Here is a 57,671-nt window from a genome sequence, read left to right as displayed (position 1 = left end):
CAATAAAACCCAGTTCAGCAAAGGCACATAAATCTGTCCCTGCTCCTGATCAGAGGTATGTTTAATCGATAATCGTGGTAGATAGCCCAGTTGGATGGCTTGGCGTGCTAATGAAAACACACCGGAAATGACCGCCTGCGAGGCAATAACAGCCGCCATCGTAGCCAGAAAAATCATCGGGTACAGTGCCCATTCCGGAACCAGATGATAGAACGGATTCTCAATCGCTGCTGGCTCACGCAGCAATAAAGCCCCTTGTCCGGCATAGTTCAGCAACAAACATGGCAGAACCACAAAGAACCAGGCCAACCGGATTGGCAGGGCGCCAAAATGTCCCATATCAGCATATAATGCCTCACCACCGGTGACCGTCAACACCACTGCCCCCATGATGAAGAAAGCCATCAAGGGATGCGTCAAAATAAAATCAAAAGCCCAATGTGGACTGAACATACCCAATACCACTGGGGTCTGAACAATACTGCTGATGCCTAAAACACCTAAAGACAGAAACCACAGCAAGGTAATTGGACCAAAAAACTTGCCAACAAAGGCTGTACCATATTTCTGCATCACAAATAAGCTGATCACAATGCTAATCGCAATCGGCACAATGTAGGGATCTAGAGCATCTGTGGCGATCGAGAGACCTTCCACGGCAGACAGCACTGAAATGGCCGGCGTAATGATTCCATCACCAAAGAATAGCGAGGCACCAATAAAACCAATGGCGATCAGCAATAGCTTCTTGCGGTCTGTAAACGAATTTTCCCGCAGGTTCAGCGCAAGCAATGCCATGATCCCACCTTCGCCGTTGTTATCGGCGCGCATCACGATCGCGACATACTTGATGGTAATGACTAAGGTCATGGTCCAGAAGATGATGGACAAAATCCCTAAGACGTTACCAATACTGATTCCCAAGCCATGCGCAGCATGGAAAGACTCTTTGAGTGCGTACAGGGGACTGGTTCCGATATCTCCAAACACCACCCCTAATGCTGCCAATGTAATCGCAGGCAATGCGGCTTTCTGTGCAGTACTTTGCATATTCAGTCTTCAATTTTGACGCTATTTTCTTACCATATTAACACTGCCATGAATCTTTTGCTGCAAATCAATTATTTGGTCTTGGCAGAATATGTTTTTTTCGTTATCATCGCTCGCCTTGGTGAGGTGTCCGAGTGGCTGAAGGAGCACGCCTGGAAAGTGTGTATACGTTTGCGCGTATCGAGGGTTCGAATCCCTCTCTCACCGCCAAGATTCATAATCATGTAGCCACATGATGTCTTAGAAGGCTTAAATCTAAAGGGTTTAAGCCTTTTTTATTGCCTTTTGAAATCCGTTTTTTGAGTAAAAACACAATTCCTCGTAATTAGAAATAATTCATCACCTTCTTTCCACAGTCACGGAATTCATCAATATAGATTTAACTCAAACATCAAAAATAAATGAAAATTCCATCAAATTTCACCCACTCTCTTTTACGTCTAGATACATGTTCAGACTAGAACAATCTGCGTATTTTTTGCATGCTTAAAGTGTCGTTATGGTTTTGGAAATTTCTTATTACATCCACATCAGGAGAAGCGTATGAGCCACAAACACAATATAAAAAAAGACGAACAGCGTAAGGAAGCTGAAGAGCGGCAAAAACTGCACCAAGAACGAGAAGAAAAAGAAGCACAAGAAAAAGCCGATTTACCTGATCCCGAAAAATCACGTCCTTACGTCAAATATCACTAAGCAACTTCCTGAAACGTCAGTCTCTCATCAGAAAGTTTGAATCTAGCATTCAAACTTTCTATTTTGTAGTTGTTTAAATTTCTACCTAGTTTTTATAGGTAGTTTTAAAATGAAATAAATGTGTTGCAAGAAAATTCATTTATTTTTATCTGGTGAGATTTCAATTGCGGTTCTACCCCTGATCAATTGGACAAAACACAACCAACCGTTAATACACTCGCTTGTATTTTAGATCGATTTCGGTAAAATTCTCGCCACGTTGCCGGCATAGCTCAGTTGGTAGAGCAACTGACTTGTAATCAGTAGGTCCACAGTTCGAATCCGTGTGCCGGCACCATTCCTTTCTCGCGTTGCTTTGACTAAAACCCTCTCGCGTTCAGCACTGTGACTCAGCTGCCCTCTCTGCAGAAATTTGCAAATAATTTAGATAACCTTCACGATAAAGCTTGTCACACAATTTTGCTGTCATCAGAATTTTAAATCCATCCAACCCGGCTGTTTTCAGTGCTGTTTTTGCTAACTGATCAACATAATTTGCAAAACCGGCCAATACCGCTTCGGACAAATCGGTGAACTGGCATTGGCTAAATCCCGACTCAAATAACATCTCTTCCGCTTGCTGCTGCTCCGGTAAAGTGTCCACATCGATATCTGCCGCTTTCAGTAAATAGCGATATTGAAGCTGTTTAAAGGAAGATAAAGTCTGCCAGCGAGGTGAACGCACCAAATAATGGAAAGCTAAACGCCCTTGGGGCTTAAGCATACGGTGAGCAACGTTCAGAAATTTACTAAAGGCATGATGATAAGCCGCATCGATGCACAAGACGACATCGAAAGCCTGTTCTAACTCAGGTTCTCTCAGTTGCAGAAAAGACGAGGCATAGATTGCATCTAATCCCGGAATGCACTGCTGTTGAATTTGCTCAACGCAGGCCTTTTGTAATTCGACGGCACTAAAATGGCTTAAATGGTAATGCTGAGACCAATGGAGCAGACTGGCACCTTGGCCACAGCCTAAATCCAGCACATGGTCGGTGGCTTTTAAAGCAATGGCCTGTGCCAACTGATCAGCCAACTGGCGGCAGGCTTCGGGATATGATCGCTGCTGTGCCGACCAATATCCCAAATTACTCCAAGCGAGTAAGGACTCATCTCCCAACAGCGTGCTATTAATCGCATACTTATACTGAGGAAATAAAGCCTGTAGCATCTTGCGTAATTGCATGCTGCTTTAATAGCCTAACTCGGGTGCCACCTCAATATGCGGTTTCAAGCCGACAAATGGCAATGGTGCCCCTAAAATTTCAGCAATTTTCATCGCTGAGGTCACGGCGGACTCTAAAATTGGCAAGCCATCACATGACCAGGAGCCGCAGTAAAAGACTTTACGACCAAGTTGTAAATGACGTTGCTGCAATTCATGATTCAAAGCGACAGTTTCGCGATCAACTACGGCACGAGTTAAGGTCACAGAAGAAATGATTTTCTTAGGATCAATCGGGGTAACAGGACGCCAAGTTTGGAATACTGGTGTCTTACCCACCAAGCTTGGCTCAACAGCATTAATCCATACGGTAAATTGCTGACGGGTAAATTGACGATCCATCATATAGCTCAATGCAGACCAGTCCTTACGGCGTGGCGGCATCACCGATGGATCAGTATGCACCACCAGATCACCTTGCTCGAAACGGAATTTGCTCAGTAAAGCCAGATCATCAGCAAATTGTGGTGTATTCAGTAATTCTGCCATTTTCGTTGTTGGCGTCGCCACCACGACACGGTCAAACAGGTAATGCTTGCCCTGCATCGTTTCAACCCGTACCTGTTCATCCTGCTGTTCCACATTGACTACAGGCGATGCACTGTGCAGCTCGATATCTTGAATCAAACGGTCGACCAGAGCCGGTGTTCCCCCTTGCAAACGCAGTAATGCTTCACCATCCGTCAACTGGCGCAAAAAAGTCAGTAAAGGCTTGGCAGGCCATTCACCAATGGTTTTGGGATCACAGGTACAGATGGTATAAAGCACCGGCATGATCGCACCGTGCCAGAACACTTCTTCAATATCATGCTGTTGAATGAATTCATTCAGCGTGATGTCTTGGTCTTTGGATTTAAAAAATTTGTGCAGTGCGGTCTTTAACTGCAACATGCCTTTGACCAGACGCCAGCCATATTGCTTGATGCCTTTACGGTTATTGATAATCGGCAAATTACCAATCCGGGTACGGCTGGTGGTCAGCCATGTCTCGGTACGATCTTCAAATAACCAGCTACACGCCATATAGGTGCGCACCGGAAAGGTTTTCATGCCGAGATGAGTGGCTAGGCTGAGAGTGTTTTTCCATAAATTCGGATTCATCACACGCAACGGTGCATCAATCAACCCACCATCAAATTCGATACTATGGCTATCCATGCCGCGACCCGGCAGCGCCTCAAAAATCGTAATATTATGTCCTGCATCTTTAAGAATTCTTGCGGTAGCTAAGCCAGCCATGCCACTACCAATAATTGCAATATCCAAAATTATTATCCGTGAGTGAACTATTTTCTCGATTATGAACCATACTTTTTAGAAAAACTGTATTAAAAAATGCCAGTTTTTTCTTTTTCCCCCTACTGGCCTTTTTTACATTTTATTGTACTTTTCTGATATCTAGCGAGTACCATAACATGATCAAAGATAAATGAAAAATTATAAAAATTTACATATTTATAAAAAATACTTTTAAAAAATGAACACTTAATTTAACTATTTTTTTATCATACATTTTACAATGTCAGCCGAGTTGGTTAAGATAGCCTGTAAAATAAAAATTGATAACTACATCACACTATCTACAATAAATAATCAGACCAACGCGACAAAACAAGAAACTTAGCAGCGCATAAAATAAAGAAGCCCCTACCCAAGTAGGCGCTTCTTGCTTTTTTTCTCACTCAGCTCAATACCAATACAGGCCAATACGGCGTTATTCAGTTGACGCTATCACACCAAATTTACCACGATGGAAATCCTCAAAAGCCTGGATAATTTCTTCTTTGCTATTCATCACAAATGGACCATAACCCTGAATAGGCTCATTCAATGGGCGGCCAGTCAGTATCAGGAGTTTACAGTCCTGCTGTGCGGCAAGCTGTATCGCTGCTTCACCATCCTGAGCGAAAATCACCACGGAATGATCCTGCACTTTTTGTGTATCATTCAGCAGCATTTCGCCTGCCAGTAAAACCAGTAAAACGGTGTGATCCACTGGAACATGGATCCATTGGCTATGTCCGGCTTTTAATTCTACATCCCAGACATTGATTGGGCTAAAGGTAGAAGCGGGTCCGCTCTGCTGCGCGTATGCTCCGGCGATCACTCGCAGTTGACCTGCAGCCTGTTCAAATGTAATCACCGGAATATCCTGCGCTTGGATGGCCTGATAGCGGGGTGGCGTCATTTTATCTTTCGCCGGAAGATTCACCCAAAGCTGAGCCATTTCAAATAAACCGCCACGTTGCGCATATGCTGCAGAATGGAATTCTTCATGCACCAGTCCTGCTCCTGCGGTCATCCATTGTACGTCGCCTGCTTGAATTGTACCGCCACCGCCACTTGAATCCTGATGGCTGACTTCTCCCTGATAGGCAATGGTCACGGTTTCAAAACCGCGGTGAGGATGGGAACCTACGCCATGACGCTCTGTCGTCGGTGCAAATGAATACGGTGCGGCATAATCCAATAACAAGAATGGGCTAATCGCCTGTCCTAAACGGTCATAGGAAAACAAGGTACTGACCGGAAAACCATCCCCGACCCAATGCATTTGCTGGTTACGGTAAAGACCCGCCACTTTCTTCATCTGTTTTGCTCCTTGAGCCAGAATATACATACTTGAGGGTTATGCTAAAGCCTTCTAGTCTCCAGCAATAGTCCATTCACTGACACACATCGTGTCATTAATGAGACATCCTGCTCCTGTGATTTCCCATACACCTCAATCTAGAAATTTGATCATAAAAAAACACCCGGAATCTGGGTTCTGGATGTTGTTTTTGATTCAGGATATAGTTAAATCTTACCAATCAGGTCAATCGACGGTGCCAAGGTTGCCTCACCCTCTTTCCATTTGGCAGGACACACCTCACCCGGATGCGTATGCACATATTGGGCTGCTTTCACTTTACGTAGCAATTCCTGAGCATCGCGACCAATACCGCCAGCATTGATTTCAATAATCTGAATCTTACCGTCTGGATCAATCACAAAAGTTCCACGATCAGCCAAACCGTCTTGCTCAATCAACACTTCAAAGTTTTTAGCCAGCGTCCAGGTTGGATCGCCCACCATCAAGTATTGGATTTTTTTGATTTCATCCGAACTATCATGCCAGGCTTTATGGGTAAAATGTGTATCGGTTGAAACCGAATAAATTTCTACGCCAAGCTGCTGAAATTCTACATAGTGATCTGCCAAATCACCCAACTCCGTCGGACAAACAAAGGTGAAATCCGCCGGGTAGAAAAATACCACCGACCATTTGCCTTTCATATCGGCTTCCGAAATTTCTACAAATTGGTCATTGTGATACGCAGTTGCCTGAAAGGGCTTTACTTCGGTATTGATTAAGCTCATTCGATATTCCTCAATTAAATGACTTGGATTGCTTCTGTTGTGAAGCCAGAATACGAAAGATTTAAAAACAGGTAAAACCGTAGTTTTTTATAATTTTGATCGTTATTTTAGATTTTAAATTCAATTACACCTTCGTAATCGCCATATTTTAGAATTTTAATGTTTTTACAATACAAAGAAAAAAACCCTCTCAGCAGAGAGGGTTTTGATCAGCTCCCAATCTGTCAAAACGGAAGATCATCATCTAAATCGGCAGGTGCAGACATTGGCGCAGCTTGAGGAGCCTTCGGCGCGAAACCACTTGGGTTGTTATTGCCATAACCGGTGTTTTGGCCATATGACGGATTCGGCTGGTTCGCGTTATTATTTTGCTGACCATAGCCGCTTTGCGGGTTGTTATTAAAGCGTGGCTGATTAAAGCCTGTATCACCGCCCATACCCTGCTCACCTTGTGGACGGTTCGAGTCCAGCATCTGCATTTGTTCACCACGAATTTCCGTAGTGTAACGCTCCTGACCATTTTGATCTGTCCACTGGCGGGTACGCAATGAACCCTCAATATAGACTTTTGAGCCTTTACGCAAATATTGCTGTGCGATTTCACCTAAACGGTTATGTAATACAATCCGGTGCCATTCTGTTTGTTCTTTGCGCTCACCGGTATTTTTATCCATCCAGGATTCACTGGTCGCAATTGAAAATTGAGTTAAAGATCCACCATTTGGAAAAGTTTTAGTTTCTGGATCACGTCCCAACGTACCGACTAAAATTACCTTATTAACACCACGCATCTGCTTTCATCTTCCTATTCAATTCTATCTTTTACTTTATAAGAGTTATGCTTAAATGGCTACCTCTTTCCCCAATAACTGCGTCAGGCTGTGTCGAGCTGCATCATCAATCAATGCCTTGTCGACCTTCACAAACGCGACGTTTTGATCAGGCATCACCACAACTTCTTCAATACCATGAATGGCCAGTAATTTTGAAGTCCACTCATCTGTTTGTCGTGTTTCCGGCAAACGGAACACCATGGAAGATAAATAGCGTGGTTGCTTCAGGGTGAAGCTAATCGCCAACCAAATTACGGCGAGCACAGCCAAGAAGGCCCAACCTTGTCCCTGATTTTGCAGGGTGAGCAGATGACCACCCAGCATCCCGCCACAAAATGCACCAAGAAACTGTCCGCTGGCATTGACCCCCATCGCGGTTGCTTTCGATTGAATGGGTGCTGCTTTGGATAGCCAGGAAGGCAACAGTGCCTCCATGACATTAAAAGCAATAAAGAATAGCCCCAGACCGGTCAACAAGCCATATTTAGATTGATAACCCCACGCCATCACAATGAGACCCAGAATAATTCCTGTAATCGCAGTCAGGAAAATGCCGCGCATTTTGCGATATTTTTCCGCCAAGATAATACTTGGAAAAGCGAAAAACATACTGATGACCAGTAGTGGCAAATATACCCAGCTATGATGTGCCAAAGGTAAACCCGCGTACTGGATCAACTGACCCGGTACAAAAACAAACATCGCAGTTAGCAATAAATGTAATGCAAAAACCGACAGATGCAGGCGGTTTAAATCCCCCATGCGGATCACTTCGGCTAGCTGTTTGCCATAGCCCTGCGCAAAATTACGATGATGGCGCGTCACTTTCGGCACCAACAACATCATAAAACAGGCGGCAATGCCCATAATGGTTGTCACCCAGAACAGGCCGGAAATTCCCACCAGTGAGGTCAACCAAGGCCCCATGCTAAATGCCACCACAAAGGATAAACCAATACTCATCCCCATCACGGCCATGGCTTTGGTACGGTGTTCTTCACGTGTGACATCGGACAGCAAGGCCATGACGACTGCAGAGACTGCCCCCCCACCCGCAATCGCTCGCCCGGCAATCACCCCATAAATCGTCTCGGACATCGCGGCAATCGCCCCACCCAAGGCAAACATCAGCAGGCCAAACACAATCAAAATCTTGCGGTTATAACGATCGGCAATCAGGCTAAACGGAATCTGTAAAATGGCTTGGGTCAAACCATAAACACCCACGGCCAAACCAATTAGCCCCGGAGTCGCATATTGATAGGACTGTCCTGCAACTGAAAATACCGGGATAATCATGAACAGACCCAACATGCGCAAGGCAAAAATACTGCTTAAAGCAAAAGTTGAGCGACGTTCTAAAGCATTCATCATATGTCAGCTTGTCATAGATTCGGGGAAATAATCTGGCTATTGTAATTCAAGCCACTGCACACTGCATAAAAAAGGGTGCTCTGCAGCACCCTGATTTTATATTTTTTTACAACAATTCAGTTAACCCAAGCGGTCTTGCTGTTTGCGGTATTGAATTGATGCAATTACCGCCCACACGATAAACGCTACGCCAATTAACCCTGTCACGACTTCAGGTACATGCACACCCGTACCACTAGCGAGCATAATAAAGGCCAATGCACCGATTGCATAGTGAGCACCATGTTCCAAGTAGATGTAAGCATCTAATGTGCCTTTCTCTACCAAGTAAATAGTCATCGAACGGACAAAGATCGCACCGATTGCCAAGCCAAGCATAATAATGACGACATCACTGGTAATTGCAAATGCACCAATCACACCATCGAAACTGAACGATGCATCCAGGACTTCAAGATAGAGGAAGCCACCGAAACCTGCTTTCACCACACCCTTCGCTGCACCATTCACATCTTGGGTCACCGCATTGCCATTTTCATCAATTTCCGGTTCACCACCGAGTAAATGGCTCAACACCTGCACACCGATATAAATCACGATACCCCAGATCCCCGCCATGGTCACGGCCAAGCGGACCTCTTCGGCCACGTTTGCCGCCATCACCAACAAGGCAATCAGTGCAAGAAATACTGACATCGCCGGTACATTTGCCAAACTGGATAAACGTCGCTCTAGCCAGTGGAACCAGTGCGTGTCTTTACCTTCATCCAGGAAGAAATTCAGGAACACCAACAGCAAGAAAGCGCCACCAAAGGCTGCAATTTCAGCATGATGCGCCATCAAACGTTCCGAATAGGTTTTCGGGTCATTCAGCGCCAGCTTGGCCACTTCGATCATGCCCATATCTGCCGTGACTGCGACAATCACCACCGGGAAAACCAGACGCATACCAAAAACGGCAATCAGGATCCCTACAGTCAGAAAAATCATTTTCCAAAAATGATCCCAGCCACGAAGGACAGAGGCATTCACCACGGCGTTATCGAAGGACAGTGACACTTCCATCACTGCCAGAATGGCCGTAATCGTCAGTGCGGTCAGCATGGTAGTCAGACCTGCTTCAGGGCCGTGGGTATAGCCCCAATAGGCAGCGAGTATCAGACAAACTACCGTAAACAATATGGAGAAACGAAAATGCTGCATAGAAAAACCTATTCGCAAGAAAAAGAGCCAGCTCAGTGGACGTCACTGATACTAAAAAAATTGAATGGCACCATTATGACGCGTTTTAAGGATTTTAGCGAAATACGACTTGTGTAAATTCTTAAAAAAACAGCAACCTTCCAATGTAGCCAATGTCATAAATTCACTCGACTCGAGCTACGCAGCCACACATAAAGCAAAAATGTTGCCATACTTTCATCACATCATGCTCACATCCACTGGGTTATGCTTAAGCCATGATGCAAGTGAATCTATGGGTGACATGGCTGAAAATATCAGCCTGTTCCTCCGTGGAGATACCTTGAGAATTACATGCCTTTTCATGGAATGATCGATTAAACTTAACCCTATGATGCCTTGAACCTGCGGGAACAAGCCTCATATCCATTGTCTATTTAACGAACTGGGATCATTATGAGCCAAAGTCACATCCGTATTCGTGGGGCACGCACACACAACCTAAAAAATGTGTCACTCGACATTCCACGCGACAAATTTGTGGTGATTACGGGACTGTCTGGCTCAGGTAAATCCTCCCTGGCCTTTGACACTTTATACGCAGAAGGCCAGCGCCGTTATGTTGAATCCTTGTCAGCTTATGCACGCCAGTTTCTTTCACAAATGGAAAAACCGGAAGTCGACTCGATTGAAGGTCTGTCGCCAGCGATTGCCATTGAACAGAAATCCACCAGCCACAACCCCCGTTCTACCGTAGGCACCATTACCGAAATTTATGATTACCTGCGCTTGCTCTATGCACGCGTAGGGACACCGTATTGTCCTGAGCATGATTTGCCGATGGTGGCACAGACCATCAGCGAAATGGTGGATGCCGTTAAAAGCTTGCCAGAAAGCACGGCGCTCATGCTGTTGGCTCCTGTTGTGCGTGAACGTAAAGGTGAATACACCCAGCTATTTGAACAGTTACAGGGCCAGGGTTTTGTTCGTGCGCGTGTCGATGGTGAAATTGTCGAGATCGATAGTGTTCCAGAACTGGATAAAAAGAAAAAACATACCATTGAAGTGGTCGTGGACCGTTTCAAGGTACGCGATGACTTAGGTAACCGCATTGCGGAATCCTTTGAAACCGCACTACGCTTAGGCGGTGATATTGCAATTTTGTCCTGGATTAATGCAGAACATCCGGATCGGGTCTTTTCAGCAAAACATTCCTGCCCGCAATGTGACCGTGCTGTAGCCGAACTAGAACCGCGCCTATTCTCTTTTAACAATCCTTATGGTGCCTGCCCAGTCTGTGATGGTTTGGGAACACGTAGTCATTTTAGTGCGGAAAAGCTGATCCCGAATCCGGGTGTTTCGATTAGCCAGGGTGCCATTCGTGGCTGGGACCGCCAGCGTCCTTATTATTATTCGATGCTACAAAAAGTGGCCGAGCATTTTGGCTTTTCTTTGGATACACCTTGGCATGAACTGGATAAAGATACCCAGAAAAAATTCCTTCATGGCACCGGCAAAGAAAAAATCGACCTGAGCTATACCGATGAGCGCGGCCGTCGCCATAATCGGGTGATTCCATTTGAAGGGATCTTGCCGCATCTAGAACGCCGTTACCGGGAAACTGAAAGCAACTATGTGCGTGATGATCTGGCCCAATATCTCTCCAATGCAGCCTGTAATGCCTGCGATGGCTCACGTCTGAATGAAATTTCCCGTAACGTCAAAATTCTGGATAAAACCATCAGCGCCATCACCAAGATGTCGATTGGCGATGCCGAAGATTACTACCAAAACCTGCAACTGGACGGTGCAAAAGGTGAAATTGCCGACAAGATTTTTAAAGAAATTCGCGAACGTCTGCACTTTTTGGTCAGTGTCGGCCTGAACTATCTGAGCCTTTCACGCTCTGCGGAGACTTTATCCGGTGGTGAGGCCCAGCGGATCCGGCTTGCTTCACAAATCGGTGCCGGCTTGATGGGCGTGATGTATGTGCTCGATGAACCATCCATTGGTCTGCATCAACGTGACAATGACCGCCTACTACAGACCCTGATTCGCCTGCGTGATCTTGGCAATACCGTGTTGGTGGTAGAGCATGATGAAGATGCGATTCGTGCTGCCGACCATATTATTGATATTGGTCCGGGCGCCGGGATCCATGGTGGTCATATCATCGCTGAAGGGACTGCAGATGAACTGGCCAAACATAGTGACTCGCTCACCGGTAAATACCTGTCAGGTATGCTCAAAATTGCGGTTCCCGCACAACGAAAACTGCCACCCAATCCAGAACACTACATTAAGCTCAATGGGGCTTGCGGACACAACCTGAAAAATGTCGATCTGACGCTGCCTTTAGGGGTGATGACCTGCGTCACGGGCGTTTCCGGTTCAGGTAAATCCACTCTGATTAACCGGACACTGCTTCCGTTAGCGGCGACCCAACTGAATGGTGCAACCACGCTCACCGCTGAGAAATTTGATTCAATTGATGGCCTGCAATATCTCGATAAAGTGGTCGATATTGATCAAAGCCCGATTGGCCGTACCCCACGTTCCAATCCGGCCACCTATACCGGCTTATTTACTCCGATTCGAGAACTATTCGCTCAAACGCCTGAGGCCAAGGCACGTGGCTATAGCGCCGGTCGTTTCTCTTTTAACGTGCGCGGCGGGCGCTGTGAAGCCTGTGAAGGTGATGGCATGATCAAAGTGGCCATGCATTTCCTGCCGGATATGTATGTGCCTTGCGATGGCTGCCATGGCAAACGCTATAACCGAGAAACGCTGGAAGTCAGCTACAAAGGCCGCAACATCTCGGATGTACTGGAAATGACCGTTGAAGACGCTGCCCAATTTTTTGATGCTATTCCGGTGATTCACCGTCGTCTGGAAACCCTGATTCAGGTGGGGCTGGGCTATATCAAGCTAGGACAGGCAGCCACTACCCTGTCAGGTGGTGAAGCGCAACGGGTGAAACTGGCACGCGAGCTGGCCAAACGTGATACCGGTAAAACCCTGTATGTCCTGGATGAACCTACCACAGGTCTGCATTTCCATGATATTGCCAAATTACTCGATATCCTGCATGAACTGCGGAATAAGGGAAATACCATTGTGGTGATTGAACACAATCTGGATGTGATTAAAACCGCTGACTGGATTGTGGACTTAGGCCCTGAAGGTGGTTCAGGGGGTGGACAGATTATTGCCGAAGGCACACCTGAGCAAGTGGCGGAACTTGCAATCTCGCATACCGGTCGCTTCCTGAAACCCTTGTTGAAATAACAGGATGATTGCCTACCGTAAGATCGGATGGTGAAAATACAGCATAAGTGTAAAAGCTGAGTTTACGTTAAGTCAGAATCCCGGTCTTGAGCCGGGATTTTTTATCCCCACCAGAAGCTTTAATCATCAGGACTGATCAAGCACCACGCCAAATGACGAGTTGTTTTTTCTGCATCAATCAAACAAAAAAAAGCCCAACCTTGGGGAAGTTGGGCATATAAAATGAAAAGTCACATTTTGGAGAATCAAAAATTTCCCACGTCACTGGAAATCATTCGACATCACTATTATGGGAAATTCTTCACACAATGTAAATCCGATTAATTTAATCAGATTTAAAATCTCTATCGAAAATAAGAATAGAATGCTTAATCGATCACAAAACACGCTTTTATTGAATAACTAATATACAAAAAATTACATTTTTAAATAAAATTAATAATTACTTCATTAAAATGAAACAAATAATTTTAAATTAATGAATTTAAATTCATCTTATTGATAGTTTTTAACATTCAATTTTTAATAGATAAATGTTTTATCCAATGATAAAAAACAAGGATTAAAAACTAAATTACAGAGGTTTTAAGACAAAAAAGCTTTTAGCTAATTGTAAAAACTCATTTTTTCCGAGTTGACAAGATTTTTTACAATAGAACAATTTTTAACCCAAACAAAATTAAAGCTAAAAATCTAATTTTTAAACATTTTTAAGCTTATTGACTTCATACATTGTTACAATAAAATGAAATTGTATGACTTTTTTGTTGTTTTTATAACAAGGACTATCGCTATGAAAAAACTCGGTTTAGCCACTGCATTATTATTAGCCATGACCGGTGCTCAAGCTTATCAATTCGAAGTACAAGGTCAATCTGAATACATCGATAATACTGTAAATGACAAAAATTTTACTGGGGCAGTTCAAGGGACTTACTATCTTAAAAATGTAGATACCTCTAAAGGCCCATTGGCTGAAGCTGCATTCTTGAATCAAGCATCAAACGTTTCTTTAGCATATAACTATGGTGAGTATGATGAAGATGGCGCGGATCTTGTTTCACACACTTATGGTGCTAAAGCAGAAGCTTACATCCCAACTCAAGTAGTACCTGTATATGCATCAGCATCTTACAGCCACACACATAATGATGCTAAAAATGTATTAGCTGCTGATGCTGAAGGTAATGGTGACCGTTACGCATTGGAATTGGGTGCAGTGGTTGTGCCAAACTTCTTAGTTGCAGTAGGATATACTAGTGTTGCAGATACATATGCACTTGATACTTTTAAAATCCTCAATGGCGGCGTAGCTAAAGCAGGATTAGAAGCAGCTACAATCGCTGATGATCAAGATGCAATTACTGCACGCACAAAATACGTGGGCAAAATTGATGGTACCAACATGGCGATCGGTTTCGAAACTGGTCTTGTCTACGGTGAAGATACCGCTTACGAATTAAAAACTGATTTGTATCTCAATCCACAACTCAGCGTGGGTGCTTCTTACGCAGAGTCAAGCTATGACTTCTCTCCAAGTAAAGCTTGGGGTGCTAATGTAAACTACTTCATCACTCCAGCAGTGGCTGTTGGTGCAAGCTACGTAAATGCTAACGATGAAATTGATAACGTTGACACTCAAACAGTTGGCCTAAATGCTAAATTCCGTTTCTAATTCTTTAGAAACCCATAAAAAAGGATCCATCTAGGATCCTTTTTTATTTCTCTGTTGCTGAATTTGAACATTTGGAATTCTATTTGAGGGTGAATGCACAATATATTGTAACGCCACAAGACGCGATACAATTAAAGCCAGGTACATGACCCCACAGAACATCTGCAACATGGCAATCACACGCGCAGGCGGCGACAATGGCATCAAATCCGATAGCCCCGTTGCGGATTGCAAGCTAAAACTTAAGAACAGCAGATCGAGCCAGCTTTGCACACTTTGCAGCTGGTTGGGATTCTGAAAACTTCCTGGTAACAACAATTGGCAAATATTATATAAAAAGGCAAAACCCCAAGCCATTAAAGTAAATGTGGCTCCTGCTGCGAATAATTCATCTTTAGTGAGATAACGGTCTTGGAACATGTATCTCAACAAACCATAGGCCGCGCTAAAGTAAGCACTCGCTTCAAACACATGGGCCGTAATCTGAATCGGTAAAGCCGCATACCCCAACAAAATCAGCAGCGAAAAGAAAAAAGCCCCGATCACAAAGAACAGGCCTAACAGAGTATAAATGGGCGTTTGCCGGATCACTTTAGCAATAATTAACAGTGCCAGCACTCCCACAGACCAGCTCAGAGCACGATAAGTAGGACTACCATTGGTTAATAAGGCCAAAATCAAAATGAATAACTGTACGAGCAGCAACCAGGCTGAAGGTAAATGCTGAAAATTTTGCCCAAATCTTTTCCACAGCCAAAGCATAAGAACTCACCTTTATTTTCTATTTCTATCCTGACCGGATTGAAACATAAAATATGAGCTCTGCCTGCTTATAACCTGGTGTCATTTTTGTAATAAGCGATGAATAAAAGGCAAAAAAACAAAAAGCCCCGATCTTGGGGCTTTTTGTTAAGTTTGGGTTAGATTAGTGGTCGCTAGCGCCAGAAGCACCGATACCAGTCATCGAACGTACAAACTGTGAGTTGAAGCGAGCTTGTTCTGCTTTTGCACGTGCAGAACCATCAGTCACAGAGAACAACCAGCAGCACACGAAAGACAAGGTAATAGAGAACAATGCCGGGTTACCATATGGTAGTGGAGCTTGGTCAGAAATCTTCAAGGTATCTACCCATACTGCTTTGGTTAAGCAGATCAAGACTACCGCACTGATAAGACCAGCCAAACCACCGATCACTGCACCACGAGTCGTTAGACCACGCCAGAACATTGAAAGCACAAGTACTGGGAAGTTTGCAGATGCTGCTACAGCGAATGCCAAACCAACCATGAATGCAACGTTTTGTTTTTCGAACAGGATACCCAAGACCATCGCGAAGATTGCAAGACCAACAGTCGCCATCTTAGAAACACGAAGCTCAGATTCCATTGTAGTCTGGCCTTTCTTGAAGACGTTAGCATACAAGTCGTGAGAGATTGCAGATGCACCAGAAAGTGTCAAACCAGCAACTACCGCAAGAATCGTTGCGAACGCAACTGCAGAGATAAAGCCAAGGAACAAGTTACCACCAACAGCATGACCCAAGTGAACCGCAGCCATGTTGCTACCACCAAGCAATTCAAGCTTGCCATTCAACGCAGTTTTCGCAGCATCGATGTATTGTGGGTTTTGAGATACGAACAGGATCGCACCGAAACCAATGATGAAGGTTAACAGGTAGAAGTAACCGATAAAGCCCGTTGCCACAACAACTGATTTACGTGCTTCTTTCGCGTCTTTAACCGTGAAGAAACGCATCAAGATGTGTGGAAGACCTGCGGTACCGAACATCAATGCAAGACCTAGAGAGATCGCATCAATTGGGCTCTTCACAAGAGAACCAGGACCCATGATCTTGGTTGCTTCTTCAAGAGAGATGTTACGTACTTGAGAGAATACATGGATCGATTGAGTGAACATTTCGCTGAAGCTGAAACCCACTGACTTCAATACCATGAAGGCCATGAAGGTTGCACCACTGAGCAGCATCACCGCTTTAATGATCTGTACCCAAGTTGTTGCCAACATACCACCGAAGATTACGTAAGCCATCATGAGGAAGCCCACGATTATAACCGCGATGTTATAGTCCAAACCGAAGAGTAGTTTAACCAGCTGACCTGCACCCACCATCTGCGCAATCAGGTAGAAAGCAACGACGAACAATGAGCTGACCGCTGCCATTGCACGAACTGGTTTTTCTTCTAAACGGAAAGACACTACGTCAGAGAAGTTATATTTACCCAAGTTACGTAGACGTTCTGCGACCAAGAACAATACGATTGGCCAGCCGACCATGAAGCCAAGAGAGTACATCAAGCCATCATAGCCTGAGTTGAACACCATTGCGGAAATCCCGAGGAAGGATGCCGCTGACATGTAGTCACCCGCAATTGCCAGACCATTCTGGAAACCACTGATACCACCACCGGCAGTATAGAAGTCTTTGGTCGATTGAGTCTGCTTAGCTGCCCATTTGGTGATAAACAGCGTCAAACCAACGAAGATGACGAACATGATGATCGCAGTCCAGTTGGTTGGCTGTTTCTCAGCCGTACCTTCCAGTGCCGCGGCCATTGCATTGCTAGAAAGTAATGCGGCTGAAGCAACAAGTGCTGAAGCTTTAAGTGAAGTCCAGTTCATTATTTGCGATCTCCTGCGTGGGTGATCATTTCTACTTCACGCATTGCTTCTGCGTTGAGCTGATCAAAAGCGCTATTGGCAATGGATGAATAGACCCAGCACAATACGAATGACGCTACAATAACACCCAAACCAAGTGGAACACCCCAAGTAATTACACCGCCGCTAAATGAGCTATGTAAGAATGCTGGGTTATATGCCACTAATAAAATAAAACCAATGTAAATGAACAGCTGCAACGCAGTTAAACTCCAACTGAGACTACGCTTTTTGCTGACAAGTAACTTGAATTTCGGATTTTGTAGAATTCTTTCTACTTGAACCTCATCCATAACCATGCTCCTTTGCTGCGACCAACCTTGGCCGCATTTTTAATTCGTATTTTCATTGTTAAAATTAACAATGTTACCTAGTATTCGTAACTTAGACTTTGGTCGTTAAATTTTGATCAATTTGATCAACAGGTATGTTTCGGCTGAGGTATCATGAGCACTTGGTTTGGAACATCTTGGCATATGAACAGTTGGCTTATTATTGGGGCACTTGCCTTATATATTCTGGTGCTCTTTATTTGCGCCTTTTTTGGCGAAAAACATGCAAGCCGTCTTAGCACGCGCGGGCGAATGTTACTCTTTAGTCTAACCCTCGGTGTTTACTGTTCATCCTGGACCTTTTATGGTGCCACCGGTGCTGCGGTACGTGAAGGTATCATCTTTTTACCCATTTACCTCGGTCCACTGCTATTTGTCGCGATTGGTTATGATATCTGGCGACGTCTGGGACGTGTCCGTCAATATCATGCCATTTCTTCCATCGCTGACTTTGTCGCGGCCCGTTATGGCAAAAGCGGACCTTTAGCATCACTGGTGACCATTCTGGCGGTCATTGCCATTATTCCTTACCTTGCGCTCCAACTTCGTGCGATTGCACTCAGTGCAGCCGTTATTTTAGATCAAAATGCACACCTCCATTCCACCACCAACAGTGTCTTGTTCCTCACTGCGATTCTAGCCATTTTAGCCATGCTGTTTGGTACACGACAAATTGCCAATACCGAACAGCATGGTGGTCTCATGTTAGCGGTTGCATTTGAATCTTTTGTGAAATTATTTGCGCTGTTATGTGTCGCCGTGTTTTTCTTGTTTGAAGCACCGGAAAATATTGCGCAGGTCTCCGATGACGTTGCCATCACTTTCCAGGAAGTGCAACTGTTTGGCGTACCGGAAACGTTCTGGGTGCAAACCTTGCTGGCTGCACTGGCGATTATCTGTCTGCCACGCCAGTTCCACGTGGCCGTGGTCGAATTACGCGATGAAAAACATATTCGCGGTGCACGGCGCTGGTTTGCCACTTACCTCATCCTGACCACAATCGCGATCATTCCGATCGCCAGCTGGGCCTTGCATGCCGCACCAGAATACCTGTCGATTCCGGATGTTGCAGTACTCTCTCTCCCGCTCAGCTACAATCAGGACTGGTTAACTCTGCTGGCCTTTTTAGGGGGCTTTTCTGCATCAACCGGCATGCTATTGGTTTCTTCGGTTGCTCTATCCATTATGCTGAGTAATGACCTGATCATGCCAGCACTATGGCGTTTGGGCTTGTTGGCCCGTCACGATAAACGTCTGCCTTTGGTACTGAAATTTACCCGTCGTGTCTGTATCCTCGCCGTGATGTTACTCGGCTTCCTGTTCTTCCATTTCTTTAATGATATTGACCAGTTATCGGTCTTTGGATTGTTGGCTTTCAGTGCAGTGGCACAATTTGCACCCGCCTTGATTGGTGGTCTGTACTGGCGTGGTGGCAGCCGTCAAGGGGTGTATGCTGGCCTGCTGGTTGGCTTTTTCATGTGGATTTACACTCTGCTATTGCCCACGATATTACGCAGCCTGCCCACAGAATATACGGCTTTTGCCCATGAGTTCCTCAACGCGGGTCCTCTAGGCATCAGTTGGCTACGCCCTGAAGCATTGCTAGACTTTCAGTCTTTTGCACCGCTGACCCATGGGGTGATGTGGTCTTTGGGTCTCAACATCATTTTATATATTTGGGTATCGAAAGTTTATCGGCCAAGTGTCGCGGAACAGATCCAGGCAGAAAGTTTCTTTTATTACGATACTAAACCGTTACCCTCACAACCAACTTCAGGTGATATCAGCTATCTGCACCATGACGCACTACGTCTAAAAGTAGGTGATCTGATTACCCTAGCCAAACGCATTACTGGTGAAGGTCCAACCACGCAAGCGTTCCATCAATTCTGTGAACAGAATAATGTCGTACTGAATGAAAACAGTACAGCCAATGGTATGTGGTGGCGTTTTACCGAGCAATATCTGGCTGGCACGATTGGCGCCGCTTCGGCACGTACTTTATTGACTACAGCCATGGTCAATAATGGCTTGGCATTGGGTCAGGTCGCAAATATTCTGGATCAGGCCTCCCAATGGCAACGTTTTAACCAGAACCTGCTAATGACCATGATTGACCATATGACCCAGGGGGTCAGTGTGGTTGATGAGAACATGTGTCTGGTGGCCTGGAATAACCAATATCTCAAGCTTTTTGATTACCCGAAAGATCTGGTTTATGTCGGCTGTCCGATTGCCGACCTGATTCGCTACAATGCAGAACGTGGCGAATGTGGTCCCGGTTCAATCGAAGAACACGTACGTAAACGGGTCAACTGGATGAAAGTCGGCAGTGCACATGAGTTTGAACGCATTCGTAAGGATGGTCGCGTCATTCAGATGCGCGGCAATCCGATTGAAGGTGGTGGTTTCGTGACCACCTTTGCCGATATTACCGCCTTCCGTGAAAATGAGGCAGTATTGGAAGCCCATGTGCGTGAACGAACCCGACAGTTGGCCGATGCACTGACTGAACAGCAATTGGCGCGTGAACAAGCCGATAAAGCCAACATGTCGAAAAGCCGTTTTATTGCCGCAGCCAGTCATGATCTATTGCAACCTATGCACGCAGCGCGTCTGTTCAGTACCGCATTGGAACAAAGTGTGCATTCTGATGAAGATCGCCACACCTTACAGCAACTGGACCGTGCCTTGCATGGCGCAGAAAGCATGCTGTCTGCCCTGCTGGATATTGCGCGTTTAGAAGGCGGAACCATCCAGCCGAAACGTCAGGCCTATCCCCTGCATGACTTACTCAGTGATCTGGAACTGCAATTTAAATCGATTGCCGCACAGCGCAATATCCGCTTTAGCGTCCACGATGTCCAGTTCTGGATTGACACAGATCCGCAATGGATCCGCCGCATTATCCAGAATTTTGTCAGCAATGCCTTGCGCTACACGGCCAAAGGTCGTGTGGTGGTTGGGGTTCTACGTTCATCGGAAAAACCCGGACATATCCGTATCGGGGTTTGGGATACAGGCCCCGGGATCGCTGAAGAACAGCGTATCAAGTTATTCCAGGAATTTGAGCGTTGTGGTCACACATCACCTTGGGGCGAACAGGGCTTGGGGCTTGGTTTGGCCATTGTACAACGCATGACCAGCATGCTGGACTATCCGGTCCATGTCTACTCCGAGCTCGGCAAAGGTTCCTGCTTCATGATTGAAGTGCCCGTGGTTGCAGCACCAAAAGTGATTGCCGCACCGGTACAAGCCGCACCGCTAAAAACCAAAACTTACCGGATTTTGTGTTTGGACAATGATGAGACCATTTTGGAAGGCATGTCGACCTTACTCAGCAAATGGGGCTATCAGGTGTTTAAAGCCACTGAACCCGAACAAGCCGCCGAAATTATTCACCAGGAAAACATTCAGGTCTGGCTGATTGACCAACATCTCAACCATAATCAGCTCGGACTGGATTTCATTCTGCAGCACCGTCAGCCCGAAGTTCCAATTGCACTGATCACCGCGGATTCGGATCCTGAACTCCCACAGCGTCTGAAAGACCTGAATATCGTGTTGTTGAAAAAGCCATTGAAACCCGCGTCCTTACGCTCCTGGTTGTCCGGTTTGAAAATTTCCAGCTAAATCAATTCACCATAATAAAAGCCCATCTTCAGGATGGGCTTTTTATTGGACGATTTTTCTCATTCACTCTACGCAGAGAACCCCAAAAAGAAAAAAACCTCAATCGAGGCCTCTTTCTCAATATCGAATAAGTCTTGTCTCAGACTTTTTTCTCTTCAATATTCAGTGCCTTAATTGCCAATACCGCTTGTGTACGGTTTTGTACACCCAATTTACGGAAAATAGCGGTTACATGCGCTTTAATCGTGGCTTCAGAGACATCTAGTTCATACGCAATCTGTTTATTGAGCAGACCTTCGGCGACCATCATCAAAACACGGAACTGTTGTGGTGTAAGGGATTGAATCCGCTCAGCCAGTTCAGTCTCATCTGCAGCACGCGGATCAAAACTCATGTTGGCTGGCAGATTTGGTGGCAACCAAATTTCACCTTCAAGTACCTGACGGATCGCTTCACCGATATGACTTGGGTGTGCAGATTTTGGAATATAACCCATCGCGCCATGCGCAATTGCACGCTGAATAATTGAAGCTTCTTCGTGTGCAGAGACCACAATGATCGGAATAGATGGATATTGTGCGCGTACATGCACCAATGCGGAAAAACCTGAAGCACCTGGCAAGTTTAAATCGAGCAAGACCAAATCCGGTTCAGGTCCCTTCTCCAAACGTTCATAAAATTCATTTACTGCAGCAGTCTCATGAATTTGCGCTTGCGGTAAGCTATAACGAACAGCTTGAATTAAAGCATGACGAAACAGGGGATGATCATCAACGATTAAAATATTCATAAGCGGAGCGAGAAATCTCTGGCACAGTGCCTACTATTCTAACCACACTCAAGCAGTTTAGGATATGCCAATCGCACCTATTTTTTGTACTAAACGTAGATCAAATCAACAAATCCATATTTATTCGCTGGTTTTACAGGCGATGAAAAAACAAATCATATTTTGCTATAAAACAAATCATCTTAAATGAAACGCTTAGCTACAGACAGGATAAATATAAAATTCAAATAATTAGAAAAATATTTCCCGCAGTTTTAACGATAAAAAAGATATATCGTTAAATCAGATAACCTATCTTTTTTTGCTTATTTTACAGTGCTGTTTGCACTGTTGATAAATATAAGGCATTCCAAAACTTATTTTAGGTTATTGCCTTATGTCGATTGCTCATCAACAAAAGCCACTCAATATTGTCGCTGTTTCAGGTGGCTTAAATAATCCCTCTAAAACCGAAAGTCTGGTACAGGAAATCCTGAATGAACTGGGTCAAGCCACACCAATCAACGTACATTTTATTAAATTCAGTGAAATTGGTCCGTTACTCGGTGGTGCAATTTATCGCAACCAGCTTCCACAACGCGTGCAGGATGATCTGGCTGCGGTAGAAGCGGCAGATGCCTTGATTGTCGGTACGCCTGTATATCGTGCGTCCTTCACCGGTCTTTTTAAGCACTTTTTTGATTTTGTTGAACAAACAGCTTTAGTGGATGTGCCTGTATTACTTGCTGCCTCAGGCGGTAGTGAGCGTCATGCCTTGGTTCTTGAACATCAACTACGTCCATTGTTCAGCTTTTTCCAGGCACAGACCTTGCCGATTGGTGTGTATGCCACCGATAAAGATTTCACCCCAGAATATACTGTTCGCAATGAACAACTACGTGAGCGCATTATCTTGGCCGTGGCCCGTGCCTTGCCAATTCTGGAATGGGCACCTGCCAAAGGTCAACGTGCTGAAGTGGTGAAAGAAAAAACCCAGCAAGCCAATCAAAATCTGGGCATTAATAAGCAAATCGAACAGGCAGACGTTCTTCCATCTGCAGCGGTGCCAAGTTTGGATGCGGCAGAATCACGGTTGCACCCTAAATCCGGCAACGTTCACGTGGCTTAACAGCAGCAACAGATCCGGAGGGTAAAAATGTCACAACAAGAACAAAACATTCACTTTGCTTACTGGGTACCGAATGTCAGTGGTGGCCTGGTGGTCAGCAATATCGAACAGCGTACAGACTGGAGCTATGACTACAATGTACGTTTGGCACAAACTGCAGAAAAAAATGGCTTTGATTATGCCTTGACTCAGATTCGTTTTACTGCGGGTTATGGGGCAGAAAACCAGCATGAATCCGTCAGCTTTAGCCATGGCATCCTGGCCAAAACTGAAAAACTCAAAGTCATTGCCGCCATTTTGCCAGGTCCTTGGAAACCGGCTTTAGCCGCCAAACAACTGGCGACCATCGATCATCTCACACAGGGCCGGATCGCGATTAACGTGGTCAGTGGTTGGTTCCGGGGCGAGTTCGAGGCGATTGGTGAAGAATGGCCGGAGCATGATCAGCGTTATGCACGTTCGGAGGAGTTTATTCGCTGCCTGAAAGGCATCTGGACGACGGATCATTTCAGCTTTGATGGCAAGTATTATCAATTTAACGATTACAGCTTAAAACCCAAGCCGCTACAGCAACCGCATATCGAGATTTTTCAGGGCGGCAGCTCGCGTGCAGCGCGTGATATGGCATCACGTGTATCGGACTGGTATTTCACTAATGGCAATACGCCTGAAGAAATCAAAAAGCAGATTGATGATATTCGTGAAAAAGCCCAAGCCAACCATCATCAGGTAAAAATTGGGGTGAATGCCTTCATTATTGCCCGTGATACTGAAGAAGAAGCACAAGCTGTACTGCAAGAAATCCTTGATAAGGCCAATCTTCCAGCGGTCAACGCTTTTGGCGATGCGACCCGTGAAGCCGGTGCTGCCACAGCTGAAGGTGAAGGGAACTGGGCCAAATCGACCCTTGAAGATCTGGTGCAATACAACGATGGTTTTAAAACCAATCTGATTGGTACGCCACAACAAATTGCTGAACGCATCGTGGCATTAAAAAATGTTGGTGTGGATCTGATTCTTTCGGGCTTTTTACACTTTATTGAAGAAGTGGAATATTTTGGCGAGAAAATCTTACCTTTGGTGCGTGAATTAGAGGCCCAGCAAACCGAACAGGTTCAGGCCAAATCAGCATAACCATAACAACAATATTATAAAAATAATCACTCTCCACCACTCCAATCTCCCTCAAGCCTGGCTTGGGGGATTTTTTTTGGCAACCCTTCATCCAGACCAAATAAAAGGGAGCAAGCGCTCCCTAAAAACTCATCGTGGATGTTAGGCATAAAAACTGGGTTTCGGCACTTGCCCCGTTAACACCCATTCCCCGACTTCCTGATATTTATAATCAATCGGGTCATGCAAAGTCTGGGTACGCACATTACGCCAGAAACGGTCCAGATTCAGTTGAGCGGTGGTTGCCCGTGCACCCATGACCTGGAAAATATTTTGCGTGACATAAAGTGAAGTATGGGTCGCGGCAATCTTGGCAGTAGCAATGGCAATTGAGACCTGCCCGCGCTGTTCCGCAGTCAGAGTTTCGCCCTGTTGCCAAGCCTGCTGTAATGCCGCAACTGCCTGTTGTGCCAGTAAACGTACACTTTCAAGTTGTACATAAAACTCGGCAAAATGTTTCTGAGTAAAAGGATCCTGTACGGCCTGCTCTACCAGCGACGTTGACCAAGCTTTTTGTGTTTGCACTGCCTGTTTCGCCACCTCAAACGCCCCTTCCGCCACGCCTAAAAACAGATGCACGAAAATCAGTTGAGCGATCAGCGGACGCAAACTGGAATATGGGGTACTGAGTGGCCCAGGATTGAGCAGTAATTCATCCTGCTGGATTTTGACCTGCTGAAACTGGCTGGTGCCGCTATCGGTCTGGCGTTGTCCCATATTGTTCCAATCCCCTAAAAAGCACACCCCTTCACGTACCGTCGGAATCACGCCAATCAATAATTTGCCTTCAGCATCATAAGCAGAACACAGCAACATGTCGGAATCGATGGAGCCGGAACAGAAACTCTTTTCACCATGAAAAATATATTCTTGTGCAGAAATCTGTTCTGCCGTGGTACGTCGATCCAGTGGGTTTAAGGCGTTGCCCCAAAACAGGTTTTCTCGTGCAGTTTGCTCAAACCATGGTGCATATTGTTCGGGTTGGGCAAACAGCTGTACCGTTGCAATCAATAAATGATGAAAACCATACACATGTGCCAATGAGCTATCCACTTGTGCAAGGGTGCGAATGGTAATAAAAATAGTGGACCAATCCGCCCCCTGCCCGCCATATTGCCGTGGAATGGATAAGCTCAATAAACCACTGGCACGGATCAGATCACGTTCTGTTTTAGGATTGCCACCCTGTTTATCACGTTCAGCTGCATTCTGTGCAAACTGTCCAGCGAGTTGCCGGGCAATCTGTTCTGGATCAAAATATAAAGGTTTGGGTGTGGTCTTCATCTTGCCTTCAATCATTATCTTGCTATGGTTTTAGCTTAACAGATCAAATTTTCGGGCTTTATCTCAATCGCTGCTGAACTTATCCGGCACAGCAAAATACCGCCTGCACATGTCAGACGGTATAGGCTAAAAGAAAGGTTATTCTGTTGGATAAACAGTCGCAATTAAACGCTCCACCACGGCAGGATCGGCCAAAGTTGAGGTATCTCCCAAACTGTCGAGCTCATGTGCCGCTATTTTTCTGAGAATTCGCCGCATGATTTTACCGGAACGGGTTTTCGGCAACATCGGTGCCCAGTACAAGGCATCCGGTGCGGCAATGGCGCCGAGATGTTTACGCACCCATTCGATCAATTCAGTACGCAAGGTATCACTTTCCGATACGCCAGTTTTCAGCGTCACAAAGGTACAAATCCCCTGACCTTTTAAATCGTGCGGCATCCCGACGACTGCAGCCTCAGCCACCTGTGGATGGGCCACTAAAGTACTTTCGATTTCCGCCGTACCTAAACGGTGTCCAGAGACATTCAGCACATCATCCACCCGACCGGTGATCCAGTAATAGCCATCTTGGTCACGGCGAGCCCCATCTCCAGAAAAGTAATAGCCCGGAAAAGCAGAAAAATAGGCCTCAAAGAAACGCTTGCTATCACCCCAAATTCCGCGCATCTGCCCCGGCCAAGAATCCTTGATCACTAGATTACCTTGTGCTTCACCGTGCAGTTCATGGCCCTGATCATCAACCAAGGCAGGCTGAATGCCAAAATATGGACGGGTGGCTGAGCCTGGTTTTAAATCCGTTGCGCCCGGCAAAGGACTAATCAGAATCCCACCGGTTTCGGTTTGCCACCACGTATCGACAATCGGACAACGAGCTTCACCCACGACATGGTAATACCAATTCCAGGCTTCCGGATTGATCGGCTCTCCCACACTGCCCAATAAGCGCAAGCTGCTGCGGTCACTTTCCCGCACATAGGCATCGCCTTCACGCATCATGGCGCGAATGGCGGTGGGTGCCGTGTATAAAATGCTGACATGGTGCTTGTCGACGATCTGGCCAACTCGCGCCCAGCTCGGATATTGCGGCACGCCTTCGAACATCAGAGTCGTGGTGCCGTTCGCCAAGGGGCCATAAATGGCATAGGAATGTCCAGTAATCCAGCCGACATCGGCGGTACACCAGTAGATATCATCCGGTTGAATGTCAAACACGTCACGGAAAGTGGATGTCACATAAACCAGATAGCCCCCCGTCGTATGCAGCACGCCTTTCGGCTTCCCGGTCGAACCAGAGGTGTACAAAATAAAGAGTGGATCTTCAGCACCCATTGGCGTCGGTGAGCAGTCTTCCTCGACTTGCATGATTTCTTCGTGATACCACAGGTCTCGCCCCAGCTGGAACTGAATGGGATTTCCTGTGCAATGCACCACCATGACATGCTCAACACTCTGTGTGCCCAACATCGCCAATGCATGATCAACATTATCCTTCAGAGGAATCAGCTTCCCACCCCGCATGCCAGCATCGGCGGTCACCATCAGCTTAGCCTGACTGTCTTCAATCCGACTGGCTAGGGAGTCTGGAGAAAAACCGCCAAACACCACGCAATGCACCGCACCAATCCGGGCACAGGCCAGCATGGCAATTGCAGCCTCGGAAACCATCGGCATGTACAGTACCACCCGATCGCCTTTAGCAATTCCGTACTTTTTCAGCACATTGGCAAAGCGGCAAACCTCGGCATACAACTCTTGATAAGAAATGATCTTATGCCGTGAAGGATGATCCCCTTCCCAGATGATCGCTGGTTTCTGCGGATGCACCGCTAGATGACGATCCAGACAATTGGCACAGACATTCAGTTCACCATCGGCAAACCATTCAATGTGAAAGTTGTCTTTGTCAAAACTGGTATTCTTGACCTGTGTAAACGGTTTAATCCAGTCAATCCGTTGTGCCTGCTCAGCCCAGAACTGTTCCGGGTACTGAATAGAGTATTGGTAACGTTGTAAATAATCTTCCTGCAAGGTACGTGCGGTCTTTTTAAATGCCTCTGGTACCGGATAGCGTTCATTCATCAGCATCTTCCTTGTACTTGACTCTCCTCTCGAGAGCTTCAGGGTCTTTTTTGTTGTTCTGTGCAGGCCAATGTCCGTATTTTTTCTGCATCATAAAGCCGAAAAACCTGCGCAATCCGTCTATTATTTAAACAGATTTAACAGATAAAATCAGTGAGCATAACAATAGATATGTCGGTTAAACGTATCAGTGCCCTTTTTTCAGCCTTATAATTTTAATTCATTTCATTGACCTACAGCTGATCCGTGCTGTGTTTGCGGATGAGGACGCCTATGACCTCCCAGAATTCATCCCCCTTTTTCTCCCGCCCACCTGTGACACGTCATGATTCCCCCCTGTCACCCGCTGGACGGTTTAGCCGGTTAAGCTATATTGGCTGGTACGGACTTTTGCACCTGAGCATTTTTTTGCTCGCAATCGCCTTCAGCTTGACGCTGGGAATTATTAGCCTGAATAATGGTGTGCTTAATGAGAACTTTACCAATGCACTGAATGGCATGGCAGGTTTAGGTTTTCTCTTGCTATTTGTGGTCTATTTCTATTTTCATCTGGTGCTGGTCATTCGCCGACTCCATGACCTGAACCAGACCGGCTGGATCAGCCTGTTGCTGTTGGTGCCGGTCATCAACTTCTTCCTGGCCTTTTATTTACTGCTTGCTCCCGGGACCCCTGGGATGAACCGCTACGGTCCGCCACGCGTGACCTCTGCAGCTGAAAAAATCATGGCTTGGCTGATCATTATCCTGAGTATTTTGAGCCTGCTTAGTATGGGCAGCATGATGTCCTACATGATGGGCAGTGGTGAGTTGCAGACCCCATCGGAAATGATGCGACAGAGCAGCAAGTATTTCTAAGCTCACATTTTTTAACTGGACAGCGCTGTGCACTTTGATTAGGGTAGGCAGCGCATTTTTTAATTAGGAAACAGGTTAGCCGGTGGCAGAACAGACCCATAAACTAAGCGATGTCGCACAAGGGACAGCAGATTTAATTCAGGAGGCGGGACAAAAAACCAGTGAATCGGTGATTGCCCATACTGCAAAATATAATGATGCCTATCGTGCAATCGACAAGATCATGGAAGGATTCTGGGAACGCTTACCGTACTTTTGTATCGCCCTCGTTGTTTTCCTGATTTTCTGGTTACTCGCCAAACTGTTCAAGTTTTTTGTGCGTAAAACGCTAGATAACCGCAGTTATGCTAAACAAAATCTGGTGCTGGTGCTGAACCGGCTGGGCAGTACGATAATTATTTTTATTGGTTTCCTGATTGCGTTGGTCATCGCCATTCCAGGTTTTACCCCCGGCCAGCTGATGAGTGCACTCGGGATTGGCTCGGTCGCGATTGGTTTCGCTTTCAAAGATATTTTCCAAAACCTGTTGTCTGGCATCCTGATTTTACTGAGTGAGCCGTTTCATATTGGCGATGACATCATTGTTGGTGGGATGGAAGGCACGGTGGAAGATATCCAGATTCGGGCGACGTATTTACGCTCACCGGATGGCCGCCGCATCGTGATTCCAAACGCAACCGTCTATACCAGTGCAGTGACGGTAAATACGGCTTATCAGCGCCGCCGCTGTGAATTTATCGTGGGGATCGGCTATGAAGATGATGTGCAGAAAGCCAAACAGATCATTCTCAAGATTCTGGACAATGACCGCAATATCCTCAGCCAACCACCCTTTAGTGTCAATGTCTCTGCACTGGCAGATTTCTCGATTAATCTGACCGTGCGCTGGTGGGTTGATACCACTGAAACCACCACGGCCGCATCGATTAGTACCGTACAAGAAGCCGTGATTGATGCTTTTGATGAAAACAATATCTCAATCCCTTATCCGGTGCAGCAAGTGAAAGTCTATCGTGATGACGCGCAGCAGACCCAAGCACCGGTTTCAGAGACTAAATAAACGTCCCAGTGCATAAGGAATTACGGTTTCGGTACGGATAATGCGCTGTCCGAGAGAAACCGCTTGTGCCCCGTTTCGGGTCAGCAGATCAACCTCATAAGGAATAAATCCGCCCTCTGGGCCAATGATCAGGGTACACGGATGTTGAATCTGCTGCGGCATGGCAACTGGTGCATAAGGATGTGCCACAAAAACCGGTCGCTCCAGACTGATCATGCCCGGTAAAACATCTTCCGCAAAAGGTTTAAAACGCCGGTAACAGTCAATTGTCGGTGCCACCGTGTCTCCAGCCTGCTCCAGCCCCAAGGTGACATAGTCATCCAGTTGCTGCAGAAAAGGACTCTGCCAATAGCTTTTATCTACCCGATAGCTATGCAGCAAAATGATTTTCTCCACGCCCAAGGTCACGCTATCCATGATCAATCGGCGCAAGACTTTCGGTCGCGGCAAAGCCACGATCAGGGTAACCGGTAATTTGGCAGGAACAACTTCCGGATGTAAGGGCTGAACAATCACCTGTTGCGCATTAATCTCACGCACTTCGGTCAGATAACGCTGTCCTTGGCGCATACCCACCTTTAAATGATCACCAACCTGCATATCTAGATGTTGGCGCAAATGTTGTAACTGGCGTGGTTCGCGAATCACCCACACCTTTGAGTCGGTTGACTGCGGTTCAATTAAAACGATATTCACAGATATTGATCCAGCAAACAAATATGACGCTGTAAAGCCCCCTGATTACGCGACAACACGGCTGTGGCCTGCTCGACCTGTGCCTGCCGGAATGCGTTATCCTGCAACAGGTGCTGGATCTGTTCAATGGCATTCACTTCATCTTCGGCGACAATCAGCCCCTGCTCTTGCAGAAATTCATCTGCAATACTCTGGAAATTGAAATAATTTGGCCCGATCACCGTCGCCACCTGAAGTGACATCGGCTCCAGAATATTATGTCCACCACCTGGAGTATTAAATGAACCGCCGACAATACAAGCCTGACTGAGCGCATACCAAAGCCATAACTCCCCCATGCTGTCAGCCAAATAGACCTGCGTATCCGCTTGAATTTGCTCGCCTTTACTACGACGCTGCACCCGCAGATTCATCGACTGGATCAGGGTAAAAACTTCATCAAAACGTTCTGGATGACGCGGCACCACGATACATAACTGTTCAGGGTGCTGTTTTAAATGCGGCTGCAGCATCTGCAACAGTTTCTGCTCTTCAGGTGCATGCGTGCTGGCCAGGGTAATGACTTGGCGCGATTCTAGTTGCCAATCCTGACGTAAGCGTGCAGCCTGCAGAATAAATTTTGACGGCGGCTGAATATCAAATTTGATATTGCCAACCACACTCATTTGCCGTGGTGATTTTCCCAAAACCGAAAAGCGTTGCAAGGTTGCTTCATCCTGAGCGGCAATCCAGTCCAATTGTTCCAACATCGGTGCAGTCAAACGTTTCAAACGTGCATAACCCTGTGCAGACTTTTTTGATAAGCGGGCATTTAACAGCAACATCGGAATTTCTTGCAACTGCACTCGTTCCAGCAGATTGGGCCACAGTTCTGTTTCCATTAAGGCCAACACACGTGGCTGATAGAGCTCAAGAAACTGGTCAATCAAATCTTTTTGATCCACAGGTAGAAAGACTGCCTGAAAAAGGCCAGGATATTTTTTTAAGAACAAGGTTTTGGCACGTGCCTGTCCGGTACGTGTGGTATTGGTGACCAGCACTGCTTGACCCGCTTGCAGATAATGTTCAATCAGCGGTTGTGCAGCATTGGTTTCACCCACCGAAACTGCATGAAACCAGAGAACATTTTGATTTTTGGGTGGCTGAAAAGGTCCAAAACGTTCAGTCAATTCGTCAGCAAAATCCGCCAGATGCCCTGAACGCTTTTTTAAACGTTGACGGTAAAGTGGCTTAAGCACAGCCAAAATTGCGTTGTACCAAAATGGAGTTGCCAAGTGCATCGATCCTCTGATTGAACCTGGCAACTATAACATGACCCTGATTTTGGAATCATGCTTTACGACTATAGAGCTTATCCGTTGAGGCTTGGATAATCGGTATATCCTTCTGCACCTGCAGCATACATGGTGGCAACATTAAGCTCATTCCACGCTGCGTTTTCAACCAAACGTGTATACAGATCTGGATTGGCAATATAAGGACGACCAAAGGCCACGGCATCTGCCTGTCCTGAAACCAATAATGCCAATGCCGATTCACGGTTCAGGTTTTCATTGGCAATATACGGCACGCCTGATTTTTCCTTGATCAACTGGCTGATGCTGTCTTCCGCCTGATATTCACGGGTAAAAATAAAGGCGATCTTGCGTTGACCCAATTGCTCCGCCACATAGCCAAATGTTTCACGTGGAGCCGCATCCCCCATATCATGCGAGTCACCACGCGGTGCCAAATGCACCCCGACGCGGCCTGCACCCCAGACATCGATCGCGGCATCCACAATTTCAAGCAGGAAGCGTGCACGATTTTCAACGGAACCACCGTATTGATCCTGACGCTGGTTGGTTGAAGTTTGCAGGAACTGGTCAATCAAATAGCCATTTGCCGCATGGATTTCTACCCCATCAAAACCCGCCTCTTTGGCAAGAAGAGCAGACTGACGGTATTCTTCAACAATCGCCTGAACTTCAGCCGTTTCCAGCGCACGCGGCGTGACAAAATCACGTTTTGGACGTAACAGGCTGACCTGACCCGCCGGTTGGATGGCACTTGCAGACACTGGAGTTTCTCCACTAAGCAAATCCGGATGAGAAATACGGCCGACATGCCACAACTGCACCACGATTTTGCTGTCCTGCTCATGAACTGCCTGAATAATTTTTTTCCAGGCCTGAACCTGGGCATCGTTATACAGACCCGGGGTTTTTTCATACCCCACGGCATTTTCTGCGATCACTGTCGCTTCAGTCAGAATCAGGCCTGCATTGGCACGCTGACGGTAATACTCCACCATAAGATCGGTTGGAACTCGGTCTTCTGTCGCACGGGTACGGGTCAATGGTGCAAGTACCACACGGTTTTTAAGCTGTAAATCACCAAACTGAGCGGGAGTTGAAAAATCGGTCATAACCTTATCCTTCAACATTCCTCAGGCAGGAAACACACCTTATAAGGAATGTTGCAAATGTTGTAAAAATTCTTGGATGAGTGCTTCGTTGCGCGAAAAGTAAGACCATTGACCATGCTTGGTGGCATGAATCAAACCGGCTTGCTGTAAAATCGACAAGTGATTGGACATGGTGGATTGCGACAGGTTACCAATCGTTTCGATATGTCCCGCACATACACCACGGCTAAAGTCATGACCACACTGGTCGGACGCCAGAAACTGTTCAGGATGTTTCAAACATTGCAAGATCTGTCGACGCACCGGATTGGCCAAGGCTTTATAAATCGCTTCAGTGTCCATAGTATTACTCTTACACATCAGCAAACCCATCCCCTACACAGATTATATCTATTTTTATCGATATTAATATCGATATTTTTCGATATTTGTGTTTTTTTATGAAAGAGGTCCGCTGTTTTAATCCTAAAAGGCTAGTTTAACATCGCACATCAGTTTCTGCGTTTCTATTATGTCGCTGCTTCTCACTATTCCTCATCTTTTCTTGCAACCCTTGCTATGTGGATTTTCTCAAGACGACAAAACATATTGCACATTGTTGCGACCTGCAGACTTCGCTCGATACATCAGGGCATCCGCTGCCTTTAACGCAGCCTCCATCGAGTTAAAATCGCTCAGCATCACCAAGCCGAAACTGGCGGTGACCTGTTGACTGAGACCGCTTTCTAACTGTAGTGGTGTTGCTAACACTTTAGAGATACGATCAATCACCAGCAGTGCTTCCTGCAAATTGGTCTGGCATAGCACCCCAACAAACTCCTCTCCCCCAATCCGGGCCAGAATATCCTGCTCCCTCAGCACGGTCCGTACCGTGGCTGCGAAGGCTTTCAGCACCTCATCCCCGATCTGATGACCATGCTGGTCATTAATTTCTTTAAAATGATCCAAATCACAGAGAAATAAGGCGTGTTGCTGTACTTTTTGTGCCTGAAAAAATGCCTCAGCACTTTCAAAAAAACAGCGTCGATTGGTCAGTCCCGTCAGGACATCAATATCGCGTTCTGTTTTTAAAACATTCAGCCGGTCTCGGATATGCCCCACCAAAAACAACACAGAAAACAGCCATAAAAACAGCAGACTGGCCAACTGGGTAACGAACCAGAATAGCGTCTGGCTATAATGAAGTTTTAATGGACCTTGCCAGAGTTGCAACAACAACACTACTTCCCGAAGCAGCAAGTAGGCACACAAAAAATAAAAAACATATTTGAGGGCTTGATCAATCGGATGCCGGGCGATAGCACGATAAATATCAGGCAACTTATGCAGACAAAGTGCAATAAAGCCCAAGCCACTCCAGACAATACGCATGTTTAACTGGTTATCGATCAGGGAGTAATAAAATATACCCATCTGCACCACAATCACCACCAGCCAGGCCAAAGGCCACGACACATGGGTGGAAAAACGTAACGAAATCGCCTGTACTAAACAGATATAAGTCGCGAGATAAATAAACCCTAAAGGGACGGCCCAATGATGAATTTCAGTTAACGGAATAAAACTCAAGACCATCAGGCAAAAACCAGCAAGCATCGCCGCAAAGGAAAACCAGAGTAGATAAACTAACTCACGTTGAAAAAACCAGTACAGAGAAAAACACAGGCCGATCGTGATTAAACACAGTGGCGCCACCAAAATAAAATTGCTGAAGTTCGAACTTAGCATAGGCAAAAATCCACATCTGTCCCCGATCTCAAATGAGAGTTTGTATTGCAGAGCACCATGCTTTGTTGCCCTGATTTATGTTTTACGTTCATCGATACCGCCCTGCTTGACGGTTACAAGTTTTATTGTTCGCTATTTATACCGTTTAAATATCTAATTCTCATTAAATTTTATTTTTCACCAATAATTGACCTACTGCAATCGTTTTTGTGATCCGCTGCCAATAAAAAAGAGGCTGATTTCAGCCTCTTTTTATGAATAATTTGATGAGATTACAGTCCCTGTTTCAGACTGGCCTCAATGAATTTATCCAGATCACCATCGAGCACTGCACCGGTATTCGAGTTCTCTACACCAGTACGTAGATCTTTAATCCGCGAATCATCCAGAACATAAGAACGAATTTGCGAGCCCCAACCAATATCAGATTTGGTGTCTTCTAATGCCTGCGCAGCTTCATTACGCTTTTGCATTTCACGTTCGTACAATTTGGCACGTAACTGCTTCCAAGCTGCATCACGGTTGGCATGTTGTGAACGCTGGTTCTGACAAGCAACAACGATGCCAGTCGGAATATGCGTTAAACGTACCGCAGAGTCAGTTTTGTTAATGTGCTGACCACCTGCACCCGATGCACGGTAGGTATCGGTACGGACATCTGACGGATTAATCTCGATCTCAATATTGTCATCTACTTCAGGCGAAACGAATACTGCAGAGAACGAGGTGTGACGACGGTTACCCGAGTCAAATGGCGATTTACGCACTAAACGGTGTACACCGGATTCCGTACGCAGCCAGCCATAGGCATATTCACCTTCAACGCGGATTGTCGCGGACTTGATCCCCGCGACATCCCCATCCGATTCTTCCATCAATTCAGCTTTAAAGCCATGACGCTCAATCCAGCGCATATACATACGCAATAACATGGAGGCCCAGTCTTGAGCTTCGGTTCCACCTGAACCCGCCTGGATTTCCAGGAAGCATGGATTCGGATCCATCGGATTGTTAAACATACGGCGGAATTCAAGTTTGGCTAAAGCTTCTTCAGCCGAATCCAGCTCGCTTTGTACATCAACGAGCAAACTTTCATCATCCGCTTCAACGGCTAAATCCAGCATCGCTTTGGCATCTTCAAGCTGAGTGGCTAAATTGTCCAAAACATTCAGGACATTTTCCAACTCGCCTTTTTCTTTGGCCATTGCTTGAGCACGGTTTTGGTCATTCCAGATCGCCGGATCTTCAAGCTCGCGGAGTACCTCTTCTAAACGCTCCTTTTTCAGATCGTAGTCAAAGATACCCCCGTAAAGTTTGGCTACGATCAGACAAATCTTTTAACTGGTTTAGATAAGGATTGATTTCCACGGATTTTATCTCGCTACAGAAAAAATTGAGGCAACGATTTTAACATACTGTTGGAATGATCTTAATATTTTAAATTTTGATCAAAATAAACCTTGCGACTGTTTCCATTTTAATCAACAATAACAAACCGTAACATAAGATTACATAAAATTTAACTTACTGAAACTAATGATTTTTTTGAGGGAAACATAATGAAAAAACTATCATTTTTATCGCTTGTATTGGGGGCAACCTTAGGCGCAACACAAACTCAAGCATATCAATATCAAATTGATGCCGGTTATGACCATCATGAAATCGATGATATCGCTGGCCTCACAACTAATGCGGGTGATTTTAATCTGCAAGCCACAGCTTATTTTGAGAATATAAAAACTAAAAATGTACCTGTACAAGAAGCTGCGTTTTTAAGTCAAACCAGCAATATTTATGGTGCATATGCTTATAGCTTCACAGATATTGAAGCTACGGACAATAGTGCTGAATTGAATATTGATGGTCATGATTTCAAAGGCGGCTTTGAATATTTAAACCGTCAAAATGGCCTGTATGTAAATGCAGAAATCGGCCGCAGCAACACTGATTTAAGTTTGAGTGGGATGGGTTTAACTTCTGAAGATACGATCCATACGACCCACTACCGTGCCCTATTCGGTTTTATGCCACAGAATAATTTACTGATTGCTGCAGGCGTACAGGGTTACAATGCCACAGGAGAGCAAAAAGAGGCGGGATTGGCAGCGCGCGCCAAATACGTCACTGCACTGGGGCAAAAAGGTCAATATCTTAACTTGGAAGCGAATGTTAATCTCAATGGTATGTATAAGGGAATAGTTCCTGAAACTGATACCTATAATGCTGCAGCTGACTTTTATATTGATCCGACTTGGAGTATCGGCAGCAGCTATACTTTTGTTGATTATGGTCCGGAAGATACCGATTCAATCTCAATCCGCACCAAAAAATATTTTAATCAACAAGTCGCTCTAGGTGCCGAAGTTACTTTTGGCGAAAACATCCCGACAACTGAAGACGAAACAATTTATGGTATACGCGGAACCTACCGTTTCTAAATCTCAAACTACCCCTGCTTAAATACGTCCTCCTGCTAAATTTCGTCGGATTTAGCAGGAGATCATTCGATATAAATTCTCACAAATCAGTCCGAAAATGAGTCATCAACACATTCTCTCCACAATCTTAATAAAACAAAACATTTTTAAAATTTAATTTATAATCAATATATTAAAACAAATAACTTACACAAAGTTACCTATATTACAGTTTGATTACATGCATAGGATTGACGCATTTTCTTTTTCCACTAGACTAAAAGTTGTAACAAAACATTAATAAAAATGTGGAGATTTAGCCATGAAAAAACTTGCAATCGCTTCAGCACTTTTATCAGCATTAGCAGTCACCGGTACCGCAAATGCCTATCAAGCAGAAGTTGGGGCATCTGCAGGACTGATAGATCCTGATAATGCTAGCTCAAATGGCTCTTTCGGTGTTGATGGGACTTATTACTTTAATCCGGTTCAAACCCGTAATGCTCCATTAGCAGAGGCAGCTTTTCTTGACCGTGCTAGTAACATCAACGCTCAATATCAATATGATGAAGTAGGTGATTCTGAAGCACATACCTATGGTGTAGGTGCCGAGTACTTTGTACCCAATTCAGATTTTTATATGGGCGGTAACGTAAATGGTCATGATCTTAAAGATAACAATGATCTAAATAATGACTTAACCACATATGGTGCTGAAGTAGGTTACCTACCAGCCCCTGGCCTATTAATCGCAGCGGGTGTAAAAGGTTGGGATAATGACGTTGATGATGGTGTAGATCCAACATTACGTGCTAAATATGTTACTACTCTCAGCAATGGTAAAGACATCAATCTCGAAGCAGGTGCCGCTTTTGGTGATCTAGATGAATATAATCTAGCTGCAGATTATTTTATTGATAAAACCATGAGTCTTGGCGTCGATTATCAAAGTAATGATCTTCGAGATCAGAATGAATTTGGCGTAAGTGCACGTAAATTCTTCACCCCTCAAGTGAGCCTTGAAGGCCGTGTTGGCTTTGGTGAATATGGTAATAACGATTACAATAAATTTGGTGTCGCAGCGAAATACCGTTTCTAATCCTAATAATCGAACAACAAAAACCGCTCTTTATGAGCGGTTTTTGTTTTGGGCCAAATGTAAAATCTGCAGCTGTAAACTCACCGCTCCATTAAACTGGTTACGCTGTAGGGTATAGACCAGATCTACATGATCTTGCATCGGATCAAAATCAAATTGATCGCGCAAATTGAAGCCAATCGCATCCACAATCTGACCGGTATCCAGCGCCAAACGTAACTTGAGATGCTGCTCTTTCAACCAGCGATAATCCAGTACACGAAAGTGCCCCTCAAACACCGGCGAAGGAAACTTTTGCCCCCATGGGCCTAGCTGTTCAAGTAGATCTACGGTTTCCAGCTGCAACTCGGGATGAGGTAAAACACCATCGGTCCATAACGTTGCTTGAAACAGATCATCATCCATCTGTTCAATGAGATGGGTAAAAACTTGCTGAAACTCAGAAAAATGCGCTTTGCGTATGGTTAAACCCGCTGCTGCTGCATGTCCACCAAAATAACGCACTAGGTGCGGATACTGCTCGGCTACACGTTCAATTGCATCGCGGATATGAATTCCTTCAATCGAACGTGCTGAACCTTTAATATGCTCACCATCTTCATCCGCAGCAAACACAATACTCGGTCGATGAAACTGTTCTTTCAAACGTCCCGCAACAATCCCGATCACCCCCTGGTGCCAGTGTGGCTGAAAGAGCACCAGTGCAGCCGGTAAGCTTTGCTGGTCTAACTGAAGCTCTGCCAAGTGATGAAGAGCATCCTGCTTGATCTTTGATTCAACCTGACGACGTTCCAGATTCAGATCATTCAGTTGCTGGGCTAAAGGATAAGCTGTCGCAAAATCTACAGCCAGCAGACACTCAATCCCAATATCCATAGTTTCCATACGGCCAGCAGCATTCAGGCGAGGCCCCAATACGAACCCCAGGTCTTCAGCCTGTAATTGCCGGGGATCGCGGCTGGCAATTTGTAACAGCGCACTAATTCCCGGGCGGCATTGATTCTGCTGAATCCGTTTCAAGCCGGCATCAATCAAAATCCGATTGTTATAATCTAGACTGGCCACATCAGCATAAGTACCCAAGGCCACTAGGTCTAGATACTGTACCAACTTACTGCTACTTTTACCTTGTTTGGCCCGTTGACTCGCCAAATTCGCCAGCAGATAAAAAGCTACACCAACACCCGCCAAGGCTTTACTCGGAAACTCACAGCCCAACTGATTTGGATTCACCACCGCTTCTGCATCAGGCGTTGCCTTGGTTGTTAAGTGATGATCGGTAATAATCACCTGCATGCCATGCAAATGTGCCTGCTCTACCCCTGCATGACTGGAAATGCCGTTATCCACCGTGATCAACAAATCGGGCTGATAACGTTGCAATGCCAAATCTGCAATTGCTGGAGTCAAGCCATAACCATATTTAAAACGATCCGGAACCAGATAATTTACGTTAGCCCCCATATCGCGTAAGGCCAACATCATCAATGTCGTACTGGTCGCACCATCGGCATCATAATCACCGACAATAACAATTTTCTTTTGCTGATCAATCGCCTGATCCATCAAAGCAATCGCCTGATCCAAACCTTTTAAATTCGGTGGCAATAAATATTTGAGCTTCAGTTCTAACTCTTGATCCGACTGCACGCCACGGCGTGCCAGAATCTCGGCCACAAAAGGCGGCACGCCCTGAAACTGTTCAGGGCGTGTCAAAAAAGGACGTTGTTGTATCTGTAGCTTTGGCATTTACGGCATTAATCGTTTCAGGTTCCAAACGCCATCGATTTTTTCATAACACAGACGGTCATGCAAACGGTTAGGACGACCCTGCCAGAACTCATAATATTCCGGTTCGAGACGATAGCCGCCCCAGAATTCTGGTTTTTCCAGCACATCCTGCCCTTCAACCTCAGCCTGTAAAGCCTCATAGCGCTGTTGTAACAGCTCACGACTCTCAATCACGCCACTTTGTGGTGTACTGATATGTGCCGCAATCTGACTGTCGCGTGGGCGTTTATGGTAATACTCAGTCGATTCTTCATGTGGAATCCGGCTCACCTTACCCGAGATACGCACCTGTTGCTCAAGCTGTGGCCAGTAAAACAGTAATTCTGCAAACGGGTTCGCCGCCAAATCCAGACCTTTTTGGCTGTCATAATTGGTATAAAAATCATAACCTTGTGCTGTTGCACCACGCAGCAACAAGGTCCGCACATGCGGGCGTCCTGTTTGGTCGGCTGTCGCAACCGACATCGCATACGGTTCATGCAACTGTGCAGCTAAGGCCTGATTAAACCATTCTAAAAATTGCACATGTGGATCGGCATGAATCTGGTTTTCATGCAGCTCACCTTTTTGATAGCTGAGTCGCAGTTCACTGAGATCTTTAATGACATCAGTCATAGTTCACTTCCTTAAGCTGCTGCTTGAATACGGACTTGTTCAGCCAAATGAGTAGCGATCTGCTTCACTTGTTCCAGATCATCCCCTTCCACCATGACACGAATCACCGGCTCTGTGCCCGATTTACGGATCAGGATTCGACCATGACCTTTAAGTTGCTCTTCGGCCTGATTAAATTCTGCCACCAACTCTGGAATACTGTACGGATCAACCATTTTTTCTAAACGTACATTGATCAGTTGTTGCGGGAACAATTCAAAGTCTGCCACCAATTCATGCAAAGCTTTTTTCTGCTCTACCATCACCGTCAGAACCTGCAAGGCAGCAATAATCGCATCGCCTGTCGTACTCTTGTCCAGTGTCAGAATGTGGCCCGATGGCTCACCACCGATATTCCAGCCATTTTCTTCTAGGCCTTGCAAGACATAACGGTCACCTACTTTGGCACGTACAAAGGGAACATCCGCTCGCTCTAAAGCCAGTTCCAATGCCATATTACTCATGACTGTCCCGACAATACCCGCTGGCTTTTGCACTGCCTGAGTCGCCAGAATATACAGGATATGATCTCCATCAATCTGACGGCCCTGTTTATCCACCATAATCACCCGGTCGGCATCACCATCAAAGGCAACTCCTAGGTCTGCTTGATGTTCTAGCACCGCTTTTTGCAGATTTTCCGGATGGGTAGAACCACAATGGTCATTAATGTTTAAACCGTTCGGCTCATTGTAAATACTGATGACCTTGGCACCAAGTTCACGGAATACTGCAGGACCGACGCTGTAGGCTGCACCATTGGCACAATCCACCACAATTTTCAAACCCCGTAAATTCAGATGATACGGGAACGTCGATTTACAGAATTCGATATAACGACCATTGGCATCTTTCACCCGCACACTCTTACCGAGATTGGCGGTATCTTCGATCACTAGCTCTTTTTCAATCTCTTTGCTAATCGCATCCTGCAATTCATCTGGTAATTTTTTACCTTCACCAGAGAAGAATTTAATCCCGTTGTCAAAATACGGGTTATGCGAAGCTGAAATTACAATACCCGCATGAGCATGCAGTGCACGGGTTAAGTGGGCAATCCCTGGTGTTGGAATGGGGCCCAAAAGATGTACATAGACACCGGCAGCATTTAAGCCTGCCTGCAAAGCAGATTCTAAAATATAGCCTGAGAGACGGGTATCTTTACCCAATACGACGATTGGCTTTTCATTGGTATATTGTCGTTTTAATACTTTACCTGCCGCGAAACCTAGTTTTAATGCAAATTCTGGAGTAATAGGTAGTTGTCCAAATTTTCCGCGAATACCATCGGTACCAAAATAGCTCATTTATACACTCACTTATTATGATTTTAGCTGGAAAATACCCAACCTTTTTCAACCACAAAATACTTTACACCAAAACAAAAAGGCCGTCATGAAATTGACGGCCTTTTCTCAACTTTCACCAGCTATAACTTAGCCCATGCGATAGTTTGGTGCTTCTTTGGTAATCGTCACGTCATGCACGTGAGATTCCTGCATACCTGCTGAAGTAATCTTCACGAACTTGGCATTTTTACGTAAGTCTTCAATCGTCGCTGAACCGGTATAACCCATAGATGAACGTAAACCACCCATCATCTGATGCACGATTGCACTCATTGGACCTTTATAAGGTACACGGCCTTCAATGCCTTCTGGAACCAGTTTCTCAGCACCAGCTTTGGCGTCCTGGAAATAACGGTCTGCGGAACCTGCCGCACCTGCCATTGCACCCAAGGAACCCATACCACGGTAAGCTTTGTAGTAACGGCCTTGGAAGAATTCAACTTCACCTGGTGCTTCTTCAGTACCCGCCATCAATGAACCGACCATGATGGTGCTTGCACCGGCAGCAATCGCTTTAGCCATATCACCTGAATAACGGATACCACCATCCGCGATTAACGGGATCTGACCTTTCAACGCTGTCGCTACATTATCAATCGCTGAAATTTGTGGAACACCAATCCCTGCAACAATACGTGTCGTACAGATTGAACCTGGGCCAATCCCCACTTTCACCGCATCCGCACCCGCATCTAACAATGCCAATGCAGCATCACCAGTTGCAATATTACCGCCAATCACTTGAACTTGTGGATAGTTGGTTTTTACCCAACGTACACGCTCAATCACACCAGCGGAGTGACCATGTGCTGTATCCACGACGATGACATCGGCGCCGGCTTCAACCAAGGCTTCTACGCGTGATGGTGTTTCTGCACCCGTACCGACAGCAGCACCGACACGTAAGCGACCAAGGTCATCTTTACAACTGTTTGGATAAAGCTCTGCTTTACGGAAATCGGTAACGGTAATCAAACCTTTAAGATTCTGGTTATCATCCACCACCAATACTTTTTCAATACGGTGTTTTTGCAATAACGCCTGAATATTTTCTTTAGATTCGCCTTCACGCACCGTCACTAAACGCTCTTGTGGTGTCATGATGTTGCTGACTGGCTGTTCAAGATTGGTCACAAAACGTGTATCACGACCAGTCACGATACCGACCACTTTGCCATCTTTTACTACTGGCACGCCACTGATATTGTTCGCTTGAGTCAAAGCAATCAAGTCACGCACTGTCGTTTCTGGCGTTACACTGATTGGATCTTTCACCATACCCGCTTCGAACTTTTTCACACGGCGTACTTCAGCTGCCTGGGCTGCAATATCCATGTTTTTGTGCAGGATACCGATACCACCATTTTGTGCCATTGCAATCGCCATACGGGATTCTGTTACCGTATCCATCGCTGCAGACACTAAAGGAATATTAAGTTGAATACCGCGGGTCAAACGTGTCTTTAGGGAGACATCTTTTGGAAGGACAGTAGAATAGGCAGGGAGTAATAAGACATCATCGAAGGTTAACGCTTCTTGAACGATGGTCAGCATAACAATCTCACTGGTAATTTCCGTGAGCTATTATAAACAAAAAATTTGCTTTTATTCATGCTTATTTTCAGGACGATACAAAATAAATCTGTATCGCCCCGGTTGGAAAACTGTTTGGGACTGGTCAATCAAATGAGCTGGGGCCGTTCTACAGCATGACCATTAAGCCGGACAGCGGAAGATTTCTCGTTTAAAAACATCGACACCACAAGGTAAATCCCATAGCCATTCGAGGAATTGCTCAATGCTCTCTTTCCCAACAAAAGGAGAACCGTGCTGCGGCACAATTATTTCAATGTCCATATCTCGAACCATGTCAACCCAGTAACGTAAAATCTGATTGGAACACATATAACGTTGATGAAAAGTGCGCATGCCTGGCACATGTGCTTCTATATCCTGAACCGGAATTTGTGGATCACCAGATAAAGATGCTCCCAAATCACCAGAGAACAGAACTTTGGAAACCGGATCATAGAACTGGAAGTTGCCCACGGAATGCAGAAAATGTGCCGGAATACCACGCTAATCAATAGTCCTCATATCAGTCTTTGGGCAAAAAAAAGCAAGAACTGGATTCTTGCTTTTTTGCTTGATTTAAATTGCACTGATCAGTATTTATTCTGGACAGGTAAACACGCTTTCATCCATTAAATCTACACCACATTCCAGATTCTCGATCCAATCGAGGAACTGGTTAATCATGTCTTTACCAACGAAAGCACAACCATGCTGTGGCACAATCATTTCCACATCCATTGTACGGACCATATTCACCCATAAACGGATGACTTTATTGCAACACATGTAGCGTTGGTGGAAGCCTTTCATTTTTGGAATATGTGCAGCAAAGTTTTCTAATGGTTTACCTGCATCTTCCACCATCGATGCTCCCATATCGCCAGAAAACAGGATTTTGGCCACAGGATCATAAAACTGGAAGTTCCCTACTGAGTGTAGGAAATGTGCTGGTACAGCTATAATTGAAGATTGACCCAAAGGAATCACCTGACCATGATCCGGCAACTCAATCAAGCGATCCAGCCAGTTGCCTTTCATACGGTCACTCATAAATGCAGAGTTCAAATGCGGTAAGAAACGGGCCCATAGCTTGGAGGCCACAACTTTCGCATCTGAATACACCAACCAACGTGGCATGGAGGTAATGATATCCGGGTCTTGATGAGAAGCCATCACATAATCGAGGTTCTGTAGACGGGTATATTTGTTCAGCTCCATGGTCAATGGAACATAAGTCAAATCACCACCTGGATCAAGAACAGCTGCACGTTCATTATCAATAATCAAGAATTGGTTGGCTTGTACGCCTTCACCTTTCACAAGACTGGTAAAGCTAATACATTTATGTGTGCCATTATCAAATAACACTTGTGAGGTGGTACGCTCTAAAGCCATTTCCTTGTTCCCCAAAAAAACTTATTTTTTAAATGAAATTATCTAATCCTTATAACATAAAAGGATTCGGGTAAAATTACAATAAATATACGAATAACTTTAACGCCATCACAGCCTGAAAATAAAAAGCTCAAACCGGGTTTGAGCTTTTTTGACGGAATCAAAATACAGTATTAAAAGAAGTAATGTTGCAACAATGTACCGACACCAATAATCAGGAAAATCGCAGCGCCAATTTTATGGATCAGTGGAATTGGCAATTTTTCCGCCATCTTATTCCCGACAAAAACGGCTGGTGCATTGGCAATCATCATCCCGAGTGTTGTACCCAGCATCACCCAGAACACGCTATCAAAACGTGCTGATAAGGCAACCGTCGCAATCTGCGTCTTATCCCCAATTTCTGCCAGAAAAAACAGCACAAAGGTGGCACCAAATACCCCGAATTTCTGCCATTTATTAATACTATCCGTTTCATCATCCAACTCATCTGGAACCAGCATCCAGAGCGCCATGGCAATAAAACCGATGGACAGAATCCATAAGAGAATTTCAGGGCTGAGCACCGTAGTGATCCATTGCCCTAACACAGCAGACAAGCCATGGTTAATGAGCGTTGCGATCAAAATCGCCGCGAGAATCGGGATAGGTTTACGAAAACGGGCCGCAAGGAGTAACGCCAATAACTGGGTTTTGTCACCCATTTCAGCGAGTGCCACGATGGCAGTAGAAATAAAAAATTCTTGCATGTTGATTCTCTGGCTAGCGAAATCCCAATGACCTACCTTTCCCGCTAGCCAAATATTTCAAGCAGAAAGATAAATCAAAGGTCTTGCCAACAAAAGAACCAGGAGATGGGATTCTTTGGCTATGATGACCATGCGCTGTGGCGCAATTATGTTGACCATCACCTATTTACTGAGCGTAAATAGCGGCTACTCCCCAATGAAGTGAAGTTATTTTAAATAATTCCCAATGCAAAAGGCAAATCTTTTAGGATCGAACCAATAAAAAAACCCCGCTGACGCGAGGTTTTCATCCAAGACTTCCGCAAGGATTACAACAATAAACTACGAATGTCTTTCAACAGTTTGGTTAGTTTGTTGGTGAAACGTGCTGCATCGGCACCGTTAATGACACGGTGGTCATATGATAACGATAATGGCAACATTAAGCGTGGATCAAAACTACTTCCATTCCAGACCGGTTGCATCGTCGCTGGAGAAATCCCCAAAATTGCCACTTGAGGCCAGTTCACCAATGGGGTAAAGGCTGTGCCACCAATACTGCCAAGGCTGGTAATGGTGAAGTTCGCCCCTTGTAGATCTTTAGGTGACAGTTTCTTGTCACGTGCTTTCTGGCTCAGCTCAGCCAACTCAACCGCAATCTGCTTGATCGATTTCTGGTCTGGATTACGCAGTACTGGAACAGTTAATCCATCCGGTGTCGCCACTGCAATCCCCATATGGATTTCATTACGCAGTAACACAGATTTCTGATCATCTGCCAGATGCGAAGCAAAATAAGCCTCATCCTTCAGCAAATGTGCCACGGCTTTGGCAATAAAAGCCAAGATCGTCAGGCTGATGCCTTCCTTCTTGAAGTTGCCTTTCAAATCATTACGCCATGCTTCCAGCTCGGTAATGTCTGCCAAGTCAAACTGCGTCACCTGTGGAATATAGTTGTTCAGAGACAACTGTGGAACCGATACTTGCTGTAAACGCGTCATGCCTTTCACTTCGCCACCACCAAAGGCAGAGAAATCTGGTAATGCTGGCAAGCCTGATGGTGCAGCCGCGATTTGCTGAACGGGTGCAGCCACGGGTGCAGTTAAGCGCTGTTTTACATAAGCAAAGACGTCTTCTTTGAGCACACGGCCATGTGGACCGGTCGCTTGCACTTGTGCCAGTAAAACGCCTAATTCACGTGCCAACTGGCGTACAGCAGGACCCGCGTAGACTTTGGCATTTTCAGCTTGTTGTACCGGCGTTAATTTTTCAGCACTATGTGTCGCCACTGGTGCTGTTGCTACAGCAGCAGGAACAGATGGTTTTACCGTTTCTACAACTGGGGTTGCTGTGGTCGCTGCTGCAGGCGCAGTCGTTTGACCTTCAATCGTGATCAGCTGGATGCCCTGGCTAACCTGTTGACCCTCAGTCACATGAATGGCTTTCACCACACCGGCAGCGGTACTTGGCACTTCAACTGTCGCCTTGTCTGACTCCACTACCACAATGCTTTGTTCAGCATCAACGCGGTCACCGACTTTGACCAGAATCTCCGCGACTGCCGCTTTATCCACACCCAGATCAGGCACAGTAATCACTGTTTCCGCACTAACCGGTGCAGTGGTAGGCTGAGGTACTGGCGCTACCGTAGTAACTGTACTATTTGTTGTAGGTGCTGGTGTAGCGGTTTGTTCCGGCGCAGGAACAGTTCGGGCTGCTTTTACAGTGAGTAGCAGGACGCCTTCTTTGACCACATCACCATTTTTCACCGAAATACTTTCTACGGTTCCTGCAACAGGACTTGGCACTTCAACGGTCGCTTTATCCGATTCTGCAACCACTACACTTTGATCGACTTCGATCTGGTCACCCACTTTCACCAACACTTCAGCAATTAAAGCTTTTTCCACGCCAATATCGGGAACTTTGACTTCAATCACTTCATTTGTTGTTGATGGAGCTACAGTCTGCTCAGCCGCAGGTGCAGGAACCTCAACAGCTGCTGCCGTTATTTCAACTTCAGGTGCAGAGGCTTCAGTTGTTTTAGTCTGTTGGCCTTCCACTGCCTCAAGCTCAATCAAGGCCGTACCTTCTGCAACTTCGGCACCATTCTCGACCATAATTGCCTTAACCACACCCGCAGAAGTACTTGGTACTTCTACAGTGGCTTTATCCGATTCCAGCACGACAATGCTTTGATCTACTTCGATGCGATCGCCCACTTTAACCAGAATTTCCGCAACCAAAGCCTTATCTACACCAATATCAGGAGCTGTAATTTGCATTATTTAGACTCCTTGTAGTCAGCAACCGCTTGAACTTCAGGAACCGCTTGCGGTGCCCAAGCCACTGGACGATCTGTATCCAATTCAAAGCTGGAAATGGCATCTTTAACTAAACGTGCATCCACTTCACCCTCATCTGCCAGTTTCTTCAGTGTGGCCACCACAATGTGCGCGGCATCGACACCGAAGTAGCTACGCAAATTGGCACGGGTATCAGAACGACCATAACCATCGGTACCTAAAGCTACAAATGGACGGTTGTCTGGCAGATAAGCACGGATTTGCTCACTGTAGGCACGCACATGATCCGTTGCGGAAACCACAATCCCATCAGTATCACGTAACTGTTGTGATACCCATGATTCTTTTGCTTGTTCAGCCAGCGGATGCAAGCGGTTGTATTCTTCACATGCCATGCCATCACGTGCCAGCTCATTGAAGCTGGTTACACTAAAGACATTAGAGTGAATCTGGTATTCATCACGCAAGATTTTCGCTGCTTTAATCACTTCACGCAGAATTACACCTGAACCTAGCAACTGTACTGTCGCTTTTTCATCTTCTTCCAACAGATACATACCACGTTTGATGCCTTCTTCCACGCCTTGTGGCATAGCTGGATGTTCATAGTTTTCGTTCATGACCGTCAAGTAATAGAACACTCGTTCCTGATCCACATACATGCGTTTCAGACCATCGTGGACGATGACTGCCAGCTCATAACCAAAGCACGGGTCATAAGACACACAGTTTGGAATGGTATTGGCTAAAATGTGTGAATGACCATCCTGATGCTGTAAACCTTCACCATTGAGTGTGGTACGACCTGCTGTTGCACCAAGCAAGAAACCCTGTGCCTGTGCATCACCTGCCGCCCAGGCAATATCACCGATACGTTGGAAACCGAACATCGAGTAATACATGTACATTGGAATCATTGGCAGGTTATTGGTTGAATAACTGGTACCCAACGCTGCCCATGCACTCATGGCACCGGCTTCGTTAATCCCTTCTTGTAGCATGTGACCGTCTTTGGCTTCACGGTAATGCATTAATTGTTCTTGGTCTTCCGGGGTATATTTTTGGCCATGTGCGGCATAAATCCCCAATTGACGGAACATCCCTTCTAAACCAAAGGTACGTGCTTCATCCGGAACAATGGGTACAACTCGATCTTTAATGGCTTTTTCTTTGAGCAAGGCAGCAATCAAGCGCACCATGACCATTGTGGTCGATTGCTCTTTACCACCTGAACCTGCCAACACTGAGTCAAATACCGACAACTCAGGAATCTGCAAAGCTTCACTGTCTTTACGACGTGCCGGTAAATAACCACCCAACGCCTCACGACGTGCCTTCATATATTTCAATTCAGGTGAGTTTTCGCTTGGACGGTAGAATGGAACTTCTTCCAATTGTTCATCCGTAAATGGCAGGTTGAAACGGTTACGTACGTATTTCAATGATTCCAGCTGCATTTTCTTGATCTGGTGGGTCTTGTTCACCGCTTCAATTTCTTCAGACAGGCCATAACCCTTCACGGTCTTGGCCAGAATCACGGTAGGCTGACCTTTGGCTTTGGTCGCTTCAGCATAAGCGGCAAATACTTTGTACGGGTCATGACCACCACGGTTCAGATTATCAATATCTTCATCGCTTAAGTTCTTCACTAGCTCTTCAGCTTCTGGATATTTGCCAAAGAAGTGCGCACGGGTATAGGCACCACCCTTCACCTGATAGCGCTGATAATCACCATCCACGGCTTCTTCCATTACCGCTTTCAATGCACCCGTATGGTCTTTCGCCAAAAGTGGATCCCAATGACGACCCCAGACCACTTTGATGACACGCCAGCCTGCACCACGGAATAGCGACTCTAATTCCTGAATGATCTTGCCATTACCACGTACCGGACCATCCAGACGCTGCAAGTTACAGTTCACCACCCAGATCAGGTTGTCGAGCTTTTCACGGCCTGCCAGTGAGATTGCACCCAAGCTTTCTGGCTCGTCCATCTCACCATCACCGAGATACGCCCAGACTTTACGATCTTCCTCTTTAATCAGGCCACGGTTCATCAGGTATTTCTGGATATGTGCCTGATAGATCGACATGATTGGGCCCAAGCCCATAGAAACCGTTGGGAACTGCCAGTAGTCCGGCATCAAATAAGGATGTGGATAACTTGAAAGGCCCTGACCACCCACTTCACGGCGGAAGTTATTGAGCTGATCTTCAGTTAAACGGCCTTCAAGATAAGAACGAGCATAAATCCCCGGTGCACAGTGACCTTGATAATAGATCAGGTCACCACCAAAGCTGTCATTTGATGCACGGAAGAAATGGTTAAAGCCTACATCATATAAGGTTGCTGAAGATGCAAAACTTGCCAAGTGACCACCCAGATCATCACCGGTTTTATTGGCACGCAGAACCATAGCCAAAGCATTCCAGCGAATCAGGGCACGGATACGGCGCTCCATATCCTGATCACCTGGCATTGGAGGTTGTTCTTCAACCGAAATGGTATTTAAGTAAGGCGTATTTAAGCGTTGAATGGGTACATGCTTCGCGATCGCGCGTTGGTATAATTTTTCTAACAGAAATGCAGCACGTTCGGTGCCCATATGCTCTAAAACAGAATCAAATGCTTCTTGCCACTCTTGGGTTTCTTGCGCGTCGGAATCACCATAAAACGCCATAATTCACCTATTCCTTGATCTAAATCTACGAGGTGTATATTTAGCATGTTTTAGATCAGTAAAGTTATGGCTGCAACCGAATACACGTTTAACGTAACATTTAGCAGATAAATATTGGCTGCATATTTATTACACAAGCTAACAAAAAATCGCCAATTCTGGCGATTTTTTATACACAAGCAATAAATTTAGATGATAACTTAATAGCTAATATCTATATGTGCCAAGGTTCTCTTCAATTATGGCAACATGGCTAAATAAGTTGCTGGATTTTTACGTTGACCATCTTTTACAACTTCATAATGTAAATGAGGACCAGTACAACGACCAGTACAACCCACATTTGCAATCTGGTCACCCGCGTTTACACGCTCACCCACGCTGACCAAGAGACGTGAAGCATGGGCATAACGAGTGAGGTAACCATTTCCATGATTAATTTCTACATATTGGCCATAACCATTACCCCAGCCTGACTTGGTCACGACACCTGGGCCAGTCGCATAAATTGGGGTGCCACTTGGTGCAGCTAAATCAAGACCCGAATGGTTTTCAGCTTTACCACCCATAACACGACCACCATAGGTAGAGCTAACACGCGCGCTTGGTAATGGATGAGCAATTAGCCAAGAAGAGATACCGTTGGCTGTATAACGTGTTGAAGTATTTGAACTGTATTTTTTTGCGAGAGATTGATTATTAAGTTCAACAGATTTTTCACGAAGTGTAACCGATACTTTTGTACGTGCAGGAATATCGATATCTTCAGGTTGAGAGTAAGAACCTTTGGCAATCGTATGAGTAAGTTCTTCAATTGGATCAATTTGAGTATTTGAATTTACTTCAACCAGATCAGCAGAAGCCACGGTAGCAGCAGAAGCTGCCAGGGAAAAAGCCAATAAAATACGACGCGTGTGCATAAAAAACCTCTTTCAACTGTTCTTACTCAATGTTTCTTGTGTGATCTCTTCCTTGATATTCACAGAAACAAGCGCATAAGATTAAGACATCAATGTTAAGGAAAGATGTATGTCTGAACCTATTAACGTGTTTCAAGCGACAAGAAAACACTCAAAAACAGGAAACTTAACGTTTCTCTCAACGCAAGTTGCACAGTGGCAAAAACTTACGAAAATCATTCAACCGCTATTACCCCAACCGGAACAATGGCAGGTGGTCTGTTATCAATCCGGCGTTTTAACCATCACCGGTGAAAATCAAGCCATGATTAGTCAACTCGGTTACTTGCAAAAGCCGTATATTTCTCAATTATCTCAACTTGAACCGTTGAAAGATTTGCATAAAATTCAAGCACGTTTAAGAGTTAAGTCTCAAAAGATCTCTGAACCAAGCCAACCTTCACGATCCATCAACACAGAAACGCAAGACATGTTACGTCACGCTGCTGACTTTGTGAGCGACCCTAAGCTTAGCCAAGCCTTGCTACGTTTGGCAAGCAATAAAAAGGAGTAGGATTTTTCTGGCAGGCCATTTTTTGATTATTTTTCGTGATATTTTTCACATTCAGAGTTGTTACTTTATAACATCACCTAGACAAGACAATGACTTATGTCACACTGACATACGGAATCGGGCAATCTTTCGCGTCATCAAATGTTACAATTTCATAACTTGTTGGATCTTTTTGCACATTGCGTAACAACTGGTTATTCAGGGCATGACCCGACTTATAACCATCAAATTTGGCAATAATCTGATGACCTAGCAGATACAAATCTCCTACGGCATCCAGAATTTTATGGCGAACAAATTCATCCGAGAAACGTAAGCCTTCTTCATTGACCACACCAGTATCATCCACCCCAATGGCATTTTCCAAGCTCGCGCCCAGTGCCAAGTTATTGGCTTTCAGATAATCCAGGTCTTTCATAAAACCAAAGGTACGCGCGCCACTGACCTCATACACAAAAGTTTCGGTGGAAAAATCAATCGTGGCCGACTGGTATTCTTTGGCAAAAGCAGGGTGATCAAAATCAATGGTGAAATTAAGCTGAAACCCTGTATGCGGAGTGAAAATAGCCCGTTTGTCATCGATGAGAGCAGATATTGGCTTTAAAATTCGGATAAATTTTTTCGGTGCATCCTGCTCAACTAGACCACCTTGCATCAGTAAGTAGATAAACGGTCCCGCACTGCCATCCATAATCGGTACTTCAGATGCAGAAACTTCCACGATCAGGTTATCAATACCCAGACCCGCGATTGCACTCATCACATGTTCAATCGTACCAACTTTCGCGTCACCTTGAACCAAGTTAGAGCACATAAAGGCTTCTTGAATCAGCATCGCATCCGCAGGAATATCAACCGGTGGATCAAGATCAATACGGCGAAAGACAATTCCCCCATCTGCAACATGCGGTACAAAGTTAATCATGACTTTTTGCCCACTATGCAGTCCGATACCGCTAGCTTTGACGACACGTTGGAGGGTACGCTGTTTCAACATGCTACTACTGTCTTCTACTTACAAACCGCAATACGTTAGCATATTTGCTTTTTTTTGACAGCAAAAACGCTAATAGCCTCAGAATTTTCGCTATTAAGTAACAACATTGCCTCTGATTTAAACCACTCAGCCCACTATTTACAGGGATTTTGGCTTATATTTAGACAGCATTTGGTCTTAAACGAATCATAAGGCAATAAAAAAAGCAGCGCGTTTGCGCTGCTTTTTAGAAGTCCCACAACAGTTATTTACGTTGTTGGTTCTTCAAATAATCCTGAATGCTCATCGGTGATGAACGTGGAGTTGCGCTTGGCGCAGCAACTGGACTTTCAGCGTGCTGACGTTTGCTGATTGCAGGAACATCATCTTCTTCAAGCACTGCCTGTGCAGCCTGGCTTGCTTGCACAGCAGCATGCTGTACTGCAGAGGGTTGACGCTTCGCTTCTACCGCATCCGAATTCCGCGTCAAACCTGTGGCAATTACAGTCACACGAATTTCATCACGGGCATCTGGATCAAATACCGTACCGAAGAATACTTCGCCTTCATCCAGATCAACGATCTGGTTCACCACATCAGTAATCACTTCTGTTTCACGCAGTGTGACATCATTACCACCAGTGATATTGATTAATACCCCCTTGGCATTCATGATATTGACGTTATCGAGTAATGGACTACGAATAGCCAGACGGGCCGCTTCCTCAGCACGGTCTGGACCACTGCTCTTGCCTTCACCCATCATGGCATAGCCACGGGTACTCATCGCAGTTTTCAAGTCGGCGAAGTCAAGGTTGATATGACCTGGACGTACCACAAGATCAAAGATACTGCGTACCGCATTTAACAGCACATCATCCGCCTTACGATAAGCATCCTGCATGGAAATATCGCCATACACACTGAGTAAACGCTGGTTTGGAATGATAATCAAGGAATCTACATAAGCTTCAAGTGCTTCGATGCCTTTTTCCGCTGAGCGCTGGCGACGACGACCTTCAAAGTTGAATGGCGTGGTCACAACACCTACGGTAAGAATACCCATTTCTTTGGCAATTTCTGCAACGACTGGCGCAGCACCTGTTCCGGTTCCCCCGCCCATGCCGGCAGTCACGAATACCATATCGGCACCTTCAAGATGCTGACGAATCACTTCACGGCTTTCTTCTGCTGCGATCTGACCCACTTCAGGATTGGCACCGGCACCTAAACCACGGGTACTTTGTTCACCCAACTGGATTTTAAATGGCGCATTCATGCGATCAAGGGCTTGTTTATCCGTATTGGCACAGACAAATTTTACACCTTTAATATCAGACTGCACCATGTGCTGTACGGCATTACCGCCACCACCACCTACACCAAACACAGTGAAACGGGCTTGACCGTTACTATCGGTTTGTTCATCTTCTAAAAATTCAAATGAGGCCATGACCTATAGAGTTCCTAAATAATATTGGCAGTCACTTCAGCCCGTATACTGCCTTGATCTGCATAAACAAATTATTTTTTTAGGATGCTGTGCAATACTCGCCTTGTCAAGTACAGCAGTTTTCTTGTACAACTTCCTAACAATAATCCCAATGAAATACACCTTAAAATATCGATTTTAATTTGTTATTCAGTGTATTCCAGCCATTGCCAACACGCGACCAAAAAGAACGCTTTTCTTCGTCTTCTGGTTCTTCTACTGCATCCTGCATGTCACTCTGACTAAATAACAATAAACCTGCTGCCGTCGCATACATCGAACGACGTAACGCAGCCTGATGTGGCTCATCGGCATATACCTGTAAAGGTGGATTGCCTAAATGGGCCGAAACCCCCAACATACGCCGCGCCAGATTAACCATACCTTCAATCTGACAAGCATCTCCGGTCAGGACCACGCCATGATATAAACCATGTATCGCGCCGCTCTGCTCTAACTCCTGACGAATCAGGCCAAAGATTTCTTCATAACGTGCAACAATAATATCCGTCAATTCAATACGACTAATGGTTTGTGGCCCGTCAATTCCTTGAAATTGAATCATGTGATCCGGCTTGACCACTTTGAGGTCCACACAGCCATGTAATAATTTCAGACGTTCAGCTTCATCCGTTGTGGTCTGCAGGACTGCCGCGATATCTCGTGTGACATGTTCGCCACCGCGCTGGAATGTGCGAGTTAAGGCCAAACGTCCATCTAGGTAAACGGCTAAGTTCGTGGTTCCTGCACCGATATCAACGAGACATACACCATATTCTTTTTCATCTTTGAGCAGGCTAGCTTCTGCAGTAGCGAGACAAGACACCACCATTTTCTCGACACCGATATTCGCGCCTTTCATGGCACGATCCAGGTTCTGCATGGTACTAATCGGCAGCATCATTAACTGATAATGCCCTGTCATACTTTGGGCAGACATGTTAATTGGATTCTGCACCCACTCTGCAGCATCATCCAATTCAAATCCTAAAGGCACCGCACTCGCCAAATAATGATCTGGAGTCACATGACTGGCTTTGGCCAAATCCAAAGCACGGACCACCTCATTGGTGGTAATAATATGTTCGGTGTTGACAATCGGCGTACGGCCCGAGGCATAAAAACTTTTTAATTCTGTACTTGGAATCGACACCCAGGCCGAGTGTATCCGACATTCCGCCATCTTTTCCGCTTCAGCAACGGCATTTTTTATTGCGGCAATCACTTTATCAAGGCTGACAATTTTACCTTTGTTCATGCCTCTATTACGTGCTGTAGCCATCCCGATAACTTGAATTTTATCAGGTGCATGTACTTTACCAATCAAAACTGAAACTTTATGTGTCCCAATGTCAATCGCAACAACTGAGGGAACAGCTTCACTCATTACGTACTACCACTTACATGTTGGTTTATCTTTAGCTTAAGCGCCTTGTTTTTAAAGCCACGTATTATGGCTTTGCCGTTATTCCACCCGCAATGCCTGTGTCATCACTCGTTACAACAAACTGCCCATTTATAATTGTAGGCGGGCTGGCATTTTTCCACTGAATGGCTAGTCCATTACGATAGCGCAAATCAATGGCAGAAATTTTTGGCCAGACCGGCTTGAGCTCATTTTTTGCCAGATAACTCAGACGTTGTAGTTTACTCATGGTTTGATCCTGATCAACGATCACACGAAAACCAGAATCAAACTGCATAAACCAGGTCATACGTTCAGTTAAATATAACTCTTTTAAACGTAAATGAACCGGTTGAAATAACTGATTAATCTCGTTATATCGACGCATCATCACTTCAGACTGACTGATCGGGCCATGCAGTAAGGGCAAATGCGCATTATTTTTCGGCACCGCCTCACTAAATACATCCCCACTATCACTCAGCAATCGCCCGGTTCCCCAACGTGCAATTGCATGTCGCGGCATGACACGAACCCGAATCGCATTCGGCCAGGTACGTGAAACCACTACACGGTCTACCCATGACACGGCCAGAGCACGGTCACGAATTTGTTCCAGATCCGAAGTAAAATAATTGTCTTTCACGATGGGTTGCAGATGTGCTTGCATCTGCTGTTGCTCAACGGAGCTGTGTGTCCCAACGACTTGTAGTTCGGCCACATGCGCATCCGTGATCACTTTATACAGGCCATAAAAACCAACTGCCAGCACCACAAAAGCCACCAATAGCAGCAGCCAACCACCCAAATTTGCAAGCTTTTCCTGACGGGTAGGTGGCTTGTCATGAATCGAGGTGATGGCAGCAGCACGTTTGCGGCGCATGGAAGCAGGAAGTTGAGCCATAAATTAGTGTGCCACCGCATCCAGAGTTTGTTCCAGAATCGCTACACAGAGCGCTTCGAAACTATAACCGACCGCTTTCGCTGCTTTTGGCACCAAGGAATGACTGGTCATGCCTGGCACTGTATTCACTTCAAGCAGCCAGAAGTTACCTTCAGCATCCTGCATGGCATCAATACGGCCCCAGCCTTTTGCACCCACCGCTTGGAAGGCACGCAAAGCCAAGTCTTGTAACTGCTTTTCTTCTGTCTCAGTCAAACCACACGGAATGCCATATTGCACGTCGTTACGGTTGTATTTGGCTTCATAGTCATAAAAGGCCACATCTTGTGGTGGTTCCAAACGAATCACCGGGAGTGCCTGGCCATTTAGCATGACAATGGTAAATTCACGGCCTGTGATCCATTTTTCCGCCATCACCACGGCATCATGTGCTGTCGCTTTGGCAATCGCATCGGCAAAGTCTTCAATTTTCTCGACTTTACTCATGCCAATACTCGAACCCTCATGTACCGGCTTGATAATCACAGGCAAGCCCAAGCTAGACACAAGCTCTTGCACATCGGTGTCTTTATTGATGATACGGTAAGGTGCGGTTGGTAAATCACTGCCCTGCCAGATCTGCTTGGTTTTAACCTTGTCCATACCAATGGCAGAACCCTGTACGCCCGTCCCCGTATAAGGAATATTCAACCATTCCAGCACACCCTGAATCTGGCCATCTTCACCACCGCGACCATGCAGCACAATAAAAGCACGATCATAATTAACCAGTTCCGTCACGCTACGTTGTTGCGGGTCAAAAGCTTCGGCATCAACGCCAGAACGCAACAATGCTTCCAGCACAGCCTGACCACTATCTAGCGAAACTTC

Annotated in this window: 45 protein-coding genes, 2 tRNA genes, 1 pseudogene and 1 riboswitch (2 of these 49 running past the window's edge); of the genes and pseudogenes, 13 read left to right on the top strand and 35 right to left on the bottom strand. The window is 45.6% G+C overall.

What is annotated here, in order from left to right:
• Positions 1-1,050, bottom strand: partial view of a potassium transporter Kup gene (locus PAE54_RS00775; protein ID WP_326518054.1) — the 5' portion only. The gene continues 828 nt to the left of window position 1, outside the view; 1,050 of the gene's 1,878 nt are visible here — the first part of the coding sequence; it begins with the start codon at positions 1,048-1,050; its stop codon lies off the left edge, out of view.
• 120 nt (positions 1,051-1,170) lie between these two features.
• Between PAE54_RS00775 and PAE54_RS00770 the strand changes: the two genes are divergently transcribed.
• The 3 genes from PAE54_RS00770 (at position 1,171) to PAE54_RS00760 (ending at position 2,083) form a co-directional block, all read left to right on the top strand.
• A tRNA-Ser gene (locus PAE54_RS00770) sits at positions 1,171-1,260 on the top strand.
• Between the two features lie 333 nt (positions 1,261-1,593).
• Complete coding sequence (locus tag PAE54_RS00765) at positions 1,594-1,746, top strand: hypothetical protein (protein ID WP_273777656.1); 153 nt, start codon at positions 1,594-1,596, stop codon at positions 1,744-1,746.
• Between the two features lie 261 nt (positions 1,747-2,007).
• Positions 2,008-2,083: transfer RNA gene (locus PAE54_RS00760), tRNA-Thr, on the top strand.
• Between the two features lie 39 nt (positions 2,084-2,122).
• Here PAE54_RS00760 and PAE54_RS00755 read toward each other — a convergent pair.
• The 7 genes from PAE54_RS00755 to PAE54_RS00725 form a co-directional block, all read right to left on the bottom strand.
• Positions 2,123-2,971, bottom strand: a complete 849-nt coding sequence (locus PAE54_RS00755; RefSeq protein ID WP_326518053.1) for an SAM-dependent methyltransferase — start codon at positions 2,969-2,971, stop codon at positions 2,123-2,125.
• 6 nt (positions 2,972-2,977) lie between these two features.
• Positions 2,978-4,276: an FAD-dependent oxidoreductase gene (locus PAE54_RS00750; RefSeq protein WP_326518052.1), complete on the bottom strand. Its 1,299-nt coding sequence runs from the start codon at positions 4,274-4,276 to the stop codon at positions 2,978-2,980.
• Between the two features lie 448 nt (positions 4,277-4,724).
• A complete protein-coding gene (locus tag PAE54_RS00745; RefSeq protein ID WP_326518051.1) occupies positions 4,725-5,600 on the bottom strand; it encodes a pirin family protein in 876 nt (291 codons plus the stop codon).
• A gap of 209 nt (positions 5,601-5,809) precedes the next feature.
• Positions 5,810-6,373 (bottom strand): alkyl hydroperoxide reductase subunit C, encoded by a 564-nt coding sequence (gene ahpC, locus PAE54_RS00740; RefSeq protein WP_326518050.1) that lies wholly within the window; start codon positions 6,371-6,373, stop codon positions 5,810-5,812.
• A 224-nt stretch (positions 6,374-6,597) separates the two neighbouring features.
• Positions 6,598-7,164: a single-stranded DNA-binding protein gene (gene ssb / locus PAE54_RS00735; protein ID WP_326518049.1), complete on the bottom strand. Its 567-nt coding sequence runs from the start codon at positions 7,162-7,164 to the stop codon at positions 6,598-6,600.
• Between the two features lie 51 nt (positions 7,165-7,215).
• On the bottom strand, positions 7,216-8,580 hold the full coding sequence (locus PAE54_RS00730) for an MFS transporter (protein WP_326518048.1): 1,365 nt from the start codon (positions 8,578-8,580) through the stop codon (positions 7,216-7,218).
• 120 nt (positions 8,581-8,700) lie between these two features.
• On the bottom strand, positions 8,701-9,783 hold the full coding sequence (locus PAE54_RS00725) for a DUF475 domain-containing protein (RefSeq protein WP_273777663.1): 1,083 nt from the start codon (positions 9,781-9,783) through the stop codon (positions 8,701-8,703).
• Positions 9,784-10,218: 435 nt separating this feature from the next.
• Between PAE54_RS00725 and uvrA the strand changes: the two genes are divergently transcribed.
• Both uvrA and omp33-36 read left to right on the top strand, forming a co-directional pair.
• Positions 10,219-13,050: an excinuclease ABC subunit UvrA gene (gene uvrA, locus PAE54_RS00720; protein WP_326518047.1), complete on the top strand. Its 2,832-nt coding sequence runs from the start codon at positions 10,219-10,221 to the stop codon at positions 13,048-13,050.
• Positions 13,051-13,843: 793 nt separating this feature from the next.
• Complete coding sequence (gene omp33-36, locus PAE54_RS00715; protein ID WP_273777665.1) at positions 13,844-14,725, top strand: porin Omp33-36; 882 nt, start codon at positions 13,844-13,846, stop codon at positions 14,723-14,725.
• A gap of 30 nt (positions 14,726-14,755) precedes the next feature.
• Here the strand turns inward: omp33-36 and PAE54_RS00710 are convergent, their stop codons facing one another.
• The 3 genes from PAE54_RS00710 to PAE54_RS00700 form a co-directional block, all read right to left on the bottom strand.
• Positions 14,756-15,487: an ion channel gene (locus tag PAE54_RS00710; protein WP_326518046.1), complete on the bottom strand. Its 732-nt coding sequence runs from the start codon at positions 15,485-15,487 to the stop codon at positions 14,756-14,758.
• A gap of 163 nt (positions 15,488-15,650) precedes the next feature.
• A complete protein-coding gene (locus tag PAE54_RS00705; RefSeq protein ID WP_326518045.1) occupies positions 15,651-17,366 on the bottom strand; it encodes a cation acetate symporter in 1,716 nt (571 codons plus the stop codon).
• Positions 17,366-17,698, bottom strand: coding sequence for a DUF485 domain-containing protein (locus tag PAE54_RS00700; RefSeq protein WP_273777671.1), 333 nt, complete (start codon positions 17,696-17,698; stop codon positions 17,366-17,368). Before PAE54_RS00700 ends, PAE54_RS00705 begins: the two co-directional genes overlap by 1 nt.
• Before the next feature lie 183 nt (positions 17,699-17,881).
• Here PAE54_RS00700 and PAE54_RS00695 point away from each other — a divergent pair, with 183 nt between their 5' ends.
• A complete protein-coding gene (locus PAE54_RS00695; protein ID WP_326518044.1) occupies positions 17,882-21,370 on the top strand; it encodes a hybrid sensor histidine kinase/response regulator in 3,489 nt (1,162 codons plus the stop codon).
• Positions 21,371-21,509: 139 nt separating this feature from the next.
• Here the strand turns inward: PAE54_RS00695 and PAE54_RS00690 are convergent, their stop codons facing one another.
• The gene (locus PAE54_RS00690; RefSeq protein ID WP_273777675.1) at positions 21,510-22,160 is read right to left on the bottom strand and encodes a response regulator; all 651 of its coding nucleotides are present in this window, start codon (positions 22,158-22,160) and stop codon (positions 21,510-21,512) included.
• Between the two features lie 376 nt (positions 22,161-22,536).
• Here PAE54_RS00690 and msuE point away from each other — a divergent pair, with 376 nt between their 5' ends.
• Positions 22,537-23,268, top strand: a complete 732-nt coding sequence (gene msuE, locus PAE54_RS00685; RefSeq protein WP_326518043.1) for an FMN reductase — start codon at positions 22,537-22,539, stop codon at positions 23,266-23,268.
• 27 nt (positions 23,269-23,295) lie between these two features.
• Entirely contained in the window at positions 23,296-24,402 is a 1,107-nt protein-coding gene (sfnG, locus tag PAE54_RS00680) for a dimethylsulfone monooxygenase SfnG (RefSeq protein WP_326518042.1), read from the top strand.
• A gap of 141 nt (positions 24,403-24,543) precedes the next feature.
• On the opposite strand, the gene PAE54_RS00675 is transcribed toward sfnG, so the two are convergent.
• Both PAE54_RS00675 and acs read right to left on the bottom strand, forming a co-directional pair.
• A complete protein-coding gene (locus PAE54_RS00675; RefSeq protein ID WP_326518041.1) occupies positions 24,544-25,725 on the bottom strand; it encodes an acyl-CoA dehydrogenase family protein in 1,182 nt (393 codons plus the stop codon).
• A 138-nt stretch (positions 25,726-25,863) separates the two neighbouring features.
• Complete coding sequence (gene acs / locus PAE54_RS00670; RefSeq protein WP_326518040.1) at positions 25,864-27,807, bottom strand: acetate--CoA ligase; 1,944 nt, start codon at positions 27,805-27,807, stop codon at positions 25,864-25,866.
• A gap of 273 nt (positions 27,808-28,080) precedes the next feature.
• Between acs and PAE54_RS00665 the strand changes: the two genes are divergently transcribed.
• On the top strand, positions 28,081-28,662 hold the full coding sequence (locus PAE54_RS00665; protein ID WP_326518039.1) for a DUF805 domain-containing protein: 582 nt from the start codon (positions 28,081-28,083) through the stop codon (positions 28,660-28,662).
• Between the two features lie 82 nt (positions 28,663-28,744).
• The gene (locus PAE54_RS00660) at positions 28,745-29,722 is read left to right on the top strand and encodes a mechanosensitive ion channel family protein (protein ID WP_326518038.1); all 978 of its coding nucleotides are present in this window, start codon (positions 28,745-28,747) and stop codon (positions 29,720-29,722) included.
• On the opposite strand, the gene PAE54_RS00655 is transcribed toward PAE54_RS00660, so the two are convergent.
• The 6 genes from PAE54_RS00655 to prfB form a co-directional block, all read right to left on the bottom strand.
• A complete protein-coding gene (locus PAE54_RS00655) occupies positions 29,708-30,418 on the bottom strand; it encodes a 16S rRNA (uracil(1498)-N(3))-methyltransferase (RefSeq protein ID WP_326518037.1) in 711 nt (236 codons plus the stop codon). The two genes, PAE54_RS00660 and PAE54_RS00655, sit on opposite strands and share 15 nt — an antisense overlap.
• Complete coding sequence (locus PAE54_RS00650; RefSeq protein ID WP_326518036.1) at positions 30,415-31,698, bottom strand: 3-deoxy-D-manno-octulosonic acid transferase; 1,284 nt, start codon at positions 31,696-31,698, stop codon at positions 30,415-30,417. The genes PAE54_RS00655 and PAE54_RS00650 overlap by 4 nt, the downstream gene beginning before the upstream one ends.
• Before the next feature lie 71 nt (positions 31,699-31,769).
• Positions 31,770-32,825: an alkene reductase gene (locus tag PAE54_RS00645; RefSeq protein WP_326518035.1), complete on the bottom strand. Its 1,056-nt coding sequence runs from the start codon at positions 32,823-32,825 to the stop codon at positions 31,770-31,772.
• 39 nt (positions 32,826-32,864) lie between these two features.
• The gene (locus tag PAE54_RS00640) at positions 32,865-33,167 is read right to left on the bottom strand and encodes an ArsR/SmtB family transcription factor (RefSeq protein WP_273779499.1); all 303 of its coding nucleotides are present in this window, start codon (positions 33,165-33,167) and stop codon (positions 32,865-32,867) included.
• A 228-nt stretch (positions 33,168-33,395) separates the two neighbouring features.
• Complete coding sequence (locus tag PAE54_RS00635) at positions 33,396-34,553, bottom strand: GGDEF domain-containing protein (protein ID WP_326518034.1); 1,158 nt, start codon at positions 34,551-34,553, stop codon at positions 33,396-33,398.
• Positions 34,554-34,825: 272 nt separating this feature from the next.
• Positions 34,826-35,921 (bottom strand): peptide chain release factor 2 gene (gene prfB / locus PAE54_RS00630; RefSeq protein WP_273777687.1). Its coding sequence is split into 2 segments (ribosomal slippage): positions 34,826-35,848 and positions 35,850-35,921, totalling 1,095 coding nucleotides; the frame shifts between segments, so codons are not numbered across the junction.
• A gap of 191 nt (positions 35,922-36,112) precedes the next feature.
• On the opposite strand from prfB, the gene PAE54_RS00625 reads away from it, so the two are divergent.
• Together PAE54_RS00625 and PAE54_RS00620 are read left to right on the top strand one after the other, a co-directional pair.
• Positions 36,113-36,994, top strand: a complete 882-nt coding sequence (locus PAE54_RS00625; RefSeq protein ID WP_326518033.1) for a putative porin — start codon at positions 36,113-36,115, stop codon at positions 36,992-36,994.
• A 301-nt stretch (positions 36,995-37,295) separates the two neighbouring features.
• A complete protein-coding gene (locus PAE54_RS00620) occupies positions 37,296-38,072 on the top strand; it encodes a putative porin (protein ID WP_326518032.1) in 777 nt (258 codons plus the stop codon).
• Positions 38,073-38,102: 30 nt separating this feature from the next.
• Here PAE54_RS00620 and recJ read toward each other — a convergent pair whose 3' ends face one another.
• The 10 genes and pseudogenes from recJ to PAE54_RS00570 form a co-directional block, all read right to left on the bottom strand.
• Complete coding sequence (gene recJ, locus PAE54_RS00615) at positions 38,103-39,821, bottom strand: single-stranded-DNA-specific exonuclease RecJ (protein WP_326518031.1); 1,719 nt, start codon at positions 39,819-39,821, stop codon at positions 38,103-38,105.
• The gene (gene pdxH, locus PAE54_RS00610; RefSeq protein ID WP_326518030.1) at positions 39,822-40,478 is read right to left on the bottom strand and encodes a pyridoxamine 5'-phosphate oxidase; all 657 of its coding nucleotides are present in this window, start codon (positions 40,476-40,478) and stop codon (positions 39,822-39,824) included.
• 11 nt (positions 40,479-40,489) lie between these two features.
• Positions 40,490-41,824: a phosphoglucosamine mutase gene (gene glmM, locus PAE54_RS00605; protein WP_326518029.1), complete on the bottom strand. Its 1,335-nt coding sequence runs from the start codon at positions 41,822-41,824 to the stop codon at positions 40,490-40,492.
• Between the two features lie 129 nt (positions 41,825-41,953).
• Positions 41,954-43,420 carry an IMP dehydrogenase gene (gene guaB / locus PAE54_RS00600; protein ID WP_273777693.1) on the bottom strand — a complete coding sequence of 489 codons (1,467 nt, stop codon included), beginning with the start codon at positions 43,418-43,420 and terminating at the stop codon, positions 41,954-41,956.
• Between the two features lie 162 nt (positions 43,421-43,582).
• Positions 43,583-43,939: pseudogene (locus PAE54_RS00595) on the bottom strand (oxygen-binding di-iron domain-containing protein); the annotation flags it as partial.
• A gap of 99 nt (positions 43,940-44,038) precedes the next feature.
• Entirely contained in the window at positions 44,039-44,836 is a 798-nt protein-coding gene (locus tag PAE54_RS00590; protein ID WP_326518028.1) for an oxygen-binding di-iron domain-containing protein, read from the bottom strand.
• A 173-nt stretch (positions 44,837-45,009) separates the two neighbouring features.
• On the bottom strand, positions 45,010-45,585 hold the full coding sequence (locus tag PAE54_RS00585) for a TMEM165/GDT1 family protein (protein ID WP_273777695.1): 576 nt from the start codon (positions 45,583-45,585) through the stop codon (positions 45,010-45,012).
• 46 nt (positions 45,586-45,631) lie between these two features.
• Positions 45,632-45,792, bottom strand: a riboswitch (yybP-ykoY riboswitch).
• A gap of 101 nt (positions 45,793-45,893) precedes the next feature.
• Positions 45,894-47,849 (bottom strand): 2-oxo acid dehydrogenase subunit E2, encoded by a 1,956-nt coding sequence (locus PAE54_RS00580; protein WP_326518027.1) that lies wholly within the window; start codon positions 47,847-47,849, stop codon positions 45,894-45,896.
• Entirely contained in the window at positions 47,849-50,551 is a 2,703-nt protein-coding gene (gene aceE, locus PAE54_RS00575) for a pyruvate dehydrogenase (acetyl-transferring), homodimeric type (RefSeq protein ID WP_273777697.1), read from the bottom strand. The genes PAE54_RS00580 and aceE overlap by 1 nt, the downstream gene beginning before the upstream one ends.
• A 239-nt stretch (positions 50,552-50,790) precedes the next feature.
• Positions 50,791-51,471 (bottom strand): M23 family metallopeptidase, encoded by a 681-nt coding sequence (locus tag PAE54_RS00570; RefSeq protein WP_273777698.1) that lies wholly within the window; start codon positions 51,469-51,471, stop codon positions 50,791-50,793.
• Between the two features lie 109 nt (positions 51,472-51,580).
• Here PAE54_RS00570 and PAE54_RS00565 point away from each other — a divergent pair, with 109 nt between their 5' ends.
• On the top strand, positions 51,581-52,024 hold the full coding sequence (locus PAE54_RS00565) for a DUF721 domain-containing protein (protein ID WP_326518026.1): 444 nt from the start codon (positions 51,581-51,583) through the stop codon (positions 52,022-52,024).
• 94 nt (positions 52,025-52,118) lie between these two features.
• Here the strand turns inward: PAE54_RS00565 and lpxC are convergent, their stop codons facing one another.
• The 5 genes from lpxC to PAE54_RS00540 form a co-directional block, all read right to left on the bottom strand.
• Positions 52,119-53,021: a UDP-3-O-acyl-N-acetylglucosamine deacetylase gene (gene lpxC, locus PAE54_RS00560; RefSeq protein WP_273777700.1), complete on the bottom strand. Its 903-nt coding sequence runs from the start codon at positions 53,019-53,021 to the stop codon at positions 52,119-52,121.
• Between the two features lie 244 nt (positions 53,022-53,265).
• Positions 53,266-54,453 carry a cell division protein FtsZ gene (ftsZ, locus tag PAE54_RS00555; protein ID WP_273777701.1) on the bottom strand — a complete coding sequence of 396 codons (1,188 nt, stop codon included), beginning with the start codon at positions 54,451-54,453 and terminating at the stop codon, positions 53,266-53,268.
• Between the two features lie 163 nt (positions 54,454-54,616).
• Entirely contained in the window at positions 54,617-55,879 is a 1,263-nt protein-coding gene (gene ftsA, locus PAE54_RS00550; protein ID WP_273777702.1) for a cell division protein FtsA, read from the bottom strand.
• Positions 55,880-55,943: 64 nt separating this feature from the next.
• On the bottom strand, positions 55,944-56,801 hold the full coding sequence (locus PAE54_RS00545; protein ID WP_326518025.1) for a cell division protein FtsQ/DivIB: 858 nt from the start codon (positions 56,799-56,801) through the stop codon (positions 55,944-55,946).
• A gap of 3 nt (positions 56,802-56,804) precedes the next feature.
• Positions 56,805-57,671: the 3' portion of a D-alanine--D-alanine ligase gene (locus tag PAE54_RS00540; RefSeq protein ID WP_273777704.1), read on the bottom strand. It continues 63 nt past the right edge of the window; the window shows 867 of its 930 coding nt (coding positions 64-930); its start codon lies beyond the right edge, outside the window — the gene reads right to left on this strand; its stop codon occupies positions 56,805-56,807.

This window comes from Acinetobacter minutum (genome assembly GCF_035916735.1).
Lineage (GTDB): Bacteria > Pseudomonadota > Gammaproteobacteria > Pseudomonadales > Moraxellaceae > Acinetobacter.
Note: the sequence above shows the minus strand (reverse complement) of the source record. Positions and strands in the feature narration are given on the sequence as shown.

Excerpts from the sequence above, each read along its gene's own strand:
- ftsZ (WP_273777701.1), bottom strand. The coding sequence starts at position 54,453 with ATGGCCTCATTTGAATTTTTAGAAGATGAACAAACCGATAGTAACGGT.
- acs (WP_326518040.1), bottom strand. The coding sequence starts at position 27,807 with ATGAATGAACGCTATCCGGTACCAGAGGCATTTAAAAAGACCGCACGT.
- ssb (WP_326518049.1), bottom strand. The coding sequence starts at position 7,164 with ATGCGTGGTGTTAATAAGGTAATTTTAGTCGGTACGTTGGGACGTGAT.
- ftsA (WP_273777702.1), bottom strand. The coding sequence starts at position 55,879 with ATGAGTGAAGCTGTTCCCTCAGTTGTTGCGATTGACATTGGGACACAT.
- PAE54_RS00765 (WP_273777656.1), top strand. The coding sequence starts at position 1,594 with ATGAGCCACAAACACAATATAAAAAAAGACGAACAGCGTAAGGAAGCT.
- PAE54_RS00570 (WP_273777698.1), bottom strand. The coding sequence starts at position 51,471 with ATGCACACGCGTCGTATTTTATTGGCTTTTTCCCTGGCAGCTTCTGCT.
- PAE54_RS00620 (WP_326518032.1), top strand. The coding sequence starts at position 37,296 with ATGAAAAAACTTGCAATCGCTTCAGCACTTTTATCAGCATTAGCAGTC.
- PAE54_RS00650 (WP_326518036.1), bottom strand. The coding sequence starts at position 31,698 with ATGCACTTGGCAACTCCATTTTGGTACAACGCAATTTTGGCTGTGCTT.
- msuE (WP_326518043.1), top strand. The coding sequence starts at position 22,537 with ATGTCGATTGCTCATCAACAAAAGCCACTCAATATTGTCGCTGTTTCA.
- PAE54_RS00585 (WP_273777695.1), bottom strand. The coding sequence starts at position 45,585 with ATGCAAGAATTTTTTATTTCTACTGCCATCGTGGCACTCGCTGAAATG.
- uvrA (WP_326518047.1), top strand. The coding sequence starts at position 10,219 with ATGAGCCAAAGTCACATCCGTATTCGTGGGGCACGCACACACAACCTA.
- lpxC (WP_273777700.1), bottom strand. The coding sequence starts at position 53,021 with ATGTTGAAACAGCGTACCCTCCAACGTGTCGTCAAAGCTAGCGGTATC.
- aceE (WP_273777697.1), bottom strand. The coding sequence starts at position 50,551 with ATGGCGTTTTATGGTGATTCCGACGCGCAAGAAACCCAAGAGTGGCAA.
- PAE54_RS00545 (WP_326518025.1), bottom strand. The coding sequence starts at position 56,801 with ATGGCTCAACTTCCTGCTTCCATGCGCCGCAAACGTGCTGCTGCCATC.
- PAE54_RS00700 (WP_273777671.1), bottom strand. The coding sequence starts at position 17,698 with ATGGATGAGGTTCAAGTAGAAAGAATTCTACAAAATCCGAAATTCAAG.
- recJ (WP_326518031.1), bottom strand. The coding sequence starts at position 39,821 with ATGCCAAAGCTACAGATACAACAACGTCCTTTTTTGACACGCCCTGAA.
- PAE54_RS00755 (WP_326518053.1), bottom strand. The coding sequence starts at position 2,971 with ATGCAATTACGCAAGATGCTACAGGCTTTATTTCCTCAGTATAAGTAT.
- PAE54_RS00625 (WP_326518033.1), top strand. The coding sequence starts at position 36,113 with ATGAAAAAACTATCATTTTTATCGCTTGTATTGGGGGCAACCTTAGGC.
- PAE54_RS00730 (WP_326518048.1), bottom strand. The coding sequence starts at position 8,580 with ATGATGAATGCTTTAGAACGTCGCTCAACTTTTGCTTTAAGCAGTATT.
- omp33-36 (WP_273777665.1), top strand. The coding sequence starts at position 13,844 with ATGAAAAAACTCGGTTTAGCCACTGCATTATTATTAGCCATGACCGGT.
- PAE54_RS00695 (WP_326518044.1), top strand. The coding sequence starts at position 17,882 with ATGAACAGTTGGCTTATTATTGGGGCACTTGCCTTATATATTCTGGTG.
- pdxH (WP_326518030.1), bottom strand. The coding sequence starts at position 40,478 with ATGACTGATGTCATTAAAGATCTCAGTGAACTGCGACTCAGCTATCAA.
- ahpC (WP_326518050.1), bottom strand. The coding sequence starts at position 6,373 with ATGAGCTTAATCAATACCGAAGTAAAGCCCTTTCAGGCAACTGCGTAT.
- PAE54_RS00710 (WP_326518046.1), bottom strand. The coding sequence starts at position 15,487 with ATGCTTTGGCTGTGGAAAAGATTTGGGCAAAATTTTCAGCATTTACCT.
- sfnG (WP_326518042.1), top strand. The coding sequence starts at position 23,296 with ATGTCACAACAAGAACAAAACATTCACTTTGCTTACTGGGTACCGAAT.
- PAE54_RS00665 (WP_326518039.1), top strand. The coding sequence starts at position 28,081 with ATGACCTCCCAGAATTCATCCCCCTTTTTCTCCCGCCCACCTGTGACA.
- PAE54_RS00690 (WP_273777675.1), bottom strand. The coding sequence starts at position 22,160 with ATGAATATTTTAATCGTTGATGATCATCCCCTGTTTCGTCATGCTTTA.
- PAE54_RS00590 (WP_326518028.1), bottom strand. The coding sequence starts at position 44,836 with ATGGCTTTAGAGCGTACCACCTCACAAGTGTTATTTGATAATGGCACA.
- PAE54_RS00725 (WP_273777663.1), bottom strand. The coding sequence starts at position 9,783 with ATGCAGCATTTTCGTTTCTCCATATTGTTTACGGTAGTTTGTCTGATA.
- guaB (WP_273777693.1), bottom strand. The coding sequence starts at position 43,420 with ATGCTGACCATCGTTCAAGAAGCGTTAACCTTCGATGATGTCTTATTA.
- glmM (WP_326518029.1), bottom strand. The coding sequence starts at position 41,824 with ATGAGCTATTTTGGTACCGATGGTATTCGCGGAAAATTTGGACAACTA.
- PAE54_RS00565 (WP_326518026.1), top strand. The coding sequence starts at position 51,581 with ATGTCTGAACCTATTAACGTGTTTCAAGCGACAAGAAAACACTCAAAA.
- PAE54_RS00635 (WP_326518034.1), bottom strand. The coding sequence starts at position 34,553 with ATGCTAAGTTCGAACTTCAGCAATTTTATTTTGGTGGCGCCACTGTGT.
- PAE54_RS00705 (WP_326518045.1), bottom strand. The coding sequence starts at position 17,366 with ATGAACTGGACTTCACTTAAAGCTTCAGCACTTGTTGCTTCAGCCGCA.
- PAE54_RS00745 (WP_326518051.1), bottom strand. The coding sequence starts at position 5,600 with ATGAAGAAAGTGGCGGGTCTTTACCGTAACCAGCAAATGCATTGGGTC.
- PAE54_RS00675 (WP_326518041.1), bottom strand. The coding sequence starts at position 25,725 with ATGAAGACCACACCCAAACCTTTATATTTTGATCCAGAACAGATTGCC.
- PAE54_RS00580 (WP_326518027.1), bottom strand. The coding sequence starts at position 47,849 with ATGCAAATTACAGCTCCTGATATTGGTGTAGATAAGGCTTTGGTTGCG.
- PAE54_RS00640 (WP_273779499.1), bottom strand. The coding sequence starts at position 33,167 with ATGGACACTGAAGCGATTTATAAAGCCTTGGCCAATCCGGTGCGTCGA.
- PAE54_RS00645 (WP_326518035.1), bottom strand. The coding sequence starts at position 32,825 with ATGACCGATTTTTCAACTCCCGCTCAGTTTGGTGATTTACAGCTTAAA.